Below are 56,136 nucleotides of genomic sequence, written 5' to 3'. Positions count from 1 at the left end.
CAGGAAGCGACGGAGTATCAAATGGTGATCGGATTGGTTAGTGCCGGCATCGGTGTAACCTTCGTGCCTTCTTCTGCTAAAAAGCTGTTTAATCTCGAAGTCGCCTACCGCGGCATTAATCAGGTGCAGCTCACGGCCGAATGGGTCATTGCCTACCGCAAGGATAATCAAAATCCGATTCTGAAACACTTTCTGGATATTATGAATAAACGCCAGGCTTTATTGCAGGCGGATAAGGAAAATGCATAAAAAAGAGGGCCGCCGAAAGCAGCCTCTTTTTTTTGTGCTTTTATGGATTTTTACTAAATTGGTAGAAACGCTCAGTACACCTTACGACCTGTACCCGTATACATACAGTACAACTGATCAGGAGGGATAAAAATAACGGGGCGGCAATGACCCATCTAAAAGGAGGCAGAACACATTACACATATTACCGTCATTTTGACCCTGATTTCTTTCTTTGTGACCATTATTTTTATATTTTGGAGACCCGGGGGATTAAATGAAGCCGTTCCGGCGTCGCTGGGCGCCATTCTCGTTTTGTTATGCGGAACCGTTTCCTTTCATGATTTGGGGGATATAGGGTCAAAAGTCACCGGAGCATCAATAACCATTATCTCCACAATGATTATGGCAATCGCGCTGGAAAGCTTCGGTTTTTTTAACTGGGCGGCGGCCAAACTGCTTCACCGCGCCAAGGGATCGGGCATTCGGCTTTTTTGGCTGACCAACCTGCTCTGTTTTTCAATGACGCTTTTTCTGAATAATGACGGCAGCGTCTTAATCACCACTCCTATTTTACTATTGGTCTTACAATATCTCGGACTTAAAAGACATCAGAAAACACCGTATTTAATAAGCGGCGTATTAATTGCGACAGCCGCAAGCACCCCGATCGGCGTCAGTAATATCGTCAATTTAATTTCTCTCAAAATGATAGGCATGGACCTTTATTTGTACACCAATATGATGTTTATCCCCGGCACGCTGGGACTGGTGTTTATGGCCTTTCTGCTGTTTGCCGTTTTTTACCGCCGTTTGCCGAAACAGCTCCCCGATATTCCGGTTCATTTTGACTCGCTGGAACACAAACGATATCATCCGCTTCAGCCTCCGCCAGACCCGACCCAAAACAGCCGTACGAACATCATGTTTTGTGTTTTGGCATTTGTATTGTTCGTCCGGATCAGTCTGTTTGCAGCTTCTTACAACGGCATATCCGTTTCGCTCGTGGCTGTCATCAGTTCAGTCATCCTGCTTGGCTGGAGATGGTTTTATTTAAAAATCGGACCGGCAGATTTATTAAGGAAAGCGCCTTGGCATATCTTTATTTTTGCCTTCACGATGTACATTATCATCTACGGACTGCATAATATCGGACTGACGGCGCTGCTTGTTCAGTCTATTGAGCCTTATGTCTCACAAAGCATTGCCCACGCTGCATCTATTATGGGCATTGCTACATCCGTCCTCTCTAATTTGTTCAATAACCATCCCGCCTTAATGATCAGCACTTTGACCTTAACTGAAATGTCCATCGACCCATTAACCGTAAAAATCATTTATCTGGCTAATATTATCGGCAGTGATATCGGATCATTGCTTCTGCCGATCGGGACATTAGCCACGCTGATCTGGATGCATATCATCAGACAGCACGGCGAAAAAGTTTCTTGGTCAGAATATATCAAAACGACCATTATCGTTGTCCCTCTCACTGTCGTGTTTACCATTACCGTTTTATATGTTTGGATCAGTTGGATTTACCTTTAGCTCCCATGAAAAAAAACTGCCTGCTGTATAAGAGAGGCAGTTTTATCATTTATGGCAGGTGCATGGTTTTTAAATGATTCAATTTCCAAAAAACAGTATCGCCGTCTGCATTGGTCAATTCAAGAATATTATCTGAGACATCCTGCAACAGCCCCACTTTATTCGGTATATCTCCTAAATCCAGAATAATCAGCTTCCCGATATATCTTTTTAATTGTTCCTCAAAATTCCGGACAAGGGGCACATTAGCGGGAACAACCGGCAGCTCTGAACTGTTTAATGTATACGGCGTCTGCTCATCGGAATAGGGTGTCAGCCATTTCAAATGATGCATCGAGATGAAAAGAGTCTTATAAACCGGAGAGAAGAAAACAAAATAATCATTTAAAACACTTGTCACATACCCATGAATGGAACGGTCTCCCGTAACAAATATTTCTGTGAATCTGCCTTTTATATGCTGGAGGGTATTCCGGTAAGAAAAGGAATGTTCCTGTTTTTCGGGATGCGGACTTTTTTTTCTTGCGTACGGTTCTTTATTCTCTTCGTCCGGGAGCGTCAATGTCATCCTCTGAAGATGCAGCAGCGGAATATAAAGAAACGTCCGGCCGTCATGAATCACAATGATATCCTGACCGATATCCAAAAGAGTTCCTGAAAATGTCGTATTCCCCGATATCTCAATATCGACTTGTTTATCCAGAAATCTGCTTAATCCAGCCATTTCATTCCCCCCTCTCCCGCGTTTACGGACAATCTTTCCAATCATTTACGGCCGCGTTTCCACCGATAATCTATTGTCCTTAATACAGTGGCGTAGCTATAAGAGTTCTCTTCCTCCCGTTTTGAAGATCGAACGGATCTTGATGATCTTTTCGACTTTTTGGAGGAAGTACGCTGCTCTTCGCGTGATTCTTCTTCATGCGGCTTTTCTTCTTCGGCGCTCTCTTTCTCACCTTTATTCTCGTCGTCTTTATTCTCCTCTTTTTTAGCTGCTCCTTTTGCCCCTTCGCTGATGCTCTTGATATGAAAAGGATAGATCCGCAGCACTTCTTTATCTTTCACAAGAGTGTAGTGGCCGTCGGAATTATCCACAAGTATACCTTCAACTGCTTCAGGACCTCCGCGGTTGATGGATACCCATTTGTGGATCAGGCGTTTAAATATGCCGTGAAAATCATCAGCCATTTCAAATTCCGGGCGCTCCTCCTCTTGGCCGTCCTCTTCTTGTTCCGCGCTGATGCTTTTGACATGGTCGGCGTTAAAATATACAATTCCGTCATCTTCTGTTTCCAGCACGAGAAAATCATCCCCTGTTTCGTGAAGCTTTCCTCTTTTCGATTCCGGACCTCCCTGATTCAATTGCACCGTGCGATTGGTCATCCGGCTGATCAGGTCTTGAAAATCATCAGCTTTTTCACATTCTGCCGCTTCGGCCGGCGATACGGTTTCACTCGTATTTTCCGTCACACTTTTCACGTGTTTCCATTGATAATAAACGATTTTATTATCAACCTGAAGAGCGATATAATCCGATTGAATGTCTGCTAATCTCCCTGTCTTGGACTCCGGGCCTCCCCGGTAGACAGTAATCACTTTTCCTTCCATTGCATGCAAAAAGTTGTCATCAGACCGCTGCCGCTTCGTATTGCGTTTCATCTATTGTCCTCCTAGTCATTTTTCTCATAATGTAAAAAGCATAATGCATATATACGTATCACGATTATTTTCGGGAACTGATTCACCAGCCTATTTGTAAAAAATCTTTCTTCATTTCCAAATCAGATATTCCACCGCTCTAACTCACTGCTGATGAAGGCTGACCGCTCCTTAATGTATTCGCAAATCACTTCAGGCTCCCGGTCAAAGCAATCAATCTCTTCTTTCTTATATGGATCCTTCGCGACATGCGGCCTGATCTGCTCATACAGTGACATGACCTTCGGCTTCATATGTTCAATGGTAAACCGGGTCTGAAGCGTCTCTTCCAAAAGCCGTTTGTACGCTTTGCGGAAATACGGTTCATCCAGAAGCCTTGCAGTCAAGGTATTAAACCCTTGTATTCTGACATAATCGGCCTCCATCCGATCACCATGAATGTCTCTTCCCCACGTCGCATCGTAATCCCACGGAATGACTTCAAAAAGTCCCGTTTCATGATTCCGGTACAAAGCGTAATTATGAACAAATCCATCGTAGTTTGAGGTAAACACGATGCCCGCAAGCCACCGCAAATACTTATCGACGTCCAAGTGTTTGACGATCTCCCCCTTGAACTCTGACTTCGGCACGGTATTAATTTTATAGATCATATCCTGCAAGTATAAATCGTCTTCTTTCGTTCCCGTTTTCTTTTCATAACCAAGTTCGAGCGATGTTTTCGTATCCCGCTCCAGATCACTGACGAGGGAGAAATTGGCGTCGTCATCAACCGCGTAAAAAACAGCGCCGTCCGCCAAATTCCGTTTCGCCAGAAAATATTCATCCACTGACTCCAGCTCAAGATACACCCCCTCATGTCTGCCATTGATTTGCAGGGTTACGAAATTCGCCTTTGGTGACAGCGTCCCAAGCTCCGCGAAGAAATCGAGAGACAGCTTATTCCGCATCATCGACGGATCTTTGTATTCAGCGTTTAAATGTATCTCTTTCGCCCTGCGAAATGTTTTCGGCGAATAAAAAGCGATATGATACGATTTTTTCTTAAAATCTCTTATATGAGAGCCGCGGTACGCCAGATCAATGTCAAGCCGTTTTTGATTCACTCTCAGCACCGCGGGCACCGGATCATCATCCCAAATGTCTTTTTTCAGCTCCATTAAGTCTTTCGGGTGAATAAACAGCTGGTATAGAGGCAATGTTGATTGGTCTTTCATCGGTAAACCTCCCTGTATTAATTTAGGCTGTGCTTTTTATATAAAACTCAGCGAATCACACATACACTTTTTTCATTCATGCGTACTATGTGGTAGTAAGGATCGCATCCTTAAAACATATATCATGAGGAGGTTTCAAAATGGGCCACTATTCCCATTCTGATATCGAAGAAGCAGTAAAGTCCGCAAGCACCGAGGGATTGGAAGATTATTTGTACCAAGAACCAAAAAGCAGTAAGAAGAGAAAATCTCGCAAGCATAAAAAATCCCGTTCTCACAAAAAATCTCGTAGTCATAAAAAGTCCCGTTCTCACAAAAAATCTCGCAGTCATAAAAAATCGTGCCGCTCTCACAAAAGATCTCGCAGCCATAAAAAATCCCGTTCTCACAAAAAATCTCGCAGCCATAAAAAATCCCGTTCTCACAAAAAATCTCGCAGCCATAAAAAATCCCGCTCTCACAAAAAATCTCGCAGCCGTAAAAAATCATGCCGGTCTCACAAAAAATCTCGCAGCCACAAAAAATCATGCCGGTCTCACAAAAAATCTCGCAGCCACAAGAAATCATGCCGCCGCAAGAAAAAACGCACGCAGAAAAAAACTTATCGTCCTCATAAAAAAGACCCTTGCAAAAAAGACGATTACTGCAGCAAAACAGAGTACTGGAAAGACGGGAACATCTGGGTTGTAAAGAAAAACTACAAGTAACACCATTCGTAAATAGGCTGCCGGCTAAACGGAAGCCTTTTTCCTCAATCAGATATATGCCACGTGATAAGATATGCAGCCGGTTTTCTTTTGTTGTGTTTCCGAATTTTCTTTCTGTATAATCAGGTCATACGATAAAGAAAGGCGGCCGAAATCATGCATATCTTACGAGCAGACGAACTGAACGCAAAAGACACTTACAAATTGCTTTCGGGCACAGTTGTTCCCCGGCCGATCGCATTTGTCACTACGCGGTCATCCATCAACGGCGCCGTAAACGCGGCGCCCTTCAGTTTCTATAACGTTGTCTCCGCAGAACCGCCGCTTCTGGCCATCTCAGTCAGCCGCGCGGACGGTCGGCAGAAAGACACCGCGAGAAACGCAATCGCTCATCGGGAATTCGTGGTGCACGTCAGTGATGAGTCCATTATTGAAGACATTAACAAAACGGCGGCAAGGCTTGATCCTGATGTCAGTGAACTTGGCATGACAGACTTTTCTGTGACAGACAGCGCTTGCATCAGCGTTCCCGGTATAAAAGAAGCAAAAGTGAGGTTTGAATGTATACTCGAACGCCATCTTCCGTTCCAAAATGACAGCGGAGAAACGACGACAGACCTCATCATCGGCAGAGTCGTTTGTTTTCATTTGAATGACCAAGTATATGACGCCGATAAAGGCTACATACGGACAGATGAGCTGAAGCCTGCGGCAAGGCTCGCGGGGAACGAATACGCCAGACTCGGGAAGACATATACACTTGTACGCCCGACCTGAAGCAGGAACCATTATAATAGAAGAAACTAGTCAAAAAGACCCCTTTCGTAAGGGGTCTTTTTTGAGTCTTTTACCATGTAACTCAGCCTAATGTCTTATAGAATGCCGAAACTTACAAGGCCCTCACCCGTATGAAACGAGTGACACATTTTTAGGAGGCAGACGATGGATTTCATTCAGTTACTGGTTTTTTCAGCCGTATTTATTTTGCTCAGCCTTATGTTTCAAGTATTTGCCGTCAAAGTTCTCAATTTGCCAAAGCCTGTTAAAAAGCAGAAGCCGATAAACGGCACACATCGATTAATCGAAATCACACTGCTTATTACGGGCATCGCAGCGGTGACTTTTTTCAATGAAATGTACGTATTTGCGGGAGTTGTTTTCATGCTATTTTTCTGCAGCGGCTTAATGGAATGGCGGCACCGGCGGGAGGAAAAGCAAAATGTGTACGATTCTTTTTACGCGGGTCTTTCTGCCGCGCTTGGCGTGCTTATTTTTTTCATCAGTTAGCGTAGTCTATACTCCTGCGGCCGCTCCGTCGCCGCGCGGGTCGGCCCCGCCTTGGAGAAAGCCTTCTTCATCAATGACGATCGCTGCCGCATGGCCCATAAGCCCGTCAAAATCACCAACGGTCTCGACGCGGTGGCCGCTCTGCCTTAGGGCTTCTCTCGTTTCAGGGCTGATTCTGCTTTCAACCCTCAGCCCTTCATACTCCTCTCCCCATGTCCGTCCCCAGACCCAGCGCGGCTCATTGATCGCCTGCTGGGGGTCCATTTTGTAATCAATGATGCGCGTAATCATCGCTGTCTGAGTTTGCGGCTGGCCTTCTCCTCCCTGGGTTCCGTACAGGATGTGAGGCTTTCCTTCTTTACAGGTCATCGCCGGCATGAGGGTGTGGAACGTCCGCTTGCAGGGTTCAAGTGTATTGACATGGGATCCATCCAGCGAAAAAAATGACCCGCGGTTTTGCAGCAGAATGCCCGTCTCCCCCGCTGTAACGGCAGATCCGAACTCGAAATAGAGGCTCTGAATAAAGGAAACGGCATTTCCTTCCGCATCGGCGACGGCGGCATAAGCTGTGTCGCTTCCGACCGGCCGGCTTACCGCCGGCGCAGCCACGTTACCGATTTCTTCCGCGAGCTGCTTTGCATACCGTTTATCAAGCAGCCGATCCAGCGGAATATGAGAAAATGCCGGATCAGTCAGCACTTCATTCCGGTGCTGAAAACTCTTCTTCAGCGCCTCGATCAGCAGATGATAATAGTCAAAGGAACCGTGTTCAATCTGAGAAAAATCATAGTTTTCCAATATATTGAGCGTCATTAAGCCTGTAAAACCCTGTGAATTCGGCGGAGCCTGATAGATTTTGCACCCGCGGTAATCGGAGGATACCGGGTTCGTCCACTCGCCGCGGTGGGCTTTAAAGTCATCAAGTGTCAGACGGCTGCCGTTGTTTTGCAGAAAGGATGTGATGCGTTGAGCGAGGTCTCCTTCATAAAAAGCGCTTCTGCCTTTCTGGGCAAGCTGCTCCAAGCTGGCCGCCAGATCCTTTTGGACAAACCGTTCACCGGGCATGGGCGCTTTTTTGTTTCTCGTAAAAATGGCCGAGGTGTAAGGCATCGAGGCTAAAAGAGCGAGATTGCGTTCTGTGTGGGCGCACTGGTCGGCGGACACTGGAAATCCGTTTGCCGCATAATCAAGAGCTGGCTTCAGCACCTCAGCGAGAGAAAGACGCCCGTACGCCGAAAGCACGGCATCCCAGCTGTCCGCCATTCCCGGAACGGTAATGGCGCTTTCTGTCCCGCGCAGAGGGATCGCTTCTCTGCCCCGATACAAGTCTCTCGTCACATGCTTCCCTGAACGGCCGCTCCCGTTATAAGCTTTGATTCGTCCCGTTTCTTTATGGTAAGTGAGCCAAAATGAATCCCCGCCAAGACCCGTCATATGCGGATACACGACTGCCAGACAGGCGCTGACCGCCACTGCCGCGTCAAATGCGTTTCCGCCCTTTTCCAGAATGCCGGCCCCCGCCTGAGAAGCGAGATAATGCGGACTGACGACCATTTGTTTCGTTCCGATGGTTGAAGTATTCATGGCAAGCCCCTTTACAAATTTTCTCAAGTATAAAAAGCGGCTTCGCGGCCATCCACATTCCTGAAAGAAAATCTCACACACTATTTACTTTTCGATAAGAAATAATTCTAAGTTATTACGTATCGAAAACAATAAAAAATTTCTCCCTTCATACCGTAACGTTTCATGATACAATAATGTCTACCAAATGAAGGAAGGTGAAGCGGGTTGGAACATGAATACAGCATTCCGAATCTTGTCCTTGATGAAACGGATAAACAGATTCTTTCGATTTTGCACGAGGAAGGGAGGATTTCCTATACAGACGTAGGAAAGCGGGTTAACCTGTCGCGAGTGGCGGTTCAGCACCGCATTCAGCATTTACTGGATGCCGGTGTGATTGAAAAATTCACCGCTGTCATCAACCCGGCGAAAATCGGCCGCCATGTGTCCGTGTTTTTTAATGTGGAGGTGGAGCCGCAGTATTTGGAGGAAACCGCATTAAAGCTTGAAAAGGAGCCGGCCGTGACAAGCCTTTATCATATGACCGGACCGAGCAAGCTGCATATGCACGGCATTTTCGCAAATGATCAGGAGATGGAAGAGTTTTTGACAAAACGGCTCTATACGCAAAAAGGCGTCGTCAGCGTCGACTGCCAAATGCTGATTAAACGGTATAAAAGCAGAACGGGCATGAAGCTGTAAGGAGGACATAGCCATGAAACATCCCTATTGGGACATTACGGCGGCGATGGTCCGAACGGGCATTTTCGGATTCGGGGGCGGCCCGTCGGTGATCCCGCTCATCCGCCATGAAGCCGTCAATAAATACAAATGGATAGATGATGATGAATTCGGAGAAATATTAGCAATCGCTAATGCGCTTCCCGGACCGATTGCCACAAAAATGGCTGCGTATCTGGGCTTTAAGCTGAAAGGCACGTTAGGCGCAATCGTGGCAACCCTTGCCCATATTCTGCCTACATGTCTTGCTATGGTAGGCTTGTTTGCGGCTGTCAATGTCTTAAGCCACTCAGCAATTGTTGCCGGCATGATTGGCGCCGTAACACCGGTAATCGCCGTCATGCTCGGCATTATGGCGTACGAGTTTGGCCAAAAAGCGCTTAAAGGTTTCGGCTGGGTCACGGGCATCCTATTTTTTATCATCGCTTTTATCGGCCTGCAAACGCTGCAGATCAATCCCGGCTTTGTCATTATCATTTTCTTAGCGTACGGCGCGTTTCATTTTAAATTGAAAGACAAAATCACAAATAAACGTTCAAAAGATAAAGGAATGTCGGCCTCATGATCATGATTTATGTATTTATGGCGTTTTTTGTCGCAAACGTACTCGGATATGGAGGCGGACCGGCGTCGATCCCGCTGATGTTTGAAGAAGTCGTCAACAGATACAGCTGGCTCTCAAACGATCAATTCTCAAATATGCTCGCGCTTGCGAACGCATTGCCAGGCCCGATCGCAACCAAAATCGCGGCGTATGTCGGCTACAGCGCAGGCGGGTGGCCCGGCTTCCTGATTGCGCTGATCGCCACCGTCGTACCGTCGGCGCTCGCATTGATCGTCCTCTTGCGCATCATTCAGCGCTTCCGCCAATCCCCCGTCATCAAAGGCATGACGCTGTCCGTCCAGCCTGTCATCGCCGTCATGATGCTCATTCTTACCTGGCAAATCGGCGCAGACGGCATCAAAGCGATCGGCTGGGTTCAAGCGATAGTGATTGCGGGGATTTCCCTCCTTGCCTTGACAAAATTCAAGATGCATCCGGCCTTCCTGATTATCGCGGCGTTTTTGTATGGAGGTCTTGTGGTTCCTCATTTATAAAGAAAAGCACCTGGACAGGTGCTTTTTGTTTCAGTCCCGATATGTTGTTCGATATAGATAACTGTTTCTTCGTCTATGCTTCTTACATGTGGTTCCTGTCATCCTCTCAGATGGCCTGATCAATAAAAAACATTTGCAGCCTCCCGGACTGCAAGTGTTACACGTGATTTTTCCGATAAAACGTTCGCAAAACATGCGTTTCAAGGTCAGCCAGACGGACAGGGATCGGCAGCCTGCTTTCCCGATTGATCATTTTCATTGTGATCTGATAGCTGCTTTCTAAATCAATGTTATGTCCGCAAGACAAGAAGATAGGCTTCACGTCCCGCCGTGTCCGAAGCGCCCGGCCATATACCTCGCCGTCAATGAGAATATCGGTGTAGGCGCCGACTTCATTTTCGGGCATCTCAAAATCGCAGCCTTTGATTTTGAGATAGGTTTTCGCAATCCCAATTGTAGGCTTACCCAGAAAAAAAGCCGCATGGGTGGCAACGCCCATATGATTGTAATGCAGATACCCGTTGCCATCAAACAAAAACACATCCGGCTCCGCCTCCAGCTTTTCGGCCGCTTCAATGATCAGCGGCAGCTCGCGAAACGCAAGAAAACCGGAAACATACGGCACGCTGATTTTCCCCATGCTGTGCACTTTTTCAATCACTTCTTTTGTATCAGCGTCAATCACGATGATACTGCATACGCCGTACGGTTCCCCGTCCTGATCCCAATAAGCGAGGTCGACGCCTGCGCAGGTGTTGACGGAGTCTGGATGGATGACGGGGGATAGGTTGATTTTATGTACAAGGGATTGTTGTGTTTGAACAAATTCTTCTTTGCTTAGTTTGAAAAGATGTATTTGTTTAACATGCATCTAAAAATCAATCCTACCTCTTGTTAACTAGTGTCTTTTTTTGTATTTATTTTCACTTTTAAAATTCTAGTTTGAAAACTTGCAACTTCAGGCCCTGCAAGCTTTTTTTAATAGTTTAAATGAATGTTTAACTACATTTCATTATTCGTAACTTTGTTTAATAAAGATTCTATATTTTCAACTATTTCAATATGGCTATTTGACTGAAATTCATACACAGGTTGATCCCAATCCTCATTTTGTATCAAAACTAGTTGATAAAATCCATTAGCATCCGCATCTGGATACCACCCTAAATCAAGTAAATAATTTTTACGAGAGTATGTTAATTGCAATAAATCTTGTGAAAAAAATAACCACTTTTCATCGTCTGGATCTAGATTTTTCGGATCAATTTCTCTAAAACTGTTTTGATTTATGGTCCACCCTTTTGGAATCCTTAAGGATTGTAAACTTACTTCTGGCATTTTTTTTATCTTTCTCATAAAAGCCTCCTATTACTTATCAATACCAAGTTGTTTTAAATACTTATCCAATCGACTGCCAGCAATCGGATGACCATGATATTCACCACCAGAAAACTCCGCTCTAATCCAGCTTGTTGGTGTACCTAGATCATAACCGACTGTTTTTCCTGCATCATAAATAAAATAATAGTTGTTATTTCCATTATCAATAATATGACCTTTTAGAAGCGCCTCTTTCTCTAAAGCTTTGTTATTCACATTTGGTAAGTACTGAGCAGCTTTTTTACCTGTCATACTAAAACGTTTTGCTTCTTCAAGTGTTTTAGCCTTAACATGTTTATGTCCATGCGGAGTAAACGAAGCATTATTAAGCATCGTTCTAAATTCTTTACGACCATAATATCCATCATGCGCTACTTTATCGTGATTTTTAGAAATGTTAGGACTATGAGATTTTCCCTTACGGACGCCATCACTAACCATCTTCACAATCCCAAGTTCTTTAACAGCCGTCTTTTCCACATCGACACGAACTGTCGGAATTCCGAACGTGAAGCCATCCGGAGTTACTGGGCGTTCTGCGTACACGCGGACGTTTGTCGGGACTTTGAATTGTTTAACTTTTTCTAGTGTCTTGTTAGCTTTTTGAACTTTTGAATGGGTTGCAAGCGGTATGCCTTTGTTTACATGCTTCGCCAATGCACCGGCTCCAACCAAACTCAGCGCAGCTTCCAGCGCCCCTTGCTTCCGCTTCTCCTCGGACACTTTGTTTCCGAACATATCTCTGCCTGTGACGGCTTCTGAGAATCCGTTTGAGGCGACAAGGCCGTATGCGCCCATTTCTGTCATTTTGAGAATGTCTAAGGATTTTCCGGTTTTATAGGCATCTAAAGCATGTTCTGCGGCAATGACGGTTTTTCCGGTTTTGTAAATGGCTTTTCCGCCTTTGAAAGCGCGGCCCGCCCAGCCGACGACCGGTATGAATCCGGCGGCGGCCATCGCTCCTGCTGTGACGCGTTCTGCGGTGGAGAGCTTTTCTCCGGTCACCGGATCAACGCCTTCGGCTGCTCTTTTATAATCATAATAGCCGGTGACTTCGCCGGTAAAGTTGCAGATGCCGTCCCATGTTTTTTCGTACCATGGTTTATTGGCTTCTTCTTCAGCCTTTTCCTGAAGCCGTCTTGCTTCAGCCTGCTGGGCTTTTGCGTCAATATAGTCCGTTCCCTGTTTTTCTGTCTCCGTGACGCTTTTGTAGATTTCATTGCTGTGGAAGGCTTTTTTGTCATAGTACATAGGGGATGCGCTTTTCCCGTTGCTGGTGGCCTGCATGAGAACGGAATATTTGCTGAGCACTGCGTTGTCCAGAGATTCTAAGTTTTGATATTCAGCGGTCAGGGATTCATCAAGCGTATCGACTGCCGTGATCGTGTCGCGTCTGCTTTTCTGGGCATCGCCCATTTTATCAGCGTAATCATCCAGCGTATATGTGTCGAGATGAATAATATCGCTGATGCCTGACAAAATTGAATCGATTTCTGCTTTATGAGCGGAGACAATCTCTGAAGCTTTCAAATCCGCGTTGGGCAGCTCATGCTCCAAAAATGAAGTCTCCACATATGTATCGCTGAGTTCTTGATCTTTAATGTCACCTGAAATGCCATTTAAAAACGCAATTTGAGCAGAGACAAGCGTCAGCCAGCTGTCGGCGATTTCCGCTTGTCCCTGAAAAAAATCTTTTATATTGTCTGCGCCTTTCCCTTTCAAAGCATCACCCAGATCGGCCACGCCTTGAAAGGCTTGTTTGAGCGCACGCAGCTGCTCTTCAAGGGCTTCGTATTGTTTCTTTCTCTTATCTGCTTCGTCCGTTAACGATTGTGATTCAAACACTTTGCTCATCGGCAAGTCCTTTCTTTCGTTATTTTACGGCGATCGCCTCGTCCTGTTCTTTCAAAGAATCTACGTTGTCTTTAACGTCCGCGATATTCTTATGAACGGCCTGCTTGTATTCGCTGATCATCGATACAAGCTTTGCCTCGCGGGATTGGTACTTGGAGGTATAGTCGAGCTTGTTTTTTCCGTTTGAACCGGCGTTCCCGATCGAAACAGCCTCCAAAGCGCTGCTGACGGATTCAAGCTGCTTCATGACGGCTCCGTATTTGAGTTTTATTTCTGCCATTAAAACCAACTCCAGCTTCTTTTGATTGATTGTATTTTTTCTCCGACCGTGTCAAGGGCTTCTTCTCCCAGCGTCAGCAGGTGCTCTGCCTCTCTCGCGATGCTTCTGGCGGCAAGGAGCCCTCCTTTTTCAATTTCAAGCTGTGTCATCTTTAAGCCGATTCGGTAAATATAACCGTCGTATTTGACTGTGACGATTCTGTATGCTTCTGTATGGGCCTGATCGCGCCGGTCATCAAATTCTTCAGCAAAAGTGCCGGTCCAATGATGATCCAGGTGCGGCCTGAGGATGTCCCTGATTTCAGATACGCCCTCTTCCTGCAGAGATTCTATCTCTCTTTTCGCTTCTTTTAATTTATCAATTTGGTGTTCAACCTCGCCCAGTTTATGGCTGATCGTGCTGTTAATATGGCTTAATGTGCTTGAATGGCTCATCTGTTTTCACCTCGTCTTACGCAAAAAGTCGTACAAAAAGCACAGACTTTTCCATACTATATTTCCATATATTATATTTTAAAATAGACAGAAAGCAGCTTAAATAGGTTAAATGGCTTATTTTCAACAGCCGAGATGCTCATCATTAACGCCAAAAGACTCACATAAACGGCATATCCATTCATCGATCTCCTCTATGTATCCATGATAAATTCCCTAAAAAAAAGGAGACAGTGATTAACCGTCTCCTTTGCCTTGTATCATGATCATCATACTGTCGTTAACTGCAGTCCCAGTTGTACAAAACGTTTGAGAAATCTTTTTTCTTCAAATCTTCCGGTCTGATAAAGAAATTGGCGATTCCCACATCTCCCCACATCGAATCAATGTCATCATCTGAATCAATTTGCAAAAGCAGAATCGTATGGTTTTGATGGGAGTAAGACCGCGGATCTTCCTGGGTGAAGGACGCATAGCCGCCGATTTTATGGCCGAATGCGTTCGCCGTATATTCGTCATACACCTCATCGTCAAACTGCTCGAAATAGTCAAAGGCATCCATCCCGGCATACTGCCTGAATTGAAAATCAGACGGGAGCACCCATTCAGCAGATAGCTCAGGGGTGATCAGCGCTTCTGATTGAATCGGAAAATCGTACTCCTCTTCAACCTGAACGAAAGAAAAATCATCCATGAGCTCCGCTTCTTCTGCTGTCACATGTTCAAAATATTTGACGCAGAAACCCGTTTGCACGCACCCGTCGTCAAAATTCAGACCGTATACGTCATCACTGACCGATATGTAAAACTGAAGAATGCCGGTGTCCGGAAAATCAGGGAGTCCGGGCATATCCGCAAAATTGATTTGAGCGAGAAGCTTCATCGGCCTGCCGCTTTCATCTTTAGGATATGGTTCATGTTTCGGAAAATAGGGGTCTCCTGCAATTTTACTGTCATACCGTCCCGTTTCAGCTTTTTTGACGTGCAGTTTGATAAAAGGCCGTGCTGACGTTTCCAGCAGATCGCGGGATGATTCCATTTGCTTCGGCAGTTTCCATGTTTTTTCCACGATTAATATCCCCTTCGTCTCTAATGATTGTATGATAAAAGGCCGGCGCGGTCCGCCGGCCTTTCAAGTGACAGAATCAGTCTGAGGCACGACGGCTCTTCTTCCGATTGAGATATATTCCACGCCCGCCTGTTCCGCTTCCTCAAGCGAGTGGCAGTTTCTCCCGTCGAAAATAACCGGGGTTTCCATCAGCTCTTTGTACGCTTCAAGCGGGAAGTGTTTAATTTGTTCCCAATCTGTCAGAATCAGGACGGCATCCGCTCCCCTGACGGCTTCTTCTATGGACTCCCGATAGGAAACTTCAGCCGGAAGCAGCCCGGAAGCCCGGAATGAAGCGATCGGATCGTACGCTGTCATCCGGGCGTCAAGAGCCGCCAGACGATCCGCAATGACAATGGACGGGGCATCCCGCATATCATCTGTATTCGGCTTAAAAGACAGCCCTAATAACGCGATGGTCTTCCCCGTCACACCGCCGAGCCTGTTCAGCACTTTATCAACCAGCATGGACTGCTGGTTATTGTTGACTTTAATGACGGACTTCAGCAATTCAAAGTCATGCTCCACATGTCCCGCGATCTGCACGAGGGCGTTTGTATCCTTCGGAAAACAGGAACCGCCGTAACCGATGCCGGCTCTTAAGAATTGATTGCCGATCCGTTTATCCAATCCCATTCCGTGTGCGACTGATTCCACATCTGCACCGACTTTTTCACATATATGAGAAATTTCATTAATAAAACTGATTTTCGCCGCTAAAAATGCGTTTGACGCATATTTGATCATCTCAGCGCTTCTGATGTCCGTATGATATACCGGAATCGCAAGCGGCGCGAAAACCCGGTCAAGCGTTTCCCGCGTCTGCCGGTCTTCAGCCCCGATCACGATGCGGTCGCCGTGAAAGGTATCGTGAATTGCCGAACCTTCACGGAGAAATTCCGGATTCGAGGCGATTGAAATGTTCACGTCCGCTTTCAGCCGTGAATGAATAACTTCGCTGATCCTGTCATTCGTTCCCACGGGAACCGTGCTTTTTGTCACGACGATCACATCTTTACAAATATGTTCGGCAATCCGTTCGGCGACATTTTCAATATAAGTAAGGTTTGCGTGCCCGTCTTCTTTTTGCGGCGTTCCGACCGCTATAAAAATAACGTCCGCTTCCGCAAGCCCTTTTTCGTAGCTCGTTTCAAATGCCAGCCGATGCCGGCCGATATTTCGTTTCATCATATCTTCAAGGCCCGGTTCAAAGATAGGGGACAACCCCTTTCTCATCTGCTCAACCTTACGTTCGTCAATATCTATGCATGTTACGTCATGGCCGATTTCTGAAAGAGACACTCCTGTCACAAGACCGACGTAGCCTGTTCCGATCACTGTTATTTTCATCGTGTTCCCCCAACCGTTTAGAAATTGCTGCTGGGCAGCTTACCGTTATTATCATATGATCCCGGCGCCGGCTGAATGCCGGAAGCCTGAGGTCATGATAGGAAAAAACGGCGCCGGCCGCTGATAATAGCATAAGCATAAAAGAATCATCTTGCAAAACAGCCGCTTATGCTTCAAACGGGATGGAGACGACGATTAAAAAAGACCCCAGCGCTTACGGCGGGCCACAGGCAGCGGAGGTTCCTTATAAACGGCTTTGTTTTCAGCGAGAAGCGCCGCATTTTCCGTGAGCATGTAAATCAGCTCCGCCCCTGCTTCTTTTTTCAGAACGCCGAGCGCCTCCTGATAATAAAAATTTCTCGGTCCGAGATTATGGGCGTCAGATGCGAGAAAGTGGATCAAATTCGCTTCCATCAGCTGCAGCGAAAAGGATTTCGCTTTCCGCCCGAATGCTCCGGCAATGCAGCCGGCCGTCACTTGGGCGGCCGCGCCTTTCTTCACAAGATTGTATAGAACGGAAGGGTTTTCGCGAATTTCCCTGTTCCGCTCCGGATGGGCGATGACGGGAACATATCCGTTCAGCTGCAGTTCATAAAACAGCCTTTCAGCGTAGGCCGGGACATGATCCGCCGGAAATTCCGCCAGCACATACTTTGTATCATGGAGCGGGACAAGCGAGCCGCTTTGAAGACCTGCCAGCAGATCTCCGTCTGTTCTGATTTCCTGGCCGGGCAGAACAGTCAGCGGAATGCCTTCCTTGTTCAAACGTTTGTTTAACAGGCTGACCGCTTCGTTGACCGTATGCCGGTCCGTGTCATAGCGGTATTTCACATGATGCGGCGTCGCGATGATCGTATCAATCCCCTGTCTGACCGCTTCTCTCGCCATCTTCAGGCTTTCTGTATCATCCGCCGCGCCGTCGTCTATGGAAGGAAGGATGTGACAATGGATATCTATCATATTTCAATCCCTCCTTAAAAAGAATGGACCGCGCCCATTATGACATTATTGTCCGTAATAGGCGTAGTCCGAGTGTTTCGTTTGTTTCTTCCCGTTCATCACGGCCCCAAGGAGCTTGCACGGGCAGTAATCGAGCGCTTCTTTTGCCTTGGCCGCTTGTTCCTTGTCCGTTTTCCCGCTTGAGATCACCATAATGGCCCCGTCAGTGTAGCTGCCTAATATTTTCGTATCGGCTACGGCCAAGACGGGAGGCGTATCCAAAATCACCTTATCATAAACTTCGGCGGCTTCTGACAGAAGATCTTTCATGGCACCCGTCGATAAAAGCTCCGCCGGATTAGGCGGGATCGGCCCGCTCGTTAAAATATCCAGGTTTGCTTCATCAGCCGGCAGGACGGCTTTCTGAAACGGCATCTGTTTTAACAGCAGCGACGTTAATCCGGTTCCGTTGTCCAATTTGAAGGTGAAATGAACCGTCGGTTTGCGCAGATCCGCATCAATTAAAAGCACTTTTTTCCCCTGCTGTGCAAATACGACGGCAAGGTTGGCCGCGGTTGTCGATTTTCCTTCTTCCGGACCGGCGGATGTGATCAAAAGGGACTTCACCTCCGTATCAACGGAAGAAAATTCAATGTTTGTGCGGATCGTGCGATATTGTTCTGAGTTGATGGATTTCGGCTCAGACATCGCAATCACGCTTCGTTTTCCGGGTTTGTCTTTTTTACGCGTCAACATGTCCGCCCCCCGCTTGTTTGGTTTCCGCCATCCTCAAGTTTTTGGCAACGCTGTCTTTAGTACTGATTGAAGTAACCGTTCCCAGGATCGGGATGCCGAGCAGCGATTCCAGCTGTTCTTCCGATTTGATCGTATTATCCAGATGTTCCAGCAAAAAGGCGAGACCGATTCCGCCCAAAAGTCCGGCGGCAAATGCAATCGCGATGTTCAGCTTACGGTTAGGCTCTGCCGGTGACTGGCTGTCCGCCGCTTCGGCCTTTGAAAGGATGCTGACATTATCCACGTTCATGATGGCGGTGATCTTGTCCTGAAAAACGGCTGCAACCGCATTTGCCATAACGGCCGCCCGCTTAGCATCCGTATCCCTCCACGGCAATCGTCACGACTTGTGAATCCTGCTCGCTGGACACCGTGATTTTCGATTCCAGCTCTTTCGAAGTCATGGACAGATGCAGTTGTTTAATCACCTCATCGAGGATGACCGGACTTTTGATGATGACATTATACGTGTTGATTAATTGGAGGTTGGTTTGAACATCATTGAATTGGACTTCTTTTTGATTGTTTTTGGATTGGCTGACCAAAATTTGAGTTGAGTTTTCATAGACCGGCGTAAGAGCGAAGAAACTGATGAGTCCGCCTGCGGCAGATGCCGCCGCGGTAATAATAAGTATAAACAGCAGACGCTTTCTCAGTATTGCGAATATTTCCTTTATGCTTGTAGATTCTCCCATATAACCTCCATATCACTTTCCGCGTATTCCCATTCCCTCCAATGATCTTTTCCAATTACGATTATACAGTTTTAAACTGTCATTTCTAACCTTTTCAAATGACAAAATTCGACAAAAATAGACAATCACTTCAATCTGTTTTAATTTTGTAAGCGCTTTAAATACTGGTGTCACAGGTAGATTAAAAAATCCCGCGGCCAAGAGCCTGCGGGATTTTATGTTGCATATCCATTTTTAATATAAGAAATCAAATTCTCAAGCATTTCTTTTGTGGTCATCTCAGAGGACTGCTCACCAATGTCGTGCGCATGCATTAAAATCTTCAGAAACTCCTCTTGATCTAACTTCGTTTTCTTCATCATTCGTTTCCTTTCGGCTTCCATTAAATTGAAAACAAGATTATTATATGCTGTCGGGTGCTGTTTTGCAATCTCTAATACATCATTCGACACATTCGGGTTTTTATGTCCTTTTTTAGGAAAAACTTTTTCCGGGCCATGTGTTGCGATATAATAGAGGAATTGGAATCTTTTTATTTTGTGACTCGTTAGGAGCGATAATCATGCTTCAGGATATGATTGCTAAAGAAGATGTGCTCGCAGCGGCTGAACAGCTTAAAGAACTTCTTCCTTACAATGAAGACAATGTTCAGCTGATGAAGAAAGCACTCATTTTATATCGGCAGGATTCCGTCTATCGTATACAGGTTCAAACCCCGACAGAGATTTCCGCATATGTGCAGGATGTTGTGCCTGTAAGGGTCACGCTGAACTTATTTTTCATGGTGAAAAGCGGCTGCGCATGCCCGTCTGAGGCGATCTGCCGCCACGTGCTGGCCGTTTTTCTTTACGTATATGCCCAATTCGAGCGGGTCGGTACCTTTACCGAACATTGGCTGGAAAGAGAAAAGCTTGAGGAAAGCAGGGAGCTTGTCCGCCGGCAGTTTCAGGAAAAAGTGCTGCCGAATGAAGAGTCGCTGTCAAGCTGGCTCGCTTTTTTTGATTCGGAATTCTCGCTGTGGGAGGCGCGGACGCCGGCCGGAAGCCAGACGATGCAGGGCCTTTATTACGGCTATCTGTCAGCGCTCAAAAAACACGCCCCGAAAAAACCCGAGCTTAAAAGCTTATATCAGATTCATTCGGCGCTTGCCGTCTGGCTTCACATGTTCACTTTGATTGAGTCAGGCAGATTGGATGCCGAAAAAGATTATTACAGCATCAATCCATACGTGGAACAGCTGATGGATACGATTTATTCCTCCATTGACAGACTGAAAACGTACGCTTTGTCTTTTTCACTCGATCCCTTTTTAGACCGGACGCCCCCGGTGCTCCGCAGACTGCTTGTGAAAGAAGAGCTTTTTCAATACGAACGCCTCCGGGTATTCGGTGAAATGTGGAGCGCGCTTTTGAACCGGCCGAAATGGGTTGCGCGTGAACAGGAGATTCTCGAACAGGAAAGCGGGCGCCGTTTTTCGCCGGAAGTGCGGTTCGGACGGCTTCATCTGGCTTTTTTGCAAAAAGATGATGAATCTGTCTTTGAAGACATGTCCCGCTTCCCTCCTGAAGCGCTGCCGTATACCTTTCAATGGCTCGGTGAACTCACCGCAAAAAAAGACTGGAAACGGCTGAAAGCATGGTATGGCCGGATCGAACCGCTTGCCGTGAACTATACGAAGCTTGATAAGCCGTTTAAAGAAATGCGCGACATTATCGGAGAGCTGTTTGCGCTATTGGCGGATTATGCGCGGCACTCACGGGATGATCAGCTGTTTGAACGGTTTGCTTCCGGCTGCCTTCCCTATACCTTTAGCGAATACAGCCAGTACCTGTACGAAAAACGACGGTACGCGGAGTGGGTGGAGATTCACAGCCTCGTCGGTTTTTCCGTCTGGGAAATCGAAAAGGACATCCTGAAGGAAATTGCCGCCAGTGATCCGGAAGCGCTCATCCCCTCCTATCACCGGGCGGCGGCCTTTTTTATCGATCAAAAAAACCGCAGCGCCTATAAAGAGGCTGCGCGCCATCTGAAAAAACTGCGGACGCTTTATAAAAAGGCAAAAAAACAGCAGGTATGGGAGCGGTATATCAGCCGGCTGAGCGCAAGCTACAAGAGGCTGCGCGCCCTTCAAGAAGAATTGCAGAAAGGAAAGTTGATTGATGGCGAGTCTTAAGGAAATTTTCATTCATGTAGAACAAATGGAAGATTGGACATTTACGCTGTCAAGCCATGATGAGAAGGAGCAGCCGCTTACTCTCAGTCAGATGAAGACTCATTTGTTCCAATGGCATGAGTCCACCTTTTACGGAACGTTTCTTGAAGACGTCAGCTTCATCGGCACTCCGGCCGTTCTGCTCAGCCCGTGGATGACCGTCGAGCTGCTCGGAAAAAACTCGTTCAATTCATTCAGCACCGTGCAGCTGACAAAGGAAACGGAACCGTTAATCGAAGCGGCTTCGACGATATACGAATTTATTGCCGACGGCGATTTTCTTCCGGATTATGAGGCTTGGCAAAATGGCGTCCTGCGCTTCAAAGACCGCGAGCTTTTGCTGGAAGGCTTTACGGCAGACTGGTTCTCAGCCGCGGTCCAGGACTACATTCAGTACAATGATGACCTGCTGGAAAAATGGCGGCAGATCGAAACCCGCTCGCCGGCCGTTCATACGTTTAAAGGCTCCTTTTTGGATGAAGATGATTTTCTCGAGGGCATCGGCTGGCATGACGATCTGACGCCGTTTACCGTCGGGCTCCGATTAAACGAGCCTGATTTCGACGGTGACGACTGGAAAATCGAAATGTTTTTACGTGAGAAAAAAACCGGCTCCATCACCTTTTTTGACGGACTGAAGGGACTGAAAAAAGCGTGGCAGGCATACAGCGGAAAAATCGCGCGCGAACAGGACCGCTTCCGCAGAACGGTTCCCTGGCTTTCGTTTGATTCAGGAACGACGCTGATATCTGAAGAAGAGGCTTGGATCTTCTTATCGGAAGCGAGTGAGACGATTGTCGATATGGGTGTGGAGATTCTTCTCCCATCATGGTGGCAGATTGTCCGGGACAGCAATATGATGCTCAAGGCGAAAGTGTCATCCTCGCCGCGGGGCGAGTCCTTCGTCGGCATGAACGCTCTGCTTGATTTCAACTGGAGATTCGCCACAAACGGTATTGAGCTGACAGAGGATGAATTCAATGAGCTTGTCGCAAACAACAGACGTCTCGTCAACATCCGCGGCCAATGGGTGAAAATTGATCCACAATTTATTAAACAGATGAAAAAACTGATGGAAAAAGCGGAATCTGAGGGCCTCCACATGTCCGACGTGCTGGCGCGCGAACTGATGGATCACGGGGAAAACGGAGCCGAGGACACAGACATCATTGACTCATCGGCATTTGCCGGGATCAAGATCGAATTATCAAAGCAGCTCAGAAGCCTGATCCGCAAACTGACGGAAGCCCGGGATCTGCCGGAACATGAAGTCAGCGCCGCGTTTCAGGGCCAGCTCCGCCCTTATCAGATGTACGGCATGAACTGGCTTCTGTTTTTACGGGAAAACGGCTTCGGCGCCTGTCTCGCAGATGACATGGGACTGGGAAAGACGATTCAGATGATCGCTTATTTTCTCCATGTGAAGGAAAGCGGCCGGCAAAAAGCGCCTGCCTTAATCATTGCGCCGACATCGGTGCTCGGCAACTGGCAGCGTGAGCTCCAGACCTTCGCGCCGCAGCTGAAGGCCGTGCTTCATTACGGCCCCCGCCGGCCGAAGGGGGAAGCATTTGTCCCGGCCTATCAGGACGCGGACGTCGTTCTTACTTCTTACGGCCTGTCGCACGCCGATCAGGAAGAGCTTTCTTCCGTGACATGGAGCACCATCTGCCTTGATGAAGCGCAAAATATTAAAAACGCGCATACGAAGCAGTCCCGCGCGATCAGAAAGCTGAAAGGCGTCCATCATATCGCGCTGAGCGGAACACCGATGGAAAACCGCCTGACAGAGCTTTGGTCGATCTTTGATTTTATGAACAAAGGCTATCTCGGCAGTCTGACCGGCTTTCATAAACGCTATGTGCTGCCGATTGAAAAAGACCGTGACGAAAAAAGAATCAACCAGCTTCAGCAGTTAATCCGGCCGTTTTTACTGCGCCGGACAAAACGGGATGAAGAAGTGGCGCTTAATCTTCCTGACAAGCTGGAACAAAAAGAGTTTATCCCGCTCTCAGCCGAACAGGCATCCCTTTATGAACAGCTTGTCAAAGATACATTTGAACATATGGCTTCTCTGACCGGGATGCAGCGGAAAGCGCTGATTCTGAGCATGCTCGGCCGCTTGAAGCAAATATGCGACCATCCTGCGCTCTATTTGAAGGAAGAACAGACAGAGCTGTTAAACGGGAGATCCGTCAAACTGGAAAAGCTGCTTGATTTAATGGCGGTGATCCGCGGACAAGGGGAAAGCTGCCTCATTTTCACCCAATACATTCAGATGGGCAATATGATGAAGCGCCTCCTGGAAAAAACATTCGGAGAACCGGTTCAGTTTTTAAACGGAAGCCTATCCAAGCAGGAACGCGATTCTCTCGTCGAACGGTTCCAGAAGAAAGAATACCCGACGCTGATTTTGTCACTGAAAGCGGGCGGAACCGGCCTGAACCTGACGGCTGCCAATCATGTCATTCACTATGACAGATGGTGGAATCCGGCGGTGGAAAACCAGGCGACCGACCGCGCCTACCGAATCGGCCAGGAACGGTTCGTCCACGTTCACAAACTCATTACGACGGGAACGATTGAAGAAAAAATTGATGCCATGCTCGAAACGAAACAAACGCTGAACGATCAGATTATCCAAAGTGAAAATTGGATTACCGAGCTGTCATCCGCTGAGCTTGAAGAATTATTCACCCTCAGCGCATCGGCGCAATCACATTAAACGCAAAAAGGCCGGCTCTCTCAGAAGAGCCGGTCTTTTATGTCGTCCTTACTGTTACGCCGCATTTGCCATGAATGCGTCACGCCAGTCATGAACAGTATCGCCATACCTTTCACAGTAAATTCCTGATCATATGCGCAACGCCGTTTTGATCATTTGTCAATGTAACGGCATCAGCGATCTCCTTAATATCTTCTCTCGCATTCCCCATCGCTATGCCTTTTCCGGCCGCCTGAAGCATTGAATAGTCATTTAAGCTGTCACCGACCGCGGCGGTTTCAGCCATCGGAATGCCGAGCTTTTGCGCCAGCCGTTTGAGCGCCTGCCCTTTAGAGGCGTTTCGAGACGCCAGTTCGAAGTTGTGATCGGCAGAGCTGACAAGGGTGAGATCTTTCTGACCGCTGAATCGGTCCCAGCCCGCTTTCAGCTTCCGCTCATCAAACGAAAATCCGAGAATATTATAAAAATCCAGATGCTCTTCTTTCTCAAAGAGCTCACGGTATGAATGAATGTAAGCAAAACCGGACTGGCTGTATTGCACTGAAGCCGCCTGTTCCAAAACGGAAAGATCGGTTTCCGGATTGGCGCTTTTCACCCGGTCCATTTCGATTTCGAGCAGCTGCCTGCCGGTTTCAGGCGTATAGATGGCTTTGTTTGTAAACACCTCATAGTAATATTGATTCTCTTCAAGCCATGACAAAATGCCGCGGGCTCTTGTTTCTTCAATCGCATCACAGTGGTACAGGCTGCCGTCAGGAGCATGAATGGCGGCTCCGTTTGCGCTGATGACCCACGTTTTTATGCCGAGCGGTTCGAATATGGAGTGCACGTCAAAATGCGCGCGTCCCGTGGAAACCACGATTTCAATTCCCGCTTGCCGGGCATCCCTTAAAGCCCGCTCATTTTCATCGCTTACTTGATGACTGCTGTTCAGCAGTGTGCCGTCCAGATCTATGGCAATCAGTTTCACATGTCCTCATCCTCTTCTTCAGATTCAGTTACAAGCAATTCTACGCCGTGCCGGTCGAGCAGATCGCAAAAATCCTGATCAGGCAGCTGATCGGTAATCAGCAGGTCAATCTCATGCAGAGCTGCATACTGATAAAAACTCGTACGGCCAAGCTTGGAGTGATCGCTCAGCGCAATCACCTGTTCCGCCTGTCGGATCATTTTACGCTTTACCATGCCGTCTTCTTCATGCGGAATCGTCAGGCCGTTTTCCGAGATGCCGACAACGCCGATCAGCACCTTATCGGCGTGATAATCCCCCAGTTTTTCTACGACGGAAGCCCCGTATAAAAACCGGTGTTCCTTCTGGAGCTTTCCGCCGAGCAGGTGAATATCAATTCCCTCTTTTGCGGAAAGGATATCGGCCTGATTGATCGAATTTGTAATAACAGTGCAGCCGGTGACATTTAAATGCTCCGCGCAGGCCTGCACGGTTGTCGATGTGTCCAGGATGATCCGGTCTCCTTTATGGATCAGGGATGCGGCCAGCTTGCCGATTTTGTTTTTCTCTTCAGAAACGGTTTTCAGCCGGCCCGAATAGCCCGGAACTTCCTGATTCACCGACGGCAGAATCGCGCCGCCCCGTGTTCTGATAATGGCCCTGCGCTCTTTCAGCTTTACAAGGTCCCTTCTTGCGGTATCTCTTGAAATATGAAGCAGCGAACATATCTGTTCAGCGGTGATCCGCCGATGCTGTTTCAAATATTCCATTATCGCAATCAGTCTTTCTTCTTGATACACGTCCTCATTCCCTTTTTCGTCACTTATCTGTAAGTAATTATAAGTTTTTATCCCAATATATTCAATGTTTTTAAGTATTCATAAGCGAAATCACTTCTTTTTAACCATTTTTTAGCTCCCGCACAAAAAAACCAGTCTTTCGACTGGCGAGTGGGAAGGAGGTATTGCGGGGCCCGCTGAAAAAGGCGGGAAATCGAGGAAAAAAGCATGCTATTCAGCCAGCGGCTCTTTCCGTTTTTGATCCATAAACCGAACGGTATCAGCCATGACCTCGGTCACATAAACTTTTACGCCGTCTGTCTTTTCATAGCTTCTCGTCTGGATTCTGCCGCTTACACCGACCATTGACCCTTTTTGGCAGTACAATGCCGTATTTTCAGCGTTTTTTCTCCAGATGGTGCAGTTGACGAAGTCGGTTCCGGTTTCACCCGACGCGCTTTTAAAATTGCGGTTTACCGCCAACGTAATATGTGCGACGGGAATGCCCGCTGCTGTAAAACGGAGCTCCGGGTCTTTCGTCAGCCGGCCGACAAGCATAACGTGGTTAAACAAGCCGTATCCTCCTCTCTTTTTCGAGGCTGGCTTCATTGTAGTACAAGGGCTCGTGAAAGCAAAAAGCGGAAAAAGCCGTTATCCGTTCAGGCTGCTCTTATGTTTTCGTTTTTCTTTCTGATAAAAAAAACTTTTGTTTTTGGCCGCTTATGTAATATGTATTTTTGAGCAGCCGCGAGAAAAGTTTCGTTTTGAGCCAGTCTTTCTCAAACATGCGGACAAACTTTCCGCCGTCCCATGCGAACCAGTAAAAACTCAGCTTTTTATCAGTCAGTGAAAGCTGAATTTTATACTGTTCCATGCGGTCTTTTGTTTCATATAAAAAGACGACATTTCCCCTTCTGTTAAGATGCACCTCACAATCTTCCTTTTTGCATACCAAGTAGGAATGATCGTCTTTTCGCCTTGAACCGTCTTCTATATAGATTTCCTTCAGGCGCAATTGATTCATAAGCATCTCTCCATGACCATATTCTTTTACATTATAATGAAAAAATAGAAATGATTAAATGTTGACCGCCTACAAAAATGATGAAGCATGTCTTACAGCATTTTCCCGGGAAAAATGATATGTGTTATAATAAATGAACGAAACATGGACAACAGGGGTGAAAATAAGAGATGAAAACCTTTAAACTGGTTGATCTGAATGTGGAACGTTTAGATAAAGACGATCAGCCGATTGAGCAGTTTCCCCTTTTAGACGGATTGATTATCAACAAAGAGGACGGAGAAAATCACTGGTTAATTGAAGCACTGGTCCCGGCCGAACACTTTTCTTTTTTTGACATGCTGATGAAAAGCCAGAAAGAAGCGAAGGTGTTTGTAACGATTACGAAAAAAAGCAACCGCCCCGCCCAGCTGACGGGAAGCCTCAAAAATATCGTCGAGCTGGAAAGAAGTATACAAGTTTTAATTTACGGTCAAATGGTGTCAAGAAACCACCCCGGATCAGAAAGCATTCTGGAGTCGCTCGTGAAAGAAGGCTACTCGGGCAGCCGGCTGATTGAAGCGTTTAAACAAAAATTATGATCATGAAAAAGGCCGGACGTTAATCATCCAGCCTTTTTTTGTGCCCTAGTCATTATGAGGAGCCCGCTGTTTCAGCAGATCTCTGATTTCAGTCAGCAGTTCTGTCTGCTGATCTGTGTCTTCTGCTTCTTCAGCCTCTTCTTCTGCTTCTTTTTTACGTCTCAGCTTGCCTATTGTGCGGATCACGATAAAAATAGAAAATGAAATAATGAAGAAGTTCACAATCGTTTGAATGAAGCTTCCGTACTTGATATGAGCATCGCCGAATGTCACGGCCAGCCCTGAAAAGTCAAGACCGCCAAGAAGCAGTCCGACCAGCGGCATGATGATGTCTTCAACGAGCGACGTCACGATTTTGCCGAAAGCGCCGCCGATGACGACACCGATAGCCAGATCCATGATATTGCCCCGCATCGCAAAGCTTTTAAATTCTGACCACATCACATTCACCCCTTTCTATACAAAATGGGCTTTTTTATAAGCCCATTTGTTTGCTTTTATTCTCCGAGCGCAAAAGTTAATTCAGCTTCACACACGAGCTCGCCGTCAACTTTGGCAACGCCTTTGCCGCGTCCGATCGTACCGCGCGCGCGGGTAATATCAACCTCAAGCTCCAGCTTGTCACCCGGTTTTACCTGCTTTTTGAAACGGCAGTTATCAATCCCCGCAAAAAATGCGAGTCTGCCCCGGTTTTCTTCTTTAATCAGCATCGCAACCGCTCCGACCTGCGCCAAAGCCTCTACGATTAATACGCCCGGCATAACAGGGTATTCAGGAAAATGGCCGTTGAAAAAATCTTCATTCGCCGTCACATTTTTATATCCCGCCGCCCGTTTTCCTTCTTCGACTTCCGTAATTCTGTCTACCAGAAGAAACGGATAGCGATGGGGAATAATTTCTTTAATTTGCTGAGTATCAAGCATTCTCTTGACATCTCCTTCATCGACAATAGTATGTATAGAAGGCATATGTGGCAACCAATCTGTACATTTGGAAGTATATTATGAATCAATTTCTTTTTCAACCGCGCTGTAAACTGTAACCAGCTGGCAATGAGCCTCGTCCATTAATGTGTTATGATAAATAAAGATTTTTACCCTATGCAAAGAGGTTGGAAGATGATTGCTAAGTTTACTGAAAAACGTACGCTGGTGATGCTGAATGAGTGGTATGACGCCATGGGAAAACGCCAATTCGATCTAGCCCGTTCCCTTCACGAACAAATCAATCAGCATCTCCCCAAATTACAAAAGAATGCAAAGCTCAAACTCAGATATCAGCTGTTTTTCGCACGGTTCCAGCTGCTGTTTGAGAAAAAAGACGGTCTGAATAAGCTGTTCTGCGAGCTGAAGCGGCGCAAAGATGAGATGGATCATGAATTAACTTATTATTTCTATTTTTTCAAAGGGTTATTCCATATGGTGAATGGCGCTCCGAACCGTGCTGTCTGCCGCTTTAAAGAAGCTGAACAGTACCTGCCGGCCATTCAGGACCGTTTCGAAGCCGCTGAATTTTATTATAAAACAGCGGGTGCATATTACATGATGAAGTCGCCTGCGCTCTCCATTCAATATGTCAATAAAGCGCTGGAAATCTATCAAGGTGAATTCGGCTACATCAAAAAAACGCTCAGCTGCCGGCTGCTTCTCGCCGTGAATTATATAGACGAGGCACGCTATGACGACGCGGAACAGCTCTTCAATGAATCCATAAAGATAACGGACCGGATCAATGATAATAACCTGCTGTGCCACGCCTATTATAATTTTGGTTTTTTAAAGACCGCCCAGAAAAAAGATAAAGAGGCCCTCCCTTTTTACAAAAAGGTATTGGGCAATCAGCGTTTCGAGAAAGAGTCTCCCGTTTCCTACCTTCATTGTGTGTACGAAGCGGTCAGAGCACTTTTTAAAACCGGATCTGCCGCCGAAGGACAAACCGTGCTGCAGAAAGGTTTATACATATCTGAAAAAGTGCAGAACAAGATTATGAAATTGAAGCTGACCGCGCTCAACATACTGTACACCGCTCAGGAGGACCCGTACGACCGATTGCAGAAGCTCGTGCTGGAGCTGCAGAAAATTGAAGCGTGGGTGGATTTGGAAGTGCTGCTTCAGGATATTACTGATTACTACAAAAAAAAGGGCGATTTTGAGAAAGCCGCATTTTTTATCATGCGCGGCTGATCAAAACGCCCCTTCTTTTATCTGACTGAGTTGATTAAGCCCAGCATTTGGTCTCCCAATGTAATCGTGCGGCTGTTCAGCTGATAGGAACGCTGAGACACGATTAAGCCGGTCATTTCTTTTGACATATCGACATTTGAACCTTCAAGCGCGCCCTGCTCCATGCCGATTGCCTGCCGGTTTGCGCCGGTAAGGTCTTCAATCGCTGAAGCCCCCGCGCCGTTTACGGAAAACAGATTATCCCCTTCCGCATGAAGCGCCTGCGGATTATTGACATTGACGATGCCGAGATTAAACGTCTGCGAACGGGTTCCCGCCTGGTCTGAAGCAGTCAGCGTTCCGGTTTTGCTGATTTTCAGCTGAGTCAGCGAACTGTCAATTTGTATGGGCTGACCGTTCTCATCGAGAATGGGATTGCCTCCCGCTGTCATCAGCTGAAGCAGCCGGTCATTTCCGCCGGCCGGCTTGAGGGAAAGTGAGCCGTCCCTTGTATACACCCGCCGTCCGTCCGCTTCTGCCTGAAGATATTGATAAGGTGATGTGAACGCGATATCAAGGTCACGGTCGGTTTTTTTGATGCTTCCCTGCCCTGAGTCCAGCTGCGGAGTCATCACCGTTCCGGCGCCGAGACGCAGGCCGGGCGGCGTTTTCCGCATGTTCGGCGAATTTTCCTTTTTGTCATCTATATGGTCATACTGCTGTCTGATCAGCTCGGAAAAGCGGGAGTCCCTCGCTTTATAGCCTGTCGTATCACTGTTTGAAAGGTTGCTGCTGACTGTATCCATCTGCTGCTGAAGCTGATGTAAGGCTGTTGAAGCCGTCAGCATTGATCTGAGCATCATAATTGAATGTCCCCCATTTTGTTACACTTTGCCGATTTCATTTGCGGCTTTATCCATGCTTTTATCGTAAGCCTGAATGACTTTCTGATTGGCTTCAAATGATCTGTATGCTTCCGTCATCTCTGTATACGTGCTCGTCACGTCCACGTTTGAAAGCTCCGAGACGCCTTGCTTTAATGAATACGAGACTTGGGGATTCGCCGCCGCGCTCGGCAGTTCAGAGCCGTCGGCCGTGCTGTATAGGTCATTGCCGTCCCGTTTCAGATTGCGCACGTCTTCTTCCATTCTGATATCAATCTGCCCCGCCGGCCGGCCGTTTGTCGTGACCGTTCCGTTTTCTGATACGGTGAATTTTTCATTGTCGACTGTAATCGGCTGTCCGTTTGTTGATAACACAAGGTTTCCGTTTATCGTAAGCTGATTGTTTTCATTTAATGAGAAAGTGCTGCTTTTTGAATAGCGGACGCCGCCTGCGGTCTGGACGGGATAAAACAGCTCGGCGTTTTCATTCGTTTCGGCATTCTTGGGAACCTGATTCTCCATAAGCGCGATATCCGTCGGCTGATCGGTCGTTTTCAGGCTTCCCTGCGTAAACAACGGTTTCAGCTCCTGCATGTATACGCCTGTGTTGACGGAGCCGATTTTCGTTTTTTTGTCGCCTTCTATTCGGCTCAGAAGCATCTCGGGAAAGGCGCGGATTGAACCTTGATCCTCTTTGTACCCTGACGTATTCGCGTTTGCGATGTTATTTGACAGCATTTCCGTTCTTCTCTGCTGTGTAATCATTGCGGACGTTGCGGTATATAATCCTTTTAACAAGTCTTCCACCTCTGAAATAGCATTATTTCCAGTTGCCTCACCGGAACATTTGTTCTATAATGAAAATCAGCATTTTTTCTTATTATCGGATTTACATTCCCGTTCGTGAAGGGTTTGACAGAAAAAAACCCCATTCTTTTTCAGAATGAGGTTTTATCATCAGCTCAGTTTGCGTTTTGGAAGCTTGTCCATGTTATCCAGCATGACGCCGGTTCCGACCGCAACACAATCCATCGGGTTCTCAGCAACAAGAACAGGCACCCTCAGCTCTTCGGCAAGAAGCTGGTCAAGCCCGTTCAACAGCGCTCCCCCGCCGGTAATGATAACGCCGCGGTCGATGATGTCAGCGGACAATTCAGGCGGTGTTCTTTCAAGAACCTGCTTGGCGGCCTGCACAATGACGGCAACTGATTCACGAAGGGCTTCTTCTACTTCTTTGCTGTTTACTGTAATCGTTCTCGGCAGACCGGAAACCATGTCACGGCCGCGGATGGTGATTTCTTCATGACGTGCGTCTGGGAAAACCGTTGCGACCTTCACCTTAATATCTTCAGCGGTACGTTCACCGATCAGCAGCTTATACTCGCGTTTGATATAATTTAAGATTTCCATGTCAAACTTGTCCCCAGCCATCTTAATAGAAGAGGAGGTGACAATATCGCCCATAGAAATAACTGCGATATCTGTCGTACCGCCTCCGATGTCAACAACCATGTTACCGCTCGGCTGGAAGATTTCCATACCCGCGCCGATAGCGGCAACTTTCGGTTCTTCTTCAAGGTACACATGCTTTCCGCCGCTTTTTTCAGCTGCTTCTTTAATCGCTTTTTGCTCAACGGATGTAATATTCGTCGGGCAGCAGATCAGCATGCGCGGTTTTGAGAAAAGTCCTTTTACATTCAGCTTATTAATGAAATGTTTCAGCATGGCTTCTGTTACTTCGAAGTCTGCGATTACGCCGTCTTTCAGCGGACGGATCGCAACAATATTCCCAGGTGTACGTCCAACCATTCGTCTGGCTTCTTCACCGACAGCCAGCACTTTGCCGCTGTTTTTATCAAGTGCCACAACGGAAGGCTCATTCAGAACAATTCCTTTTCCTTTTACATGGATCAGTACATTTGCAGTACCGAGGTCAATTCCAATATCCCTTGCAAACATCTATTTATATCCTCCTTGATATCTGTTTCACAGTAAAATATCCACATTGTGCCCTAATTATATATATTATCATAATTTATCAAAAAAAAGCTGCTGAACGATATAAGTTCTTGACAAAATTTTGCGGATATTCGCGAAACCGCCCGGGAGGAGAAAAAAGGGCCCGGCAGACGTCAGGCGCTACGGCTGCTGAACGGGCTCCCCTTCAAGAATTTCATCCTTCTTGTACTTTAATTTCGTCGCCTCTCCCCCTCTTAAATGTCTGATGGATTTATGATAATCGAGTATTTCTTTTACTTCATTCGCCAAGTCAGGATTGATTTCAGGCAGGCGCTCTGTCAGATCTTTGTGTACGGTACTTTTGGAAACACCAAACTCTTTCGCAATGACACGAACGGTTTTTTTCGTCTCCACGATATACTTGCCAATCTTGATTGTTCGCTCTTTGATGTAATCGTGCACACCACTCGACCTCCCCAGTTGGATGTGAGAAGTGTGAAATGAGATCCGTATTCTGTAACAGATTCACTGATGATGCAGCTTCTTCGTTGTCCGATTATATAAGAAGGTTTTAGAAATATGCCCACGATCCCTCACCTCAAACACTCTCTTTGATAGGTTTGTAACAGTGTATTAGCAATGAATTGGGAATATGCTAAAAACTCAATAAGGACAAGGGGCGGGTCATAATTTTCTGCTTTTTGATCGGGGGGTTTACATCCGCGCGATCCTGCTGTAGAATGAAACAGCACAATTAGTTACTTAGGTAAGTTTTTTGAAAAGGAGAACGGAAATGATCCACGTCAACAGACGCCTCATTCACCAAATCAATCAATGCGCCCGCCTGATTACGAAGAAAGCCAATGAACGGCTGGAACCATTCGGCCTGTACTCCTCTCAATGGTCAATCCTATATTGCTTAAAAACGATCGGACCGATGACCCAAAAAGAAATCTGGTCCTATCTAAACGTAGAGGCGCCGACCGTTACCAGAACGATCAAACGCCTTGAAGAAAACGGCTGGATTCAGCGGGAACAGGGAGAAGACAAGCGGGAAAAGCTCGTCGTCCTGACGAAGGAAGCTGAATTGAAATACGACAGCATCAATCAAGAGATGCTGAAGTTCGAGGAAGACATGCTTGCGGATTTCCAAGATGGAGATAAGGAAGCTTTTTCTGAGTTTCTGAATGTGTTTTTAACGAAATAGAAAAGAAAGGGAAGTGCTGTACTTTTGAGTAAATCTGACTCGATCTGGACCAAAGATTTTATTATGGTCGTACTCGTGAATTTATTTGTCTTTGTGTTCTTTTATACATTTTTGGCCGTGCTGCCTATCTATATGATTCAGGAGCTTGGCGGCAGTGAATCGCAAGGAGGGCTTTTGATCAGCCTGTTCCTGTTATCTGCTATTATCACCCGTCCTTTTTCAGGGGCGATTATTGAACGGTTCGGCAAGAAAAGAATGACGATTGTATCCTTGGCGCTGTTCGCCCTGTCTTCTTATCTGTATTTGCCGCTACACAATTTCTATCTGCTGCTCGGACTGCGTTTTTTCCAAGGCATCTGGTTCAGCATCTTAACGACGGTTACGGGCGCAATTGCCGCTGACATTATTCCCGCCAAGCGGCGCGGCGAGGGGCTCGGTTATTTTGCGATGTCTATGAACCTTGCCATGGCGATCGGTCCTTTTCTCGGGCTGAGTCTTGTGAAAGTCATTTCGTTCCCGGTTTTCTTTACGATTTTTGCCGTATTTGTTTCTTTAGGCTTGCTGATTGCTTTTATGATTCGTGTGCCGGATCAAAACAACAGCGGAACGACTGTCTTCCGTTTTTCTTTCTCCGACATGTTTGAAAAAGGCGCGCTTAAAATCGCGATTGTCGGGTTGTCCATTTCTTTCTGTTATTCAAGTGTGACTTCATATTTATCCGTTTATGCAAAGACGATCCACCTGTTGGATGTCAGCGGCTATTTCTTCGTCTGTTTCGCAGTGACGATGATGGCCGCCCGTCCTTTCACAGGAAAGCTGTTTGACAGAGTGGGGCCGGGAATCGTCATCTATCCGTCGATTATCGTGTTCTCCGCGGGGCTTTGCATGCTGGCGATGACAAACAGCGCCCTCATGCTTCTCTTGTCCGGTGCCGTAATCGGTCTCGGATACGGCTCTATCGTACCGTGTATGCAGACGCTGGCGATTCAGAACTCGCCCGGACACCGTTCAGGCTTTGCGACGGCTACCTTCTTCACTTTCTTTGACAGCGGGATTGCCGGCGGGTCCTATGTATTCGGCCTCTTCGTCGCTTCGGCCGGATTCCATTCGATTTATCTGGCAGCAGGGCTGTTCGTCCTGATTGCTTTACTCCTGTATGGCTGGAGCCAGAAAAAAAGAACGCCGCTTCAAGCGGACGGAAACGTTTCAATCGCAGACTAATATGACAAAAAGCCGGGGGCAGCCCCGGCTTTTTTTATTCGGCCGCTCTTTCCCGCGCGATTCGTCTTGCCGCTTTTGCATAAGGAGGATGAATATACATAAGCGCCGTATAACCGAGACATGACAAAATGACACCCGCAAACCAGGAGATATCATAGATGCCGGCGAACGCCGGGACGTACATCCCGATTAAAGAAATAAACGCGCCGAGAAAGGTCGCGGCAAAGGCCCGGTAATTATAGCCTTTGTAATAAGTGTACTGTCCGGTCTCCGAATAAAGGTCTTCAACTGAGAGCTGCCTTTTTCTTATGATAAAATAATCAGCCATCATCACCCCGGCCACCGGTCCGAGCATCCCGCCGATGAGCCCGAGAAACGCATAAACATTCGTGGCGCTCTCCATCAGCTTCCACGGTATTGTGAACAGGGCCAAAACGGCGGCCAGATACCCTCCCCTCCTGAATGTAATATATTTCGGCAGGACATTCGCCAAGTCATAGGCCGGTGACACGATGTTTGCCGCCACGTTAACCGAGACGGCGGCGATGCAAAGTGTGATGACCGAAAGAGCGATAACGAAAGGATTATCAAACCGGGCCAAAATCTCCACCACATCCCAAATCGGTTCTCCGAATGCTACTTGTGATCCGGATGTCACCGTGATGCTTGCAAACGCGAACAGCGCAAACGTTCCCGGCAGCCCGTAAAACTGGCCGCGAATCTGTTCTTTTTGCGACGCGGCGAACCGGGTGAAGTCAGGGATATTCAGAATCAGCGTCGCCCATATTCCGATAATGCCCGTCACTCCGGCGGCAAACGGCCAAAACGTTTCAGAAAAGGTGTGGAACTTTCCCGGCTGTGAGTAAATCGGTCCGAGTCCGCCGGCAATATCTATCGCCCACCAGACCATGCCGCCGAAGACGAGATAAACAAGCGGGCCCGCCCACACTTCAAATTTTTTGATCGATTCCATGCCGTGCCGCAGCACAAGCAGATGAATGCCCCAAAAGAAAATGAACGACAGAAAACCCGGCAGATGAAGCCCGAGTATATTCCAATCTCCGCCGAGACTCCCCCAGCCCGGCCATATGTTCAAAAGCAGAATGTGCAAAGCCGTGCTCCCGGCAAATGTTTGAATTCCGAGCCACATGATGGCTGTAAACGCCCTGAGAAGCGCCGGAATGTTAGCCCCGTATATTCCGTAAGAAGCCCTGATAATGACCGGAAAAGGCAGTCCGTATTTCGTTCCGGCATGGCCGTTCAAGGCCAAAGCGGCGAACAAAATGAGTGACGCCGTCACGATAATGGCGAGCACCTGCCACGGAGAAAGGCCGATCGCAATGAGCCCGCCCACAGTCGCGTAGGTCGGGATATTATGAATACAACCCATCCAGATGGATGCAAAATTCACCGCTTTCCATGTCCGTTCGCCGTCTTCTAAAGGCAGTAAATCTTTATTGCTTAGCCGATCACTCGTTGTTTTTTTCATTTTCTCCCTCCCGCATGTGCGTTTTCCTTACATCACATGTGAAAAAATATAACTGAAAATTCCATAAATAACATTGGTCGCTGTCGACAATAATCGTTTTGATTTTTGAGCACATTACACAAAAAAAGAGACGGGGAGAGCCCGTCTCTTTTTGTTGCGCCTGTTAAGAGGCTTTTTTGAGGAGAACCGAAAACCGGAACGCCATCAAAAGGCTTACAGCGCCGACAACGATAAGAATCGTCCCAAGCATATGAAAATGGCCGGCGGTAATTTCTTTTCCGAAAAGAATGCCCAAAATGACAGAAGACAAAATCGAACCGAGATACCGGCAGGTCTGAAACAGGCCGGACGTTGTTCCGACCATGTCGGCGGGGCTCGTTGTCAGCATGGCCGCCTGAAACGTGACATTTCCGAAGCCGTAGCCGACACCCAGCACGGACAGGATCAGCCCTTTTCCTATCATGGGCGCCTGAAGAAAGAAAAACGTTAACAGTACCGCCCCGATCACGGTCAGGCAGGTTCCGGCAACAATCGGCTGAAGAAGCCCTTTCTTATCTATCCATTTTCCGGTCAGAGGCGACACCAGAATACTCATGCCCGACATAAACAGCATAATCAACCCGCTTGTCTGAACGGACAAATGCATTTCATCCTGAAAATAGCTCGGAAGCCCGAAAAAGATGCAGTAAAAGAATATATTCAGCAAAATAAATTGAATATACACCGACGATAGTTTCCGATGCGTTTTAAACAGCCTGACATCAATAAACGGCTTCTCCGTTTTCAGCTCGCGCCAGATAAACAGCCCGACAAACAAAAGCCCGAATACGCCTTCTGTATAGTGAGGCTTCGTACTGAAGGACAATAAAAACGACAGGAGAAGGATAATCGCTCCGGCAAACAGGAGTATCCCGATCGTATCAAGCTGGCGGAGCACGCCTTTCAAGCCGCCGATCTCGCGTTTTTCATCTTTCGGAAACATATACATTCCGAGAAAAAAGCTGAGAATGATAAACGGCAGATTGACGAAAAAGATTGCCGGCCACCCTCCCCAAACGATCAGAAAACCGCCGAGAGTCGGACCGAGCGCCGTCATGGCTGATGCAAAGATTGACAGGACGGCCAGCGCCGAAGCCTGCTTCTCCTGTATATTTGAACGGATCAATCCGACGCCGGACGGATATATCGCGCTGCTTCCGATCGACTGAAACAATCTCATAATTAACAAAGTCATAAAAGTCGGCGCAAACGGCGCGCCGACCGCTGAGACGGCAACAAGCAGAAGCCCGATCAAAAACAGCTTCTTCCTGCCGAGCATATCACCGAGCTTCCCGGTAACAGGCTGCGCCACCGCGCTGGCCAGATAAAAGGACGATATCAGCCAGGACACCGTTGTAAACGACAGGTGAAATTCATGCTGAATACTGTGAAGCGCAAGAGAAATCATCGACGAGTTCAATGGGTTCAGCATCGTCCCCGAAGCCACGGCTGTCAAGAACAGGACGCGGCTTTTTTTGGAGATTGTCATTTTGTCTGTGTGATAAATTCTTCCGTCGTCCGGCTTCTGCCGATTTTCGGGAAGATAAACTTGAGTGTCGCTTCGTGCTGTTCATCGCTGAATGTCGCCATCGCGTCAGTTACGAAAACTTGCTGATACCCGAGCTGAAAAGCTTCTCGCGCCGTGCTTTCCACACCGATGTTTGTCGCAATCCCGCATAACACAATCGTGTCGATTCCCCGTCTTCTGAGCTGAAGGTCCAGGTCCGTGCCGAAAAACGCGCCCCACTGCCGTTTTGTTACCGTATAATCGTTTTCTTTCACTCCGATCTCAGGCACAAATTCAGCCCAATCCGCCGGCGGAGCCGAATGGCCCGCCGCCTCTTCATCCGTCAGCGGCTTCAGCGCATCCGCTCCGTCATGAAAATCCACGTTCACAAAGCTGATAAATCCGCCTTTTTCCCGGAACACATCAATTAATTTTTTCGCGTTCGGCACAACGGTACCGCTTTTATCCATCTGCACAATGCCTTTTTGTAAATCAATAAGGACCAAAGCCGTTTTTTCAAATTGCAGATTTAATGATGTTGTCATAATGATTCCTCCTGATGCAGTTAGTGTTTCTCACCCCGTTTATTTTACTCTTCCCCGGACAGGATTTCTTCCGCCGTGCTCCGGCGCTCTTTTTATGGATATAAAGTCGCACGGCACCCATTTGAAAAAACAGTATTATGAATGCAAAAAACCATGTCAGATAACCTTACACGAAAATGTTTTATCGTTCTTTTTTCTCTATAATAATGAATTAATCACAATTACATTCTGAATGAGACGGAGGAATACAACATGCAGATGGGCGATACAGTATTTATGTTCTTTTGCGCTTTACTCGTGTGGCTGATGACCCCCGGGCTGGCTTTGTTTTACGGCGGAATGGTAAAAAGCAAAAACGTGCTCAGCACGGCGATGCATAGTTTTTCTTCTCTCGCCATCGTATCCGTCGTTTGGGTTTTGTACGGATATTCACTTGCTTTTGCCCCCGGCAATACATGGCTTGGCGGGATTGAATGGGCCGGGCTGAAGGGGGTCGGCTTTGAACCCGGAAGTTACAGTGATACGATCCCGCATTCCTTGTTCATGATGTTCCAAATGACGTTTGCCGTACTGACGACGGCCATTATTTCCGGAGCATTTGCTGAACGCATGAGATTCAGTGCTTTTCTTGTATTTTCCTTTTTGTGGGCTTCCCTCGTATATACGCCCGTTGCGCACTGGGTATGGGGCGGCGGCTGGATCGGCCAAATGGGCGCTCTTGACTTCGCAGGCGGAAACGTCGTCCACATTTCTTCCGGAGTCGCCGGGCTTGTGCTGGCGATTGTGCTCGGGAAACGCAAGGACGGCACGGCGGCTTCGCCTCACAACTTAATTTACACGTTCTTGGGCGGAGCGCTCATCTGGTTCGGATGGTTCGGCTTCAATGTCGGCAGCGCCCTCACGCTTGACAGTATCGCGATGTTTGCCTTCATTAACACAAACACCGCGGCTGCAGCCGGAATTATCGGCTGGATTTTAATCGAATGGATGCTGAATAAAAAACCGACCATGCTGGGTGCTGTATCGGGCGCAATCGCCGGGCTTGTCGCCATTACGCCGGCTGCCGGGTTCGTTACGCCGTTCTCTTCCATCGTGATCGGGTTCATTGGCGGGCTTGTCTGCTTTTGGGGCGTTTATTGGCTCAAAAAGACTTTCGGTTATGATGATGCGCTTGACGCTTTCGGCCTGCATGGGATCGGCGGGACATGGGGCGGCATCGCGACCGGTTTATTCGCCACCACTTCCGTCAATGACGGCGGGGCAAACGGGCTGTTTTACGGCGATCCGGGACTGCTCTGGAAGCAGATTGCGGCCATTGCGGCAACCTATGTATTTGTATTTATTGTCACTTTCGTTATCATTAAAATTGTAGGTCTGTTCATTCCCCTGCGCGCCAGTGAAGAAGAAGAGTCACTCGGGCTTGATTTAACGATGCACGGGGAAAAAGCATATCAGGACTTATAAAGTGAGGAGTGGCTTAGATGAGCGGTCAAATGTTCAAGGTAGAAATCGTTACGCGTCCGGCTAAGTTTGAAACATTGAAACAGGAACTCGGTAAAATCGGAGTCACATCGCTGACCTTCTCCAACGTACACGGCTGCGGCCTTCAAAAAGCCCACACCGAACTGTACCGCGGAGTCAAAATTGAGAGCAATGTGTATGAACGGCTGAAAGTGGAAATCGTTGTCAGCAAGGTCCCCGTTGATCAAGTCGTGGAAACGGCGAAAAAAGTGCTGAAAACGGGAGAGCCCGGAGACGGCAAAATATTCGTCTATGAAATCGGAAACACGATTAATATCCGCACCGGAGAAGAAGGACCAGGAGCTTTATAAACAGGCAGAACGCCCGGAGACAGAAATGTCCCGGGCGTTTTTTCCAGCTTCATTAAAAAGAAGAAACCTTTTTTTCATGCGGGACAGGCCGCTTATGCCGTACGGGTTGTTTTTTCGCATATGTACTGATATTGACCAGTATGCCGCACAAAAACAGCGTCATAATTAATGAAGAACCGCCGTAGCTGATAAACGGAAGCGGCACACCCGTAACCGGGAGAAGTCCGCTCATCGCTCCCAAATTCAATACAACCTGAAACATTAATTGAAACGTAATTCCGATGGCAAGAAGCTTCCCGAACGGGTCATCAGCCCGCACGGCCGTTTTTACGCCGAGAAGCATTAACGCAAAATATAATCCCAAAACGATCAGAACACCGAATATCCCCAGCTCTTCGCTGATCACGGCCATAATGAAATCGGTATGCGCCTCAGGCAGATAGTTCATTTTTTCAACACTGTTTCCAAGCCCTCTTCCGAAAAACCCGCCTCCGGAAATAGCAAAATAGGATTGAATCAGCTGATAGCCGTCCCCATTCGCGTCACCAAACGGATTGGTAAAGGAAACGAGGCGCTTCACACGATAGGAAGCGGAAAATGCGAGATAAACAACCCCCGACACCGCCGTCGCGCCGAGCACGAACAGATGGCGCTTTTTCAAGCCGGCACATAATAAAATCGACCCGCACGCCGCCAGGATTAAGGAAGCCGTCCCTAAATCAGGCTCCGCCAATGTCAGCAGAAAAGCAGTTCCCAAAATCACTAAAGGCGGCAGAACCCCTTTCACAAATTGATGAATGTACGGCTGCTTTTTCGTATAAATCGAAGCGAAATACAAAATCATCGCGATCTTCGCCAATTCAGACGGCTGTACGACAAGCGGGCCCGCTCCCAGCCACCTGCGGGAAAAATTCCGCTCCAGCCCGATTCCCGGTATCAATACGAGCAGCAGCAATACCAGCGAACCGACCACAAACAGCGGTACAAGCCGCGCATACCGCTTATACGGCAGACAGGCGGCAAATAGAAATAAGCATAATCCGATCAGTAAAGAGGCACTCTGCTTATGGAAGAAATAGGATGGATCTCCGTACCGCTGAGACCCCATCACATCACTGGCGCTGTACACCATTAACAAGCCGAATCCGCAAAGCAGCATAATGACAAACACAAGCGGCAGATCGGCGTTTTTCAAACGTTTCAGCAACGGACAAAACTCCTTCGGCTATTCTTTTCCCGCATACTTGACGCACAGTAATACAGTCACGTTTCATTCTGTTTACTTTTTTATGATTATTTTTAATACCAATTGTGTCTCATAGAAAAAAGCATTACACTGTTCATATAAAATAAAGATAAAAGGTGATATTTGTGAATTACGAACTATTTAAAGCGATCAATGGTTTGTCGCACCATAGTGCCATTCTCGACTCTATCATGGTATTTATTACGGAATACGCCATTTACGCCTACGCCCTTTTCCTGCTTGCCATGTGGCTGTTCGGAAGCACAAAAGGCAGACAAAACGCCCTGTACGCGGGCTTCACGGGTGTTGCAGCGCTTATCGTCAACTACCTCATCACGAAAGTCTATGTCGAGCCGCGCCCCTTTGTCGAACATACGGTTCATACGCTGATCCCTCATGCCGCGGATGCTTCATTTCCGAGTGACCATACGACAGGCGCTTTGGCGATTTCAATTGCGATTCTGTTCCGCAACAAAAAACTCGGCTGGCCGCTTGTGATTTTCGGCCTTTTGACCGGCTTCTCAAGAATTTGGGTCGGCCACCATTATCCGATCGATGTGCTCGGAAGCATTATCGTTTCCCTCATTGTCGGATTCCTGCTGTTCAGATTTTCAAATGTGCTTCGTCCGATTGTCGATCTGATCGTGCGAATCTATGAAAGTATCGTTCATAAAAGCAAATCGACAAACCATAATATATAAAAAAAGCCGGCGTCTGTCACAGACTGCCGGTTTTTGTATGTTTGGCTGTATGCTTTTTCCTTTGTAAAGCACAGAATGCGGCAATGCCGAGACTGTCAATCAGCACATCGCGGAGGCATCCGTTTCTGCCGAAAAAGAGCTGGACGATTTCTGTCAGGAAAGCGGCGGCCAATGCATACAGCACCGCCCTCTTCATGCGCCTGCGCTCTCTGAAAAACAAATAGGCGAGCACAAAAAATGAAAACGCGTGCCCGAGCTTTTGAATCGCCGCTTCCGATATGGCGAGCTCCGCCATATCGAACACAAAGAAACCGGACACATCCGGATGCGGCGTGAAACGGAAGGACACCGTCTGTGACACAATCATATCGTGAAAGCTTTCCGTCAAAGCCGAAACGAAAACAAAGACGAGCCACCCGGCCGCCAGACATTTATTCATTCAGCATCTCCTTCGTTTTCTACTAGTATAAAGGCACATGCGGCAATATGAAAAGCGCCTATCTGAGCTGATAGGCGCTTTGGGATCAAGATTACTTGCCCGAATCTTTCATTGAGCCGTCATCTTTACCATCTGTCTTGTCTTTTGTGCCGTCCTCTTTGTCACCTGGTTTTTCTTCGGTTTCTTTTTTAGGCGTCACATCTTTTTTCTCGGAAGACTGCTGAATTGACCCTTCCGTTTCTTCTGTCACAGCGTTTTTCTCTTCAGCCGCCGCTTTTTCAATAGATGTTACCGGCTTGTCCATAAAATTGAGCGGGTTCATCGCTACGCCGTCCTTGCGGATTTCAAAGTGCACGTGATTTCCGCTTTCTTCACTGTAAAGGTTTTTTCCGGATTTACCGATGACCTGGTTCTGCTTTACTTTGTCGCCCTGATCCACGCTGACTTCAGATAAAGACTGATAGACAGTAGACAGGCCGTCTGAGTGTTCAATTTCAACCACATATCCCAGTACCGGGTCTTTAGCAGCTTTAACAACCGTACCGCTCAGAGAAGCAGAAACATCAAATGATTTTCCGTCTTTCTCAGCTAAGTCAATTCCTTTACTGAGGCTGTACGTGTTATTATAGTTAACAAGTGCTGCTTCTTTCTCTTTTTTTGCGGCATCAGTTTCATAAAACTTTTTCACAACAGAAACATTTTCAGAATGAGCAGCCGGCATTGCGACGTTTTCCATTGACTTGCCTACTTCGACGGCATCGTCTTTGCCGCTGTCATACGCGGAGTTTCCGCCGTTGTTCGTCAGATTGTCCTTCACATCATTCGAAACGGATTGATACCAAAGGACAGCTGTTAAAATGACGGCCGCACTGACTAAGTAGATTGCAGGGAATATCCAGCGTTTGCGAAAAAACCGCTGAAGTTTTTTGACTTGAGAAGTTTTCTTTTCTTCCTCTCTCATTTGTTCATCACCTCAGCAACATTCTGAACACTTTTCTGAAAATATATACACATCCATAAAAAACTTTTTTGGAAATAGTATGTGCAGATTGCACTTAATTATGTAATGAAATGTGAAGGGAGATCCCGGAATATGAATTTGACCCTGCGCAAAGCCGTATTGGAGGATTTAAATGCGGTGGTGGCCATATACAACTCGACGATTGCCTCACGAATGGTAACGGCTGATACGGAAGAAGTGACGCCCGCAGACCGGATGGATTGGTTTTTGCGGCACACGGACCGGCGCCCGCTGATGGTCGCGGAAGATGAAACCGGCAAAGTGGCGGCCTGGATCAGCTTTGAAACGTTTTACGGCCGTCCGGCCTATGACAAAACGGCGGAGATCAGCATCTATCTGCATCAGGATTGCCGCGGCAAAGGAGCAGGAAGCTTTCTGCTGAAAGAAGCCCTGGCACTCGCTCCGGCAATCGGCATCCGCAGCCTGATGGCTTTTATCTTCGGACATAATGTGCCGAGCATTAAGCTGTTTGAAAAATTCGGTTTTACCGAATGGGGCGTATTCCCGGGTATCGCCGAAATGGACGGAAAACGATATGACTTGAACATTTTAGGGAGAGAACTGTCATGATCACCATTGATAAAGACAAAGACGAAAACCAGCCGCTCAATAAAAAAGCCCGTTCCCTTGCCGACATCGCCAAATGGGGAAAGATCACCGCCGTGTTTCTGATCATCACGGGCTCTCTTTCCGCTCTGTCAGCCATTGTGACACTGCTCGGAGCCATTCCGGGGGTTCTGCTCATCATTTCCGGCGTCATGCTGATGCGCTCGGCAAAAGCGGCTGCCGCCCTTCAGGAAGGACTAGAAGAAAACGCGGAAGAAAATATGCTTGCACATTACGCGTCATTTATCAAAATGCAGTTTTTTTACGCGGCATCCAGTGTGGTATTGGGCATTCTCGCTTTTATTTTAGTCGTCATCTTCGCTGTCATCGGAATTATCGCTTATCACAGCACTGATACGTATGACACGCCTGATTCATATTACTATGAGAACGACCCGGTGTTTGAATGACAAAAAGAGCTGATCGCGTGTCAGCTCTTTTTTAATAAAGCATTTCTTTTTTCCGGTCTTCTTCCGTTAAAAATTCAATAAAGCTCTTCATCGCAGACGGCTCCTCGGCAATCAGCCGGGTATAGGCGCTTTTCCGTTCCTCGGACAGAATGTCGCTTTTTCTGATTCTGTTCAGCATATAAAGGCGGATCGTTTTTTGCACCTGTTTCCGCTGATGGCCGGCTTCCTTAAAAAACGCAAGACCCAGAGCCGCAAGGAGGGCAAAAATGCCGGCCGATACGAGAGCTCCTCTCCCGGAAGGGGCCTGAATCAAAAGCGATGCCAGATGAAACAGACTAAAAGCGGCGAGCGGGAAAGCAAGAAAACGGTAAATGATGCTTTTTTTCATCAGCGGCGCAATGGCGATTTGTATTTTCTGAATTTCTTTTTTTATGAATCCCGGCAATTGTTCCGCATGCTCCAGCTTCATGCCCTCTCCCCTTTGCTGTCATTTTTGTCTTCTTTTTCATATATGCATATTTTACCGCACCCGGAACTTTCTTTGAAAGAAAACTGCATTCATCTTTGATTCCGGCTCTTTATTCTTTCAAAATGTCAATGTTATAATTTGAAATGGGAATCAGATTGCTGCACTTGTCGGAATACTAATGGGCACAGTCTTGATAAATATGATATAGCGGGGTTGCAAAGTGAGCATTTCATTTATTTTATTCGGATTTTTTTTCGTTTTAAATATACTGTTGGCCGTCATCATGATTTTCAAAGAAAGACGCGATGCCAGCGCTTCATGGGCTTGGCTCTTGGTTCTTTTTTTTATTCCCATTTTAGGGTTTATTTTATACCTGTTATTCGGCCATAACCTGAGACGCAAGCATCTGTTTCAGTGGGAAGACCGTAAAAAAATCGGGATAGAAAAGCTGCTGAAGTTTCAGCTGAAAGATCTGAAGTCGAGGCAATTCCAATTTAACAACAGGGCGACTGTGGATAATAAAGACCTCATCTATATGCTTGTCATGAACAACCACGCAGTCTTTACAGAGGATAATTCGGTGGAGATTTTGACGGACGGGCGCGATAAGTTCAAACGCTTAATGAAGGACATTTCCAATGCAAAAGATCACATTCACCTTCAATACTATATTTATAAAGGTGATGAACTGGGGAAAAAATTGCGCGATGCCTTAGTGAAAAAAGCACGGGAAGGCGTAAAAGTCAGAGTGTTATATGATGAACTCGGTTCAAGATCACTCAGAAAAAAATTCTTCAAACCGCTGCGGGACGCCGGCGGCCATGTGGAAGTCTTTTTTCCTTCCAGGCTTCGTCCGATTAATTTGCGGCTCAATTATCGGAATCACCGCAAGCTCGTCATCATTGACGGCGAAACCGGCTATGTCGGCGGCTTTAACGTCGGAGATGAATATCTCGGCCTGAATCCGAAATTCGGCTACTGGCGCGATACGCACCTCAGGCTTCAAGGCACGGCGGTGCACGCTATTCAGACACGGTTTATCCTCGATTGGAATCAAGCCTCCCATCATCATACGCTCACATACGTTCCGAATCATTTTCCGGAATGCGAGCCGAAGGGCAATGTCGGGATGCAGATTGTCACGAGCGGACCGGATTCAGAATGGGAACAAATTAAAAACGGCTATATCAAGATGATCTCAACGGCCAAACGGTCGATCCTGATTCAGACGCCTTACTTTATTCCTGACTCAAGTCTTTTAGATGCCCTCAGGATCGCCTGTCTGTCAGGCATCGACGTCAAAATCATGATTCCGAACAAGCCGGATCACGCTTTCGTTTACTGGGCGACTTTATCTTACATCGGCGATCTTTTGAAAGCCGGAGCCTCAGTCTACATTTACGATAACGGCTTTATTCATGCAAAAACGATTGTTGTTGATGATGAGACGGCTTCAGTCGGTACGGCGAATATCGACGTCAGAAGCTTCAGACTTAATTTTGAAGTCAACGCCTTTATTTATGACGTCACCATTGCGAAAAAACTCATTTCCTCATTTAAAGAAGATCTGCTCGTCTCCAGAAAATATACGTATGAAGAATATCAGGAGCGTTCGCTGCGGATCCGCATTAAAGAATCGATTTCAAGACTTCTTTCGCCGATTTTGTAATTCCCGGGGTGTTTCTCGGGAATTTTCTGATACAAAACGGACACGGCACGAAAAAACACATTTTATATTCAAAAGAATGACCCAATAGTGTATAAATGAAAAGTGAGTATTTTTTTGTAAAGGAGTGCCATAGTTTGAAACCTGAATCAGTGAATCGTTCGCTTATTGCTATTTCAAAATGGGGAAAAGCGACAGGTATTTTATTTATTATCGTGGGTGCGTTTGCGGCGCTGTCGGGCGCGTTTTTCTTTTTAATCGGAGCCATTCCCGGCGTTCTGCAGATCATTGCCGGCATTTTTCTGATGCGCTCGGCAAATGAAGCGGGACAGATGGCGGAGCAGTTCAATGAACTGACAGAGGAACATATGCTGGAGAATTATGCAAAGTTCGTGAAAATGCAGGGGATCTACCTGATTGTGACGGTCGGCTTGTCCGTTCTCGGTATCGTTCTCTTCATTGTCCTCATGACGCTCGGCATCGTGGACGGCGTGTTTAATAATATTGATGCCAATACATATTAAAAAGGAAAATCCCGGCGCATCCGCCCGGGATTTTTTCTTATTCCGCTTCTTCAATAACGGTAAAGCGTTCGTTTTTGTGCTTCGGATTTGCCAATACGGCGATGGCATAATGGCGCAGCTGATGCAGCTGTCTGCAAATATTCTTTCAGACATTCCGGCTTCAGCTCAAAAAAGTTTATTCAAATAAAGCTTTTCCTCAGAGTTTCAACTGAAATCACTCAATTGTTCGACTGTTCCTGATCAGGTTTAGAAGCAAGAATTGTGATTCTGCAAAATAAGGATAAAAGCCCTGATGGAACAAGACCACTCATCATACAGTTTTTTGGGTCTTTGTAATTAAATTACAATTGTTCTTAATATTCACTCATGTATTCATGCTATTATATTGAAAGGAACGATCAAAAGCGTTGGCGTTCGTAATTGTTTTAAATATTTACGAGTGCTGCCTCATGTCAAAGTCAGAAAAAATAGTATAGGAGGTAACATATGTTTAAGTTTAAAAAGAAATTCTTTGTTGGATTAACGGCTGCTTTCATGAGTATCAGCATGTTTTCGGCAACCGCCTCTGCAGCTGGCACAGATTACTGGCAAAATTGGACTGATGGGGGCGGAACAGTAAACGCAGTCAATGGATCTGGCGGGAATTACAGTGTTAATTGGTCTAATACCGGAAATTTCGTTGTTGGTAAAGGCTGGACTACAGGCTCGCCATTTAGAACAATAAACTATAATGCCGGAGTCTGGGCGCCGAATGGCAATGGATATTTGACTTTATATGGCTGGACGAGAGCACCTCTCATCGAATATTATGTAGTGGATTCATGGGGTACTTACAGACCTACCGGAACGTATAAAGGTACTGTAAAGAGTGATGGAGGTACATATGACATATATACAACGACACGTTATAACGCACCTTCCATTGATGGCGATAACACTACTTTTACGCAGTACTGGAGTGTTCGCCAGTCGAAGAGACCAACCGGAAGCAACGCTGCAATCACTTTCAGCAATCATGTTAACGCCTGGAAGAGCCATGGAATGAATCTGGGCAGTAATTGGGCTTATCAAGTCTTAGCGACAGAAGGATATAAAAGCAGCGGAAGTTCTAATGTAACAGTGTGGTAACAGCTCATCTTTAATTAGGGGCAGCTAACGGGCTGCTGATCGTTCCTAAAGAAATTTTATAATGATTGTTAAGAGGCGAACGGTTTTGGCATTGCCGGAGGCAGGGTATCATTTTTTGTTTAACTTCACAGCTGACACCTTCACATAAGTCTTAAGCAAAATAAAAATATCCCGGTAACCGCCTCCTTTAGTTCCGGAGGATTTCTTCATTAAACAGATCGCAATCCCGCATCCAGGCGTGTCTGAATATGGAGCCAAAACCGTGATTTCCTCATTATCCATTGTAACCATTTTTGTTACACCCCTAGCGGCATGAACCCATCTCTTTTTAACAAAAGAGATGATTCATTACATCATAAAGGGACTTGCTCGCAAGTTCATTCTCCATTGCCCGCTGTACGCTTCCGAACGTCTCATCGAGCGCGCGCTGAATATTTTTGCCGACCGGACAGTCGGGGTTCGGATTGTCGTGAACCGCAAAAAGCTCTTCCTTATTCTGCACCGCCCTGTAAACCTCTAAGAGGGTGATCTCCGACGGATCTTTTTTCAGGCTGGCTCCCGGAACACCCGCTCGGGATGTCAGAATACCCGCTTTTTTCAGCTGGCTGATCGTTCTCCGCACGACGACGGGATTGGTGTTTACGCTGCCCGCAATCATATCCGATGACGCCCGTTCATCCGTTGAGATCAGCGATAGAATGTGAATGGCCACAGCAAGACGGCTGTTAATCATGTTTTTCACCACCGTTGTAACCGCAATAGTTACATTTCATTTGTTTGTCAACTACTAATATACACTAAAACGGGCGGCAGGATGAAATCAAGTTGGCAATAGAGGTGTAAACAGGCCGGTGGGAAACCGGCCGAAGAGGGATTAAAATAAGAAATAACGCTGTCCGAGCGGAACATAGCTGACGGGCTGGCATGCCAGCTCTTCTCCGTCGGCGAACACCTGATAGGTTTTCGGATCGACTTGTATATTCGGCATCGCGTCATTCAGCTTCATGTCGAGCTTACTCAGCTTACGGATATTCCGTACGGGAGAAATCATTTTTTCAAGGCCGAGCTTTTCCGGCACACCGTTTGCGATACCGGCCTGGGACATAAATGTAATAGAGGTATTTCGGTTTGCTTTACCGTATGATGCGTACATCTGCCGCATAAACACGGGCTCAGGCGTCGGAATGGAAGCATTCGGATCTCCCATCTGGGCGCGGGCGATCATGCCGCCTTTGAGCACAAGTTCAGGTTTGACGCCGAAGAAAACCGGGTCCCATAGTACGAGGTCGGCGAGCTTTCCTTTTTCAACGGAACCGACTTCATGGCTCAGGCCGTGAGTGACGGCCGGGTTGATCGTGTATTTGGCGATATAGCGTTTGGCGCGCACATTGTCATTGCCGTTTTCTCCTGATAGAGCGCCGCGCTGTTTTTTCATTTTATCGGCCACCTGCCATGTCCGGATAATCACTTCTCCCACCCTGCCCATCGCCTGCGAGTCAGATGATGTCATGCTGATCGCGCCGATATCGTGCAGAATATCCTCCGCCGCAATGGTGGCCGCTCTGATGCGTGAATGACTGAACGCCACGTCTTCAGGCACTTTTGAATCTAAATGATGGCAGACCATCATCATATCAAGATGCTCGTCCATCGTGTTGACGGTATATGGAATCGTCGGCGTCGTAGAGGACGGCAGGATATTGGCGTAAGATGCGAGTTTCATAATATCCGGTGCGTGGCCTCCGCCGGCTCCCTCTATGTGATATGTATGGATAACCCGGTCGCCGATCGCATCAAGCGTATTTTCTAAAAAGCCCGCTTCATTTATCGTGTCTGTATGGATCGCCACCTGAATGTCCGCCTCATCCGCCGCTTCCATGCAAGCTTTAATGGCGCTTGGCGTTGATCCCCAATCTTCATGCAGCTTCAGGCCGATCGCGCCTGCTTCCACCTGCTCGATCAGCGGTGCTTTATCGGATGCATTCCCTTTTCCTAAGAAACCGACGTTGATCGGAAACTCCTCGGCCGCTTCCAGCATTCTCGACATGTACCATGCACCGGATGTACAAGTCGTCGCTTTACTTCCCGTCGCAGGACCCGTTCCGCCGCCGAGAAGCGTGGTCACGCCTGAAGAAAGCGCGACCTCCATCTGCTGCGGGCAGATAAAGTGGATATGCGTATCCACCCCGCCGGCCGTTACGATTTTCCCTTCGCCGGAAATGACTTCTGTTCCGGCACCGATAATCATGTGCGGGTCCACCCCATCCATAATATCAGGGTTGCCGCTTTTCCCGACGCCGACAATCCGGCCGTCCTTCACCCCGATATCCGCCTTGACGATTCCGGTATAATCCAGGATAACCGCGTTTGTAATGACCAGATCAAGCGCTCCGTCTTTCCCGGTGATACGCCCGTTCTGCCCCATGCCGTCCCGGATTGTTTTCCCTCCGCCGAAAATCATTTCTTCACCGTAATTCGTGAAATCTTTTTCGACTTCAATCCATAAATCCGTATCTCCGAGTCTGACTTTGTCTCCCGTTGTCGGTCCGAACAGTTCTGCGTATTGCTCACGTGACATTTTCATCGGATCGCCTCCTCCATCCATCCGGCTTTTTTAAGATTTGACAGAGTCTTCTCTTTTCCCCGCTCATCCATATACGTATCGGCCATGCCGTTGAGACCTCTGACCGTTTTTCGCCCTCCGATTTCCACGAGCGTGACGGTTTTCTCTTCTCCCGGTTCAAAACGGACAGATGTGCCTGACGGGATATCAAGGCGCATGCCGATTGCTTTGTCCCGATTGAAGGAAAGGGCGCCGTTGGCTTCGGCAAAATGAAAATGCGATCCTACCTGCACTGACCGTGTTCCGTTATTGGTGACTGACACCTCCAGCGTCTTCCGGCCTTCGTTAATGGTGATGATCCCCTTTGCGACTTGAATCGCTCCCGGCTTCATGACTTCACCTCCGCTTTGATCGGCTGATGAACGGTGACAAGCTTAACCCCGTCCGGGAACGTCGCTTCCACCTGAATGCTGTCCAGCATTTCCGGAACGCCTTCCATAACATCTTTTTCCGTCAATACATTGCGGCCGGATTCCATCAGCTCAGCAACGCTTTTTCCGTCTCTCGCGCCTTCCATCAGATAACAGGTCAAATATGCGGCGGCTTCGGGATAATTCAGCAGAACGCCGCGCGCCTTCCGCTGCTTAGCGAGCTCTCCCGCCGTAAAAATAAGCAATTTTTCTTGCTCAACCGGTGTCAGTTTCATCTGTATTCCCCCTTAGTGATAGTCAAACACAATCCGCATGGTCATACCGAAACGATGCAGGCGGCCGTCACCCCCTTCACCTCATGAAATGTTAAGTGATAAAAGTTATTCGACGGTGAACGGCCCGATTCCTTTTGCAGAAATTACCGATTTCTCATTTTTTTCTTCAACAAACGTTTAATCAAATGTGAAGAAAGGTTACATTCTATGTGAATATTATAAAGAAATCGCCGGGGAATTTATAGAATATTTAAAAATTTAGTGAATATTAACCAAATGAACTGGAATTTTTGTCATTTCTCATAACAAAAAGCCCAAAATATTTTGGGCTTTTGCTGTGTTTCACTATCAAATTAATCATCACTGAGTTTATCTTTCGTTTTGCCGACACCCTTTTGCAGGCTGCCTTTCGCTTTGTCTTTTTTACCTTCCGCTTTTAAGTCGGACTTGTCTGCCATGTCGCCTGCTTTGTCCTTAGCTTCCCCTTTCATTTTGTTCATTCCGCCTTTTACTTTGTCTTTTAAACCGTTATCTTGACTCATAATATCTTCAGCTCCTTTTGTTGTTGTGTACTTGTGTTCTTCCCTCTCAGCCTGATAGCAAACATTTCAACTCTCAATTATTGATTTCACAGCGTTCCCCGTAGCGGAGCACTTTGTAAACAGCCAATCCGTCTGACAGCTTATTATCCCCGTATTGCACCGGCAGAAGAGCAAAGAAAACATAATAAGTTGAAAAATAGACAAATTGGTAAAAAAATAAGTTTGGCTCGAGGACATCTTTCATGATCAGCAGATTTACTAAAAAGATAGAAGCGATATTAAACAGACAGCCTCCGGAATAGACGAGCGCGCTCGTCAGACGGTTATCTATCCGCAATTCGCCGAACTTGCAGAAAGAATCTATGAAGTAGATACGCCGAACCTGAATCGGCCCTACTTTTAAAAGACGTTTCCCCATTCCGATATCCAATGACGCCTTGCCTCCGAACAGCATGGCCATAAAGCTGTGCCCCGACACATGGATGACAGACACCATCGGCAGAATGATGAGAAAAGATACGAAAAACTTTATCATATCATTGAATCCGAACAACAAATCCCTCCTTCCCGTCGTACTTTTTTCTCTCTTTTGCGATTTTTCCGTTTTTTTCTATGGTCAAACGTTATGATGTGCATAAAAAAATAACCATCTGCTGATCAGATGGTTAAGAAAATTATATATCGTATAAACACTGTTCTTTTTGAATGTTTTCTCTCATGCGAATCGCTTTTTCATAAAAATACGCCGCTTCTTTATATTGCTCATGTGCGCTCGTGTAAACGGCGGCCTCTAAGGCGAAATCTTCAATATACACATACAGCGATTTTTCATTCATATAGTCAAACACTTCATGGATTAAATCCATATTGAGTGACTCCAAATAAAGCGCTTGTAAAAACTTATACTTCTCTAAACTGAATCGGTCGCCCCGTTCTTTCGCGATCATAACCCCTCTTTCATAATAGGTAAGGGCCGCTTGGTCATCACGCAGCCTGAAAAGGGTGTGCGTTAAGCTGAACAGCGCCTTCGGAAGCTGTTCAAGCTGATGCTCTTCAAAAACGGGAACCGCTTTTCTAAAGTACCGGGCCGCTTCATCCAGATCCCGCTTTTCAGAATAACAATTCCCCAGATTGTAAAGCGAAGACCCGATCAGGCGGGGCTGTCCTTCAAGCAAAGAAAGGCGGAGGGCTTCGTCTAAATGCTCAAGCGCTTTGTCGTAGTTTTTGCAGTCGATGTAGTTTCCTGAGATGACGAAATGGCATTGAATTCTCCGCACTCTGTAGAAATCGTGTTTCATATACGTATCCAGCGCTTGAATCCCGTGATTCATGGAAAAATGAGTCTGCTTCATGACGTAAAACACTTCAGACATCTTGAAATGGAATTCCGCCCTCTCTATATCATCCTCGACAAATGAAAGGAGTTTTTCCGCTTTCCTGTAAAAAGAAATAGCCGCAACATAGTTATTGTGATCGAATTCATACATCCCTCTGAACAAATGGAAATAATACTCAGACAGTCCCGATATGCTGTCCGTGCTTTCGATCGTCTTTTGCAGCTCGCTGTACTGAATCTGTGATTGTTCGGTGCATTCCGGCTTGACGTAATCAAGCATAATATGATGGCGGTAGCTGATCAGCTGATAATATAACAGCAGCAGCTGGTCTTCCTCCATACGTTTTATATCCTCATCAATTTCCTCTTTCAGCTTTATGGCATCAGCCGCTTGAAACGCTAAAATGTGCTTGTACCATTTGTTGATCTTGACTCCAACTTGAGATGACGGAATCTCGTATGCGGTCATGCCCCTTTCACAACCTTTTCTAATTTCTATTGGTTATATTTTAACATATTGTATGGCTTTGGAATTGCATAACTTGATTGTCCTGCATCAAAATTCCTATCATATATTTCGGCTGTCACCGGTATTTTTTGAACAGACCGCTCTCATATTGTGAATAAAAAAGCCTGCCCTTGTCCGGGCAAGCTTTTCTTCATCCGCCTATATAAGACATTTCCACTTTCTTTTTCCCATCCGTTTTAGAAAGCGCGCGGTCAATTGAATACTGATCCGTGCGATTTCTCCAGACAGAAGCGATGGATTCCGTCAATTCATCATCGGTCAGACCGCCGCGCACGAGTTTCCGAACATCATAGCCGCTTGACGCAAACAGGCACGTAAACAGCTCGCCTCTCGCCGACAGGCGCGCTCTGTTGCAGGAGGCGCAGAATGCATCCGAGACGGAGGAAATCACGCCGATTTCGCCGGAACCGTCAAGATAGCGGAACCTGGAAGCGACCTCTCCTTTATAATTCGCTTCTATCGGCTCCGTCGGCATGTGCTGGTTGATCAGATCAATAATCTCTGCCTTCGTGATCACATCTTTTTTATTCCATTGATTCGTATTGCCTACATCCATAAATTCAATAAACCGGAGAATATGACCCTTTTCTTTAAAATAGCGGGCCATCGGCAGGATATCTTTTTCATTGACGCCCTTTTGAACAACCATATTGATTTTAACACCGAGTCCGGCCGCTTTTGCCGCCTCAATGCCCTCAAGCACCTTGTTCACCGAAACCCCGCGGCCGTTAATGGCCTTAAACCGCTCATCCTCTAAAGAATCGAGGCTGACTGTCACGCGATGCAGCCCCGCCTGCTTCAGTTTTTCCGCATACACGGGAAGCAGAGAGCCGTTTGTCGTCATCGCGATATCTTTAAGTCCGGGGATGCGCGCAAGTTTTTTGATCAATTCAGGCATATCTTTTCTCATGAGCGGCTCTCCGCCCGTCAGCCTGATTTTTTCAACGCCGAAGCGGCCGACAAACAGCTTCGCAAGCCGCTCAAGCTCCTCGAAGGAGAGCAATTCCGTCTTTTTTAAAAATGGATAATCCGGTCCGAATAATTCGGCTGGCATACAGTACGTGCATCTGAAGTTGCAGCGGTCGGTTACAGAGATACGAAGATCCCTGAGCGGCCTTTCCCTTTTGTCTGTCACCCGGCGCGTTTCTGTATTCATAAGCCCAAGACCCCTTTCTATTGTTCAACCCGTTCAGGATGTGTGTATACGTTAAATGATCCGTTTCTGACAAAACCTATCGCGGTTATGTTCAGCTCTTCCGCCATTTGCAGCGCGAGCTCCGTCGGCGCCGATTTTGAAATGACAATCGACACGCCGATTTTTGCGGCTTTTAATAAAACCTCCGAGGAAATCCGGCCGCTGAAGACGATCAGCTTGTCACGGACCGGCATTCCGTTTTTCAAACAGCAGCCGTACAGCTTATCCAGCGCGTTGTGGCGCCCGATGTCCGTCCTCATGAAGAGCAGCTTTTCCGTATCGCACAGCGCCGCATTATGGACGCCGCCCGTTTCCTGGAAGGTGCCGCTTCCTCTTTGCATCTCCTTCATCAGGCGAAGGCACGTCTCAGGAGTTATAGTGATACGGCTGACGGCGGTTTTGGCCGTTTTCACATCCTGCTGAAAGTAAAAATGGCGGCCTTTCCCGCAGCATGAACCGATGACCCTCTTCGTATAGTCTTTTTGCTCAAGCACTCCGGGATTCGTCAGTTCAACATATGCAAACCCGAGACTTTCATCTATAGTAAAGCTTTTGATTTCTTTTTCAAAACGAATGACGCCTTCTGATGCGAGAAATCCGATGACGAGTTCCTCTAAATGGTCAGGCGTGCAGACGAGCGTAACAAATTCCTGTCCGTTCACCATGACGGTCACCGGATACTCTGAAACCATCCGATCTGCCGTCTTTGTTAATACCCCTTTTTCATAGCGGTATATGTCTCTGACCGCTGTTGTTTTTTCATCCACTGTTTTCCCCTCCGCAGTATCCTTCTCTTTTATTCTTCCACAATCCCTGTATTTTGTCGAATTTGCGGTTTAAAAAAAGAGCCCTCTTAGGACTCTATGTTTCATTGCGATGATGTCTGCTCAGAATGGTGAATAAAATAACTGCGGCGATAATGGCCAATATACTGACGAATATGAAGGCGGCAAGCTTCAGAAAAATTCCCATCAGAACAAAAACGACTGCCGCCAGCACTAATATAATGCCTGCTCCTTTTAACAACAGCGTTCATCTCCTTTTATCCGTATCATTC

Annotated in this window: 63 protein-coding genes and 1 pseudogene (1 of these 64 running past the window's edge); 22 read left to right on the top strand and 42 right to left on the bottom strand. The window is 47.0% G+C overall.

The genetic code is table 11. From position 1 onward, the window contains the following. Both alsR and AC1RRX_RS00930 read left to right on the top strand, forming a co-directional pair. On the top strand, positions 1-249 hold the 3' portion of the coding sequence (gene alsR / locus AC1RRX_RS00935) for an acetoin biosynthesis transcriptional regulator AlsR (RefSeq protein ID WP_007407528.1). Its footprint begins 660 nt before the window's first position; only the last 249 of its 909 coding nucleotides appear in the window; its start codon lies beyond the left edge, outside the window; its stop codon occupies positions 247-249. A gap of 195 nt (positions 250-444) precedes the next feature. Further along, on the top strand, positions 445-1,776 hold the full coding sequence (locus AC1RRX_RS00930) for an arsenic transporter (protein ID WP_012118610.1): 1,332 nt from the start codon (positions 445-447) through the stop codon (positions 1,774-1,776). A 49-nt stretch (positions 1,777-1,825) separates the two neighbouring features. Here AC1RRX_RS00930 and AC1RRX_RS00925 read toward each other — a convergent pair whose 3' ends face one another. The 3 genes from AC1RRX_RS00925 to AC1RRX_RS00915 form a co-directional block, all read right to left on the bottom strand. Beyond that, positions 1,826-2,500 (bottom strand): hypothetical protein, encoded by a 675-nt coding sequence (locus tag AC1RRX_RS00925; RefSeq protein WP_007407530.1) that lies wholly within the window; start codon positions 2,498-2,500, stop codon positions 1,826-1,828. 41 nt (positions 2,501-2,541) lie between these two features. After that, positions 2,542-3,435, bottom strand: a complete 894-nt coding sequence (locus AC1RRX_RS00920; protein ID WP_007407531.1) for a hypothetical protein — start codon at positions 3,433-3,435, stop codon at positions 2,542-2,544. Positions 3,436-3,557: 122 nt separating this feature from the next. After that, complete coding sequence (locus AC1RRX_RS00915) at positions 3,558-4,652, bottom strand: CotH kinase family protein (protein ID WP_007407532.1); 1,095 nt, start codon at positions 4,650-4,652, stop codon at positions 3,558-3,560. Positions 4,653-4,792: 140 nt separating this feature from the next. On the opposite strand from AC1RRX_RS00915, the gene AC1RRX_RS00910 reads away from it, so the two are divergent. The 3 genes from AC1RRX_RS00910 (at position 4,793) to AC1RRX_RS00900 (ending at position 6,646) form a co-directional block, all read left to right on the top strand. Next, positions 4,793-5,359 (top strand): CotG/ExsB N-terminal domain-containing protein, encoded by a 567-nt coding sequence (locus AC1RRX_RS00910; protein ID WP_144463864.1) that lies wholly within the window; start codon positions 4,793-4,795, stop codon positions 5,357-5,359. Between the two features lie 156 nt (positions 5,360-5,515). Further along, the gene (locus tag AC1RRX_RS00905; RefSeq protein WP_007407534.1) at positions 5,516-6,136 is read left to right on the top strand and encodes a flavin reductase family protein; all 621 of its coding nucleotides are present in this window, start codon (positions 5,516-5,518) and stop codon (positions 6,134-6,136) included. 165 nt (positions 6,137-6,301) lie between these two features. Next, positions 6,302-6,646, top strand: coding sequence for a DUF4181 domain-containing protein (locus AC1RRX_RS00900; protein ID WP_032867449.1), 345 nt, complete (start codon positions 6,302-6,304; stop codon positions 6,644-6,646). Positions 6,647-6,652: 6 nt separating this feature from the next. On the opposite strand, the gene ggt is transcribed toward AC1RRX_RS00900, so the two are convergent. Next, the gene (gene ggt, locus AC1RRX_RS00895; protein ID WP_039063761.1) at positions 6,653-8,230 is read right to left on the bottom strand and encodes a gamma-glutamyltransferase; all 1,578 of its coding nucleotides are present in this window, start codon (positions 8,228-8,230) and stop codon (positions 6,653-6,655) included. 207 nt (positions 8,231-8,437) lie between these two features. Here ggt and chrS point away from each other — a divergent pair, with 207 nt between their 5' ends. From chrS to chrA, 3 genes are read left to right on the top strand one after another with little or no spacing between them, the layout of a single operon-like run. Next, positions 8,438-8,914, top strand: a complete 477-nt coding sequence (chrS, locus tag AC1RRX_RS00890; protein ID WP_007407537.1) for a chromate efflux transcriptional regulator ChrS — start codon at positions 8,438-8,440, stop codon at positions 8,912-8,914. A gap of 13 nt (positions 8,915-8,927) precedes the next feature. Continuing rightward, positions 8,928-9,518, top strand: a complete 591-nt coding sequence (gene chrB / locus AC1RRX_RS00885) for a chromate efflux transporter subunit ChrB (RefSeq protein ID WP_015418372.1) — start codon at positions 8,928-8,930, stop codon at positions 9,516-9,518. Further along, positions 9,515-10,051, top strand: coding sequence for a chromate resistance efflux protein ChrA (gene chrA, locus AC1RRX_RS00880; RefSeq protein WP_015418373.1), 537 nt, complete (start codon positions 9,515-9,517; stop codon positions 10,049-10,051). Before chrB ends, chrA begins: the two co-directional genes overlap by 4 nt. 157 nt (positions 10,052-10,208) lie before the next feature. Here the strand turns inward: chrA and AC1RRX_RS00875 are convergent, their stop codons facing one another. From AC1RRX_RS00875 to AC1RRX_RS00825, 11 genes and pseudogenes are all read right to left on the bottom strand, one after another. Beyond that, complete coding sequence (locus AC1RRX_RS00875; RefSeq protein ID WP_144463863.1) at positions 10,209-10,922, bottom strand: endonuclease V; 714 nt, start codon at positions 10,920-10,922, stop codon at positions 10,209-10,211. Between the two features lie 131 nt (positions 10,923-11,053). After that, positions 11,054-11,407 (bottom strand): hypothetical protein, encoded by a 354-nt coding sequence (locus AC1RRX_RS00870; protein WP_017418767.1) that lies wholly within the window; start codon positions 11,405-11,407, stop codon positions 11,054-11,056. 12 nt (positions 11,408-11,419) lie between these two features. Further along, complete coding sequence (locus AC1RRX_RS00865; protein ID WP_144463862.1) at positions 11,420-13,285, bottom strand: ribonuclease YeeF family protein; 1,866 nt, start codon at positions 13,283-13,285, stop codon at positions 11,420-11,422. 19 nt (positions 13,286-13,304) lie between these two features. Further along, positions 13,305-13,565 carry a YwqI/YxiC family protein gene (locus tag AC1RRX_RS00860; RefSeq protein WP_007614257.1) on the bottom strand — a complete coding sequence of 87 codons (261 nt, stop codon included), beginning with the start codon at positions 13,563-13,565 and terminating at the stop codon, positions 13,305-13,307. Continuing rightward, entirely contained in the window at positions 13,565-13,999 is a 435-nt protein-coding gene (locus tag AC1RRX_RS00855) for a DUF5082 domain-containing protein (RefSeq protein WP_144463861.1), read from the bottom strand. The genes AC1RRX_RS00860 and AC1RRX_RS00855 overlap by 1 nt, the downstream gene beginning before the upstream one ends. A 280-nt stretch (positions 14,000-14,279) precedes the next feature. After that, positions 14,280-15,068 (bottom strand): YwqG family protein, encoded by a 789-nt coding sequence (locus tag AC1RRX_RS00850; protein ID WP_061890865.1) that lies wholly within the window; start codon positions 15,066-15,068, stop codon positions 14,280-14,282. Between the two features lie 63 nt (positions 15,069-15,131). Further along, positions 15,132-16,457 (bottom strand): UDP-glucose dehydrogenase family protein, encoded by a 1,326-nt coding sequence (locus AC1RRX_RS00845; RefSeq protein ID WP_136803247.1) that lies wholly within the window; start codon positions 16,455-16,457, stop codon positions 15,132-15,134. 195 nt (positions 16,458-16,652) lie between these two features. Continuing rightward, on the bottom strand, positions 16,653-17,417 hold the full coding sequence (locus tag AC1RRX_RS00840) for a tyrosine-protein phosphatase (protein WP_033574412.1): 765 nt from the start codon (positions 17,415-17,417) through the stop codon (positions 16,653-16,655). A gap of 45 nt (positions 17,418-17,462) precedes the next feature. Then, positions 17,463-18,152, bottom strand: a complete 690-nt coding sequence (locus AC1RRX_RS00835; RefSeq protein WP_007407551.1) for a CpsD/CapB family tyrosine-protein kinase — start codon at positions 18,150-18,152, stop codon at positions 17,463-17,465. Next, positions 18,139-18,886 (bottom strand): annotated as a pseudogene (tkmA, locus tag AC1RRX_RS00830) (protein-tyrosine kinase activator TkmA). The gene AC1RRX_RS00835 and the pseudogene tkmA overlap by 14 nt, the downstream one beginning before the upstream one ends. A 215-nt stretch (positions 18,887-19,101) precedes the next feature. Further along, positions 19,102-19,245 (bottom strand): YwzD family small protein, encoded by a 144-nt coding sequence (locus AC1RRX_RS00825; protein WP_003151259.1) that lies wholly within the window; start codon positions 19,243-19,245, stop codon positions 19,102-19,104. Between the two features lie 203 nt (positions 19,246-19,448). On the opposite strand from AC1RRX_RS00825, the gene AC1RRX_RS00820 reads away from it, so the two are divergent. Together AC1RRX_RS00820 and AC1RRX_RS00815 are read left to right on the top strand one after the other, a co-directional pair. Beyond that, entirely contained in the window at positions 19,449-21,059 is a 1,611-nt protein-coding gene (locus tag AC1RRX_RS00820; protein ID WP_144463860.1) for an SWIM zinc finger family protein, read from the top strand. Continuing rightward, entirely contained in the window at positions 21,046-23,820 is a 2,775-nt protein-coding gene (locus tag AC1RRX_RS00815; protein WP_106079911.1) for a DEAD/DEAH box helicase, read from the top strand. Before AC1RRX_RS00820 ends, AC1RRX_RS00815 begins: the two co-directional genes overlap by 14 nt. Positions 23,821-23,932: 112 nt before the next feature. Here the strand turns inward: AC1RRX_RS00815 and AC1RRX_RS00810 are convergent, their stop codons facing one another. From AC1RRX_RS00810 to AC1RRX_RS00795, 4 genes are all read right to left on the bottom strand, one after another. Continuing rightward, complete coding sequence (locus AC1RRX_RS00810; protein WP_144463859.1) at positions 23,933-24,790, bottom strand: Cof-type HAD-IIB family hydrolase; 858 nt, start codon at positions 24,788-24,790, stop codon at positions 23,933-23,935. Further along, positions 24,787-25,569, bottom strand: a complete 783-nt coding sequence (gene glcR / locus AC1RRX_RS00805; RefSeq protein WP_007407556.1) for a transcriptional regulator GlcR — start codon at positions 25,567-25,569, stop codon at positions 24,787-24,789. Before glcR ends, AC1RRX_RS00810 begins: the two co-directional genes overlap by 4 nt. Positions 25,570-25,779: 210 nt before the next feature. After that, complete coding sequence (locus AC1RRX_RS00800) at positions 25,780-26,121, bottom strand: single-stranded DNA-binding protein (RefSeq protein WP_007407557.1); 342 nt, start codon at positions 26,119-26,121, stop codon at positions 25,780-25,782. A gap of 97 nt (positions 26,122-26,218) precedes the next feature. Continuing rightward, positions 26,219-26,572 (bottom strand): hypothetical protein, encoded by a 354-nt coding sequence (locus AC1RRX_RS00795; RefSeq protein WP_003151247.1) that lies wholly within the window; start codon positions 26,570-26,572, stop codon positions 26,219-26,221. Between the two features lie 170 nt (positions 26,573-26,742). Between AC1RRX_RS00795 and AC1RRX_RS00790 the strand changes: the two genes are divergently transcribed. Beyond that, positions 26,743-27,153, top strand: coding sequence for a YwpF-like family protein (locus AC1RRX_RS00790; RefSeq protein ID WP_144463858.1), 411 nt, complete (start codon positions 26,743-26,745; stop codon positions 27,151-27,153). A gap of 45 nt (positions 27,154-27,198) precedes the next feature. On the opposite strand, the gene mscL is transcribed toward AC1RRX_RS00790, so the two are convergent. Together mscL and fabZ are read right to left on the bottom strand one after the other, a co-directional pair. Beyond that, complete coding sequence (mscL, locus tag AC1RRX_RS00785; RefSeq protein ID WP_015418395.1) at positions 27,199-27,594, bottom strand: large conductance mechanosensitive channel protein MscL; 396 nt, start codon at positions 27,592-27,594, stop codon at positions 27,199-27,201. A gap of 56 nt (positions 27,595-27,650) precedes the next feature. Continuing rightward, positions 27,651-28,076 (bottom strand): 3-hydroxyacyl-ACP dehydratase FabZ, encoded by a 426-nt coding sequence (gene fabZ, locus AC1RRX_RS00780; protein ID WP_003151242.1) that lies wholly within the window; start codon positions 28,074-28,076, stop codon positions 27,651-27,653. A 195-nt stretch (positions 28,077-28,271) separates the two neighbouring features. On the opposite strand from fabZ, the gene AC1RRX_RS00775 reads away from it, so the two are divergent. Beyond that, a complete protein-coding gene (locus tag AC1RRX_RS00775) occupies positions 28,272-29,336 on the top strand; it encodes a tetratricopeptide repeat protein (RefSeq protein WP_040238774.1) in 1,065 nt (354 codons plus the stop codon). Positions 29,337-29,353: 17 nt separating this feature from the next. Here the strand turns inward: AC1RRX_RS00775 and AC1RRX_RS00770 are convergent, their stop codons facing one another. From AC1RRX_RS00770 to spoIIID, 4 genes are all read right to left on the bottom strand, one after another. Further along, positions 29,354-30,175, bottom strand: coding sequence for a flagellar hook-basal body protein (locus AC1RRX_RS00770; protein ID WP_064108111.1), 822 nt, complete (start codon positions 30,173-30,175; stop codon positions 29,354-29,356). A 24-nt stretch (positions 30,176-30,199) separates the two neighbouring features. Next, entirely contained in the window at positions 30,200-30,997 is a 798-nt protein-coding gene (gene flhO / locus AC1RRX_RS00765; RefSeq protein ID WP_007614310.1) for a flagellar hook-basal body complex protein FlhO, read from the bottom strand. Positions 30,998-31,156: 159 nt separating this feature from the next. After that, complete coding sequence (mbl, locus tag AC1RRX_RS00760) at positions 31,157-32,158, bottom strand: cell shape-determining protein Mbl (RefSeq protein WP_003151237.1); 1,002 nt, start codon at positions 32,156-32,158, stop codon at positions 31,157-31,159. A 180-nt stretch (positions 32,159-32,338) separates the two neighbouring features. After that, a complete protein-coding gene (spoIIID, locus tag AC1RRX_RS00755; protein ID WP_003151236.1) occupies positions 32,339-32,620 on the bottom strand; it encodes a sporulation transcriptional regulator SpoIIID in 282 nt (93 codons plus the stop codon). 331 nt (positions 32,621-32,951) lie between these two features. On the opposite strand from spoIIID, the gene AC1RRX_RS00750 reads away from it, so the two are divergent. Both AC1RRX_RS00750 and AC1RRX_RS00745 read left to right on the top strand, forming a co-directional pair. Beyond that, positions 32,952-33,365 (top strand): MarR family winged helix-turn-helix transcriptional regulator, encoded by a 414-nt coding sequence (locus tag AC1RRX_RS00750; protein WP_007407562.1) that lies wholly within the window; start codon positions 32,952-32,954, stop codon positions 33,363-33,365. Between the two features lie 24 nt (positions 33,366-33,389). Continuing rightward, complete coding sequence (locus tag AC1RRX_RS00745; protein ID WP_039063773.1) at positions 33,390-34,586, top strand: MFS transporter; 1,197 nt, start codon at positions 33,390-33,392, stop codon at positions 34,584-34,586. A 34-nt stretch (positions 34,587-34,620) separates the two neighbouring features. Here the strand turns inward: AC1RRX_RS00745 and AC1RRX_RS00740 are convergent, their stop codons facing one another. From AC1RRX_RS00740 to AC1RRX_RS00730, 3 genes are all read right to left on the bottom strand, one after another. Then, on the bottom strand, positions 34,621-36,075 hold the full coding sequence (locus tag AC1RRX_RS00740; RefSeq protein WP_144463857.1) for an NCS1 family nucleobase:cation symporter-1: 1,455 nt from the start codon (positions 36,073-36,075) through the stop codon (positions 34,621-34,623). 163 nt (positions 36,076-36,238) lie between these two features. After that, positions 36,239-37,603: an MFS transporter gene (locus tag AC1RRX_RS00735; protein ID WP_094032554.1), complete on the bottom strand. Its 1,365-nt coding sequence runs from the start codon at positions 37,601-37,603 to the stop codon at positions 36,239-36,241. Beyond that, a complete protein-coding gene (locus tag AC1RRX_RS00730; protein WP_144463856.1) occupies positions 37,600-38,166 on the bottom strand; it encodes an isochorismatase family protein in 567 nt (188 codons plus the stop codon). Before AC1RRX_RS00730 ends, AC1RRX_RS00735 begins: the two co-directional genes overlap by 4 nt. Before the next feature lie 252 nt (positions 38,167-38,418). Here AC1RRX_RS00730 and AC1RRX_RS00725 point away from each other — a divergent pair, with 252 nt between their 5' ends. After that, positions 38,419-39,630 (top strand): ammonium transporter, encoded by a 1,212-nt coding sequence (locus AC1RRX_RS00725; RefSeq protein ID WP_003151223.1) that lies wholly within the window; start codon positions 38,419-38,421, stop codon positions 39,628-39,630. 17 nt (positions 39,631-39,647) lie between these two features. Beyond that, entirely contained in the window at positions 39,648-39,998 is a 351-nt protein-coding gene (locus tag AC1RRX_RS00720) for a P-II family nitrogen regulator (RefSeq protein WP_003151222.1), read from the top strand. 52 nt (positions 39,999-40,050) lie between these two features. Here AC1RRX_RS00720 and ftsW read toward each other — a convergent pair whose 3' ends face one another. Continuing rightward, entirely contained in the window at positions 40,051-41,205 is a 1,155-nt protein-coding gene (ftsW, locus tag AC1RRX_RS00715; protein WP_007407568.1) for a putative lipid II flippase FtsW, read from the bottom strand. Between the two features lie 164 nt (positions 41,206-41,369). Between ftsW and AC1RRX_RS00710 the strand changes: the two genes are divergently transcribed. Beyond that, entirely contained in the window at positions 41,370-41,945 is a 576-nt protein-coding gene (locus AC1RRX_RS00710) for an undecaprenyl-diphosphatase (RefSeq protein WP_007407569.1), read from the top strand. Between the two features lie 16 nt (positions 41,946-41,961). Here the strand turns inward: AC1RRX_RS00710 and AC1RRX_RS00705 are convergent, their stop codons facing one another. Then, the gene (locus tag AC1RRX_RS00705; protein WP_040238767.1) at positions 41,962-42,384 is read right to left on the bottom strand and encodes a VanZ family protein; all 423 of its coding nucleotides are present in this window, start codon (positions 42,382-42,384) and stop codon (positions 41,962-41,964) included. 91 nt (positions 42,385-42,475) lie between these two features. Then, positions 42,476-43,345: a stage II sporulation protein SpoIIQ gene (gene spoIIQ, locus AC1RRX_RS00700; RefSeq protein WP_007407571.1), complete on the bottom strand. Its 870-nt coding sequence runs from the start codon at positions 43,343-43,345 to the stop codon at positions 42,476-42,478. 138 nt (positions 43,346-43,483) lie between these two features. Here spoIIQ and AC1RRX_RS00695 point away from each other — a divergent pair, with 138 nt between their 5' ends. Then, positions 43,484-43,975: a GNAT family N-acetyltransferase gene (locus AC1RRX_RS00695; protein WP_105322165.1), complete on the top strand. Its 492-nt coding sequence runs from the start codon at positions 43,484-43,486 to the stop codon at positions 43,973-43,975. Continuing rightward, positions 43,972-44,421 carry a DUF5362 family protein gene (locus tag AC1RRX_RS00690; RefSeq protein ID WP_007407573.1) on the top strand — a complete coding sequence of 150 codons (450 nt, stop codon included), beginning with the start codon at positions 43,972-43,974 and terminating at the stop codon, positions 44,419-44,421. Before AC1RRX_RS00695 ends, AC1RRX_RS00690 begins: the two co-directional genes overlap by 4 nt. A gap of 31 nt (positions 44,422-44,452) precedes the next feature. Here AC1RRX_RS00690 and AC1RRX_RS00685 read toward each other — a convergent pair whose 3' ends face one another. Beyond that, positions 44,453-44,890 (bottom strand): DUF5392 family protein, encoded by a 438-nt coding sequence (locus AC1RRX_RS00685; protein ID WP_007407574.1) that lies wholly within the window; start codon positions 44,888-44,890, stop codon positions 44,453-44,455. Between the two features lie 220 nt (positions 44,891-45,110). Here AC1RRX_RS00685 and cls point away from each other — a divergent pair, with 220 nt between their 5' ends. The 3 genes from cls (at position 45,111) to xynA (ending at position 48,208) form a co-directional block, all read left to right on the top strand. Beyond that, complete coding sequence (gene cls / locus AC1RRX_RS00680; RefSeq protein WP_003151210.1) at positions 45,111-46,559, top strand: cardiolipin synthase; 1,449 nt, start codon at positions 45,111-45,113, stop codon at positions 46,557-46,559. A gap of 134 nt (positions 46,560-46,693) precedes the next feature. Continuing rightward, on the top strand, positions 46,694-47,080 hold the full coding sequence (locus AC1RRX_RS00675; RefSeq protein WP_144463855.1) for a DUF5362 family protein: 387 nt from the start codon (positions 46,694-46,696) through the stop codon (positions 47,078-47,080). A 486-nt stretch (positions 47,081-47,566) separates the two neighbouring features. Next, positions 47,567-48,208, top strand: a complete 642-nt coding sequence (gene xynA, locus AC1RRX_RS00670; RefSeq protein WP_144463854.1) for an endo-1,4-beta-xylanase XynA — start codon at positions 47,567-47,569, stop codon at positions 48,206-48,208. 328 nt (positions 48,209-48,536) lie between these two features. On the opposite strand, the gene AC1RRX_RS00665 is transcribed toward xynA, so the two are convergent. From AC1RRX_RS00665 to AC1RRX_RS00620, 10 genes are all read right to left on the bottom strand, one after another. Beyond that, positions 48,537-48,941, bottom strand: a complete 405-nt coding sequence (locus tag AC1RRX_RS00665) for an Rrf2 family transcriptional regulator (protein ID WP_003151203.1) — start codon at positions 48,939-48,941, stop codon at positions 48,537-48,539. A gap of 141 nt (positions 48,942-49,082) precedes the next feature. Continuing rightward, entirely contained in the window at positions 49,083-50,792 is a 1,710-nt protein-coding gene (gene ureC / locus AC1RRX_RS00660; RefSeq protein WP_007407580.1) for an urease subunit alpha, read from the bottom strand. Then, positions 50,789-51,163: an urease subunit beta gene (ureB, locus tag AC1RRX_RS00655; RefSeq protein ID WP_012118652.1), complete on the bottom strand. Its 375-nt coding sequence runs from the start codon at positions 51,161-51,163 to the stop codon at positions 50,789-50,791. Before ureB ends, ureC begins: the two co-directional genes overlap by 4 nt. Next, complete coding sequence (ureA, locus tag AC1RRX_RS00650; RefSeq protein ID WP_007407581.1) at positions 51,160-51,477, bottom strand: urease subunit gamma; 318 nt, start codon at positions 51,475-51,477, stop codon at positions 51,160-51,162. Before ureA ends, ureB begins: the two co-directional genes overlap by 4 nt. A gap of 353 nt (positions 51,478-51,830) precedes the next feature. Next, positions 51,831-52,019 (bottom strand): CsbD family protein, encoded by a 189-nt coding sequence (locus AC1RRX_RS00645; RefSeq protein WP_015418407.1) that lies wholly within the window; start codon positions 52,017-52,019, stop codon positions 51,831-51,833. Positions 52,020-52,092: 73 nt separating this feature from the next. After that, positions 52,093-52,572: a hypothetical protein gene (locus AC1RRX_RS00640; RefSeq protein WP_025285407.1), complete on the bottom strand. Its 480-nt coding sequence runs from the start codon at positions 52,570-52,572 to the stop codon at positions 52,093-52,095. A gap of 121 nt (positions 52,573-52,693) precedes the next feature. Continuing rightward, positions 52,694-53,824, bottom strand: coding sequence for a response regulator aspartate phosphatase (locus AC1RRX_RS00635; RefSeq protein ID WP_144463852.1), 1,131 nt, complete (start codon positions 53,822-53,824; stop codon positions 52,694-52,696). A gap of 190 nt (positions 53,825-54,014) precedes the next feature. Next, entirely contained in the window at positions 54,015-55,040 is a 1,026-nt protein-coding gene (gene moaA, locus AC1RRX_RS00630) for a GTP 3',8-cyclase MoaA (protein ID WP_007407585.1), read from the bottom strand. 17 nt (positions 55,041-55,057) lie between these two features. Continuing rightward, on the bottom strand, positions 55,058-55,846 hold the full coding sequence (gene fdhD / locus AC1RRX_RS00625; protein ID WP_033574398.1) for a formate dehydrogenase accessory sulfurtransferase FdhD: 789 nt from the start codon (positions 55,844-55,846) through the stop codon (positions 55,058-55,060). 94 nt (positions 55,847-55,940) lie between these two features. After that, on the bottom strand, positions 55,941-56,105 hold the full coding sequence (locus AC1RRX_RS00620; RefSeq protein ID WP_007407587.1) for a hypothetical protein: 165 nt from the start codon (positions 56,103-56,105) through the stop codon (positions 55,941-55,943). Between the last annotated feature and the right edge of the window lie 31 nt (positions 56,106-56,136).

The organism is Bacillus sp. GW821-FHT11D08, from assembly GCF_058808515.1.
The sequence above is the reverse complement of the archived record's forward strand: the minus strand, read 5'-3'. Positions and strand labels throughout refer to the sequence as shown.

Coding starts and splice junctions, on each gene's coding strand:
- fabZ (WP_003151242.1), bottom strand. CDS start 28,076: ATGCTTGATACTCAGCAAATTAAAGAAATTATTCCCCATCGCTATCCG.
- chrA (WP_015418373.1), top strand. CDS start 9,515: ATGATCATGATTTATGTATTTATGGCGTTTTTTGTCGCAAACGTACTC.
- spoIIQ (WP_007407571.1), bottom strand. CDS start 43,345: ATGAGAGAGGAAGAAAAGAAAACTTCTCAAGTCAAAAAACTTCAGCGG.
- AC1RRX_RS00865 (WP_144463862.1), bottom strand. CDS start 13,285: ATGAGCAAAGTGTTTGAATCACAATCGTTAACGGACGAAGCAGATAAG.
- AC1RRX_RS00645 (WP_015418407.1), bottom strand. CDS start 52,019: ATGAGTCAAGATAACGGTTTAAAAGACAAAGTAAAAGGCGGAATGAAC.
- mbl (WP_003151237.1), bottom strand. CDS start 32,158: ATGTTTGCAAGGGATATTGGAATTGACCTCGGTACTGCAAATGTACTG.
- AC1RRX_RS00665 (WP_003151203.1), bottom strand. CDS start 48,941: ATGATTAACAGCCGTCTTGCTGTGGCCATTCACATTCTATCGCTGATC.
- AC1RRX_RS00730 (WP_144463856.1), bottom strand. CDS start 38,166: ATGACAACATCATTAAATCTGCAATTTGAAAAAACGGCTTTGGTCCTT.
- AC1RRX_RS00795 (WP_003151247.1), bottom strand. CDS start 26,572: ATGAATCAATTGCGCCTGAAGGAAATCTATATAGAAGACGGTTCAAGG.
- AC1RRX_RS00720 (WP_003151222.1), top strand. CDS start 39,648: ATGAGCGGTCAAATGTTCAAGGTAGAAATCGTTACGCGTCCGGCTAAG.
- chrB (WP_015418372.1), top strand. CDS start 8,928: ATGAAACATCCCTATTGGGACATTACGGCGGCGATGGTCCGAACGGGC.
- AC1RRX_RS00845 (WP_136803247.1), bottom strand. CDS start 16,457: ATGAAAATAACAGTGATCGGAACAGGCTACGTCGGTCTTGTGACAGGA.
- moaA (WP_007407585.1), bottom strand. CDS start 55,040: ATGAATACAGAAACGCGCCGGGTGACAGACAAAAGGGAAAGGCCGCTC.
- AC1RRX_RS00910 (WP_144463864.1), top strand. CDS start 4,793: ATGGGCCACTATTCCCATTCTGATATCGAAGAAGCAGTAAAGTCCGCA.
- AC1RRX_RS00875 (WP_144463863.1), bottom strand. CDS start 10,922: ATGCATGTTAAACAAATACATCTTTTCAAACTAAGCAAAGAAGAATTT.
- AC1RRX_RS00860 (WP_007614257.1), bottom strand. CDS start 13,565: ATGGCAGAAATAAAACTCAAATACGGAGCCGTCATGAAGCAGCTTGAA.
- AC1RRX_RS00925 (WP_007407530.1), bottom strand. CDS start 2,500: ATGGCTGGATTAAGCAGATTTCTGGATAAACAAGTCGATATTGAGATA.
- AC1RRX_RS00905 (WP_007407534.1), top strand. CDS start 5,516: ATGCATATCTTACGAGCAGACGAACTGAACGCAAAAGACACTTACAAA.
- AC1RRX_RS00790 (WP_144463858.1), top strand. CDS start 26,743: ATGAAAACCTTTAAACTGGTTGATCTGAATGTGGAACGTTTAGATAAA.
- AC1RRX_RS00685 (WP_007407574.1), bottom strand. CDS start 44,890: ATGAAGCTGGAGCATGCGGAACAATTGCCGGGATTCATAAAAAAAGAA.
- AC1RRX_RS00870 (WP_017418767.1), bottom strand. CDS start 11,407: ATGAGAAAGATAAAAAAAATGCCAGAAGTAAGTTTACAATCCTTAAGG.
- ureC (WP_007407580.1), bottom strand. CDS start 50,792: ATGAAAATGTCACGTGAGCAATACGCAGAACTGTTCGGACCGACAACG.
- AC1RRX_RS00635 (WP_144463852.1), bottom strand. CDS start 53,824: ATGACCGCATACGAGATTCCGTCATCTCAAGTTGGAGTCAAGATCAAC.
- AC1RRX_RS00900 (WP_032867449.1), top strand. CDS start 6,302: ATGGATTTCATTCAGTTACTGGTTTTTTCAGCCGTATTTATTTTGCTC.
- ggt (WP_039063761.1), bottom strand. CDS start 8,230: ATGAATACTTCAACCATCGGAACGAAACAAATGGTCGTCAGTCCGCAT.
- ureA (WP_007407581.1), bottom strand. CDS start 51,477: ATGAAACTGACACCGGTTGAGCAAGAAAAATTGCTTATTTTTACGGCG.
- AC1RRX_RS00915 (WP_007407532.1), bottom strand. CDS start 4,652: ATGAAAGACCAATCAACATTGCCTCTATACCAGCTGTTTATTCACCCG.
- AC1RRX_RS00740 (WP_144463857.1), bottom strand. CDS start 36,075: ATGAAAAAAACAACGAGTGATCGGCTAAGCAATAAAGATTTACTGCCT.
- xynA (WP_144463854.1), top strand. CDS start 47,567: ATGTTTAAGTTTAAAAAGAAATTCTTTGTTGGATTAACGGCTGCTTTC.
- mscL (WP_015418395.1), bottom strand. CDS start 27,594: ATGTGGTCAGAATTTAAAAGCTTTGCGATGCGGGGCAATATCATGGAT.
- AC1RRX_RS00920 (WP_007407531.1), bottom strand. CDS start 3,435: ATGAAACGCAATACGAAGCGGCAGCGGTCTGATGACAACTTTTTGCAT.
- AC1RRX_RS00705 (WP_040238767.1), bottom strand. CDS start 42,384: ATGAATAAATGTCTGGCGGCCGGGTGGCTCGTCTTTGTTTTCGTTTCG.
- AC1RRX_RS00770 (WP_064108111.1), bottom strand. CDS start 30,175: ATGCTCAGATCAATGCTGACGGCTTCAACAGCCTTACATCAGCTTCAG.
- ureB (WP_012118652.1), bottom strand. CDS start 51,163: ATGAAGCCGGGAGCGATTCAAGTCGCAAAGGGGATCATCACCATTAAC.
- AC1RRX_RS00775 (WP_040238774.1), top strand. CDS start 28,272: ATGATTGCTAAGTTTACTGAAAAACGTACGCTGGTGATGCTGAATGAG.
- AC1RRX_RS00735 (WP_094032554.1), bottom strand. CDS start 37,603: ATGACAATCTCCAAAAAAAGCCGCGTCCTGTTCTTGACAGCCGTGGCT.
- AC1RRX_RS00825 (WP_003151259.1), bottom strand. CDS start 19,245: ATGAAGAAAACGAAGTTAGATCAAGAGGAGTTTCTGAAGATTTTAATG.
- AC1RRX_RS00725 (WP_003151223.1), top strand. CDS start 38,419: ATGCAGATGGGCGATACAGTATTTATGTTCTTTTGCGCTTTACTCGTG.
- AC1RRX_RS00840 (WP_033574412.1), bottom strand. CDS start 17,417: ATGATAGATATCCATTGTCACATCCTTCCTTCCATAGACGACGGCGCG.
- AC1RRX_RS00855 (WP_144463861.1), bottom strand. CDS start 13,999: ATGAGCCATTCAAGCACATTAAGCCATATTAACAGCACGATCAGCCAT.
- AC1RRX_RS00690 (WP_007407573.1), top strand. CDS start 43,972: ATGATCACCATTGATAAAGACAAAGACGAAAACCAGCCGCTCAATAAA.
- AC1RRX_RS00835 (WP_007407551.1), bottom strand. CDS start 18,152: ATGTTGACGCGTAAAAAAGACAAACCCGGAAAACGAAGCGTGATTGCG.
- AC1RRX_RS00750 (WP_007407562.1), top strand. CDS start 32,952: ATGATCCACGTCAACAGACGCCTCATTCACCAAATCAATCAATGCGCC.
- AC1RRX_RS00815 (WP_106079911.1), top strand. CDS start 21,046: ATGGCGAGTCTTAAGGAAATTTTCATTCATGTAGAACAAATGGAAGAT.
- AC1RRX_RS00820 (WP_144463860.1), top strand. CDS start 19,449: ATGCTTCAGGATATGATTGCTAAAGAAGATGTGCTCGCAGCGGCTGAA.